The organism is Methylobacterium sp. 001424705 (genome assembly GCF_059816145.1).
Map to the genome: position 1 here is coordinate 1 of NZ_JCBANU010000002.1, position 56,642 is coordinate 56,642.

Below are 56,642 nucleotides of genomic sequence, written 5' to 3' on the forward strand. Positions count from 1 at the left end.
CCCCACCATATGAGGCTCTTCTATGTGGTCTATATCTGGTTTTGCGGGCTGTTGGTGGGGGGGGGCTGTAACCCCCCGGGGGGGGGGGGGCCCCACCCCCCCCCCCCCGCCGCCTCCGTGCGCATCCGCGCCATGGAGGAGACCCTCGGGGCCGCGCTGCTGACGCGGGGGCGCCAGGGGGTGGTGCCGACGCCGGCGGGGCGGTCGCTCCTCGCCCATGCGCGCGGGCTCCTCGACGGGATCGACCGGATGCAGGAGGACCTGGCCGCCTTCTCGGGCGGCACCGTGGGGCAGATCCGCCTCGTCTCGAACACCAACGCCCTCACGGAATTCCTGCCCGAGGTCCTGAGCGCCTTCCTGGCCCGTCAGGCCGGTGTCAGCGTGGACATCGAGGAGCGGACCTCGGACGAGATCGTCGGGCTGGTGGCCGAGGGCTCGGCCGATCTCGGTATCGTCGCCGGCACCGTCGATACCGGCGCCCTGGAGACCTATCCGTTCCGACAGGACCGCTTCGTCATGGTGGCGGCCACCGGGCACCCCCTGGCGGCGCGCGCCTCGGTCGCCTTCGCGGAGGTGATTGAGCATCCCCTGGTCGGCCTCGACCGGACCAGCGCCCTCACCCGCTTCCTGGCCGACAAGGCCACGCGCACGGGCCGGCCTCCGATGCGCCTCCGGGTGCAGCTGCGCAGTTTCGACGCGATCTGCCGGCTCGTGGCCTGCGACGTCGGCCTCGGCATCGTCCCCGAAACCACTGCGGCCCGGGCCGCGCGCACCATGGCCCTCGCCATCGTGCCCCTGGAGGATGCCTGGGCCCTGCGCGATCTCACGATCTGCCTGCGCTCGCTGGACGATCTGCCCCGGTTCACGCGGGATTTTGTGGCTCACCTGCGCGGTTGAGGCGGCTTTCCGACCCCGGGGGCTCCCATCCGGGGCGCGGCTTCGGTACAAACCGGCTCGGGCTCCCGTTCGAGGGCGCCATTGTTCGGGGGAGTTCGCCGGCCACATGCAGGATTCGACGTCCTCCGCGCCCGACACCTCCCTGGTCGATCCCGACGTCCACGTGGAGAGCTTCCGGCAAGCCCGCGAGGCGCGCCGGCTGGAACTCGTCGAGGATTACGTCGAGCTCATCGCCGACCTGATCGGTGATGGCGGCGAGGCGCGGCAGGTGGATATCGCCGCGCGCCTCGGCGTGGCCCAGCCGACCGTCGCCAAGATGCTGAAGCGCCTCGCCGAGGACGGCCTCGTGCAGCAGCGCCCCTATCGGGGCGTCTTCCTCACGGAGGCCGGGCAGGCCCTGGCCGTGCAGAGCCGCGAGCGCCACCGCATCGTCGAGCAGTTCCTCTGCGCGCTCGGGGTCAGCCCCGAGATCGCCCGCCGCGACGCCGAGGGCATCGAGCATCACGTCAGCGCCGAGACCCTGGAAGCCTTCCGTCTGTTCACGGCCAGATCCGCCTAGGGTCCGTTCGGATCCCGGCGGGGCCGGTCAGGCCGGGGTGGCCTGGAGCGGAGCCGCATGCTCGGGCATCGGCTCACCGTCCGGTACCACGTCCACCTCGACCTTGAGCTTCTGCGGGCCCGAGGCGGAAACGATGCCGTCGATGGGGGACACGTCGGTGTAGTCGCGTCCACGGGCCACGACGATGTGATCGTCGCACATGCCGATGCCGTTGGTGGGGTCGAGGCCGATCCAGCCGTCCCCGCACCAGACCGAGACCCAGGCATGGCTCGCATCGGCGCCGCGCAGGCGCGGACGACCGGCGGGCGGGATCGTCCGGAGGTAGCCGCTGACATAGGCGGCCGGCAGGCCGAGGCCGCGCAGGGCCGCGATCATGATGTGGGTGAAGTCCTGGCAGACGCCGGCCCGGAGGGCGAAGGCCTCGGCGAGGGGCGTGTGCACGGTGGTGGCCTTCGCGTCGAAGGTGAAGTCCGCCCGGATCCGCTGCATCAGGTCGAAGGCGCCGCCATAGGCGCTCCGGCCCGGGGGAAAGCTCGCCCTGGCATAATCCGTCACCTCCGGCACCAGCGGCACGCGCAGGCTCGGGAATTGGAAGTGCACCGGCCGGTCCGGGCCGAGGCCACGCCCATTCACCGCCTCGTCGCGCACCTGCTCCCAAGAGCGGCCGGACTCCGGCGGCGGCGGCGGATCGCGCTCGACCCGAACCCGCGACAGGGCCTCCACCCGCAGTTCGGTGTGGGGCGTGTCGATCGTGACCGCGGTGGCATCGAGACCGAAATAGTCGCGCCGGACGATGCGGGTCCGCGGATCGGGCGTGATCGTGAGGCCGCTCTCTAGCACGGTCTGCCCCTCCCCGTCGCGCGGGCGCAGGCGCAGGGTGCAGCGGGCGAAGCGCACGGGGCGGGCGTACCGGTAGGTGGTGAGGTGACGCAGCGTATAGATCACGCGAGCCCCACGAGCTTTTCCGGGCGCAGGGCATGCGGTCCGTTGGGGAAGTAGCGGGTGGCCACGGCGTCGGCGAGGCCCTCGACCTCGTTCTCCAGGCGCATCAGGGCGGCGCCGTCGAACTCCGCCGCCTCGCCGGTGGCGAACTCGGCCAAGAGCTTGGAGGCGATGCGCTGGTGCGGCTCGGGCAACCCGTCGGCCCGCAGAACCGGAAGCTGGCCGAGATGCCGGGTGATCGCCTCGAGCTGGAAGGCGACCGAGCGCGGATTGAACGGATCAAGGAGCACCATGTCGCGCACCGGATCGAGGGCCACCCCCTGCAGGTAGCGGGCACCGAACGAGACGTGCGAATCGCACAGGGACAGCATCACGCCGAGGTCCTCGGCGCTGGCGCCGTCGCCGGTGAAGCGGGTGGCGAAGCTCAAGGTGTTGATGGCGCGCTCGATCCGGCGGCCGAGATCGACGAAGTGCCAACCGGTGGTGCGGTTCATGTTCTCCTGGGCGAGACCCGACAGGGCCGCGATGTGGCTGAGGGCGCGTTCGGCGAGGCCCAGGAGCTGCGCTTCCGGCAACGCCTGCCCGGCCTCGATCTCCAGGACCTCCTTCAGGTCCGCCAGCGCCCGCCAGGCTTCACCGGAGAGACGCTCGCGCAGGGTCGCGGCGTTGATCCGCGCGGACAGGCTGTGGCGCAGGGCGGAGCCGTGGGCGTCGTGGCCGCCGAGGGCCTGCTGGGCCAGGGCCGCGGTGGGCAGGTCGGGGGCCTCGATGGCCCCCCACTCGTCAAGGAGTGCACGAATGCGCAGCGCGGTGGGCGCCTTCGCGTCGCCCGCCATGTCGGCGATCACGGCGGAACCGACGCTGCCGAGATGCGCGAGGACGAGGCGGATCACCGCCTCGGCCCGCTCGACGTAGCGCCCGAACCAGAACAGGTTGTCGGCCGCCCGCGACGGCAGGTGCCCGGCGATCCGGCGCACCCGCGCCGGCCCGGTCTGAATCAGGGTGACCGGCTCCACGGGATCGCGCGACAGGATCCAGACATCGGCCGACTTGATGCCGGCGCGCATCTCAAGAGGCTCGACATCGGGCCGCTCCGAGATGCGGCAGAAGCCGCCCGGCATCACGCGCCAGCCCTCGGGCGTCGCCGCCGCGAAGACCCGCAGCACGAAGGGCCGCGGCACTAGGCGCAGGGAGCCGCCGCTCGGATCCCAGGCCGGCATGGTGGCGAGCGGCATCGTCTCCTGGGCGACGTAGTCGAAAGGCCGGTCGCGCAGGGCCGCGCGCAGGCGGTCGCGCTCGGCATCGAGGGCGTGCGGGGCCAGGATCGCGTCGCGGACGGCTCCCTTCGGAGGCGTCGCCACCGGACGCAGGCTCAAGCTGTCGAGCCGGTCGCGGATCTCGGCCAGCGCCCGCGGATCGCCGCACCACCAGGTCTTCGGCCCGGCGAGTGTCAGGTCCCGCCCGAGGAGATGCCGTGCGATGCCGGGCAGGTAGGCGGCGAGCGCACCGGATTCGAGGATGCCCGAACCCGGCATGTTGCCGACGACGAGGTTGCCGTTGCGCAGGGCTTCCACGATGCCCGGGACGCCGAGGCGCGAGGCCGGGTTGAGCTCCAGGGGGTCGAGGTAGTCGGAGTCGATGCGCCGCCAGAGCACGTCCGCCCGCTTCAGGCCGGAGACGGTGCGGATGTGCAGGGCTCCGTCCTGCATCACGAGGTCGTCGCCCTCCACCAGGAGCAGGCCGAGATAGCGGGCGAGCGCGGCCTGCTCGACATAGGTCGAGCTGAAAACCCCTGAGGTCAGGAGGCAGATGCGCGGGTCGCTGCGCTGCGCACCCACCGCGAGGCCATCGCGAAAGGCCTGGAAGAAGGCGGCCAGGCGCTCGACCTGCAGGTCGGCATGGAGGTCCGGGAAGGCGCGGGTGAGGACGAGCCGGTTCTCCAGGGCGTAGCCGGGCCCGGAGGGCGATTGCGTCCGGTCGGCGAGCACCCGCCAGCGCCCGTCGGGCCCGCGCGTCACGTCGGCGGCGTAGAGCTTGAGGAAGCGGCCGCCCGGCGGCGTGACGCCGACCAGGGGGCGCATGAATTCCGGGCTACCCGCCACCACTGCGGCTGGCAGCAGGCCCTCGGCCACAAGGCGCTCCGGGCCGTAGAGGTCGGCGAGGATCGTCTCCATCAGCGCGGCGCGCTCGACGATGCCGGCGCTCAGCGTCTCCCAGTCCGCCTGTTCGAGGACGAGCGGCAGCGAGCCCAGCGGCCAGGCATGCTCGCGCTTGTCGCCGTAGATCCGATAGGAGATCCCGGTGTCGCGGATGCGCCGGACCGCCGAGATGAAGCGGGCGCCGATCTCGACCTCGTCCATGCCGCCGAGCTGGTCGAGGAATCGCGGCCAGGCCCCCTTGGGACGGCCCTCGTGATCCATCAGCTCGTCGGGGACGTCCCGATGTGGCCGGTATGCGGAGGTCCAGCGCGCGAGGCGCTCGGCCCGTCCCTGTATCTCCGCCGCGGCCGCTGCGCTCATGGGAGGGCGAATCCCGGGGGTGCGGGGGTGCGCAGGTCGAGCGTCATCGGAAACTCGCGATTGGTCTCTTCGGGCGGCATCGCGATCTTGCCGGGGGTGTGGCCGTGGGCCTGGAAGCGCGCGAGGCGACGCCCCTCCGCCTCGTAGGTGTTCACCGGGAAGGTCTCGTAGTTGCGTCCGCCCGGATGGCTGACATGGTACCGGCAGCCGCCCAGCGACCGGCCGCTCCAGGCGTCGAGGATGTCGAGGGTGAGCGGCGAGTGCGCGGGAATCGTGGGGTGCATCGAGGAGGCGGGCTGCCACGCCTTGAAGCGCAGGCCGGCCACCGCCTCGCCGGCGGTCCCGGTGCCGGTCATCGGCAGGCGCCGGCCGTTGCAGGCGATGACGTGCCGGCCGGGCACGTAGCCCTCGACCTTCACCTGCAGACGCTCTACCGACGAGTCCACGTAGCGCACGGTTCCCCCGATCGCGCCCTCCTCGCCCAGCACGTGCCAGGGTTCGAGGGCCTGGCGGAGCTCCAGCTTCACGCCGCCCTGCTCCACCGTTCCGAAGACCGGGAAGCGGAACTCGCGCTGCGCCACGAAGGCCGCCGGGTCGAAGTCGTAGCCGGCCGCCCGGAGGTCTTCCAGCACGCCGAGGAAATCGGCCCACAGGAAGTGGGGCAGCATGAAGCGATCGTGCAGGCCCGTGCCCCAGCGGACACAGCCGCCTTCCTGCGGCTCGCGCCAGAGCCAGGCGACGATCGCCCGCAGCAGGAGCTGCTGCGCCAGGCTCATGCGCGGGTCCGGCGGCATCTCGAACGAGCGGAATTCGAGGAGCCCGAGGCGCCCCGTGGGGCCGTCCGGCGAGTAGAGCTTGTCGATGCAGATCTCGGACCGGTGGGTGTTGCCGGTCACGTCCACGAGGATGTTGCGGAAGATGCGATCCACGAGCCAGCGCGGGATGTTGGGCTCGTCGGGCTTCGGCACCTGCGCCATGGCGATCTCGAGCTCGTAGAGCCCATCGTGGCGCGCCTCGTCCATGCGCGGCGCTTGGCTCGTCGGACCGATGTAGAGGCCCGAGAACAGGTAGGACATCGCCGGGTGGCGCTGCCAGTACAGCACCAGGCTCTTCAGGAGGTCGGGCCGGCGCAGGAACGGCGAGTCGTCCGGTGTCGCGCCGCCGAGCACCACGTGGTTTCCGCCGCCGGTGCCGGTGTGTCGGCCGTCGGTCATGAACTTCTGCGCGCCGAGGCGGATCTGCCGGGCATCCTCGTAGAGGTCGGTGGTGATCCGCACGGCGTCGCGCCAGGCCGCGGCGGGATGCACGTTGACCTCGATCACGCCGGGATCGGGCGTGACTTTGATGACGTTGAGGCGCGGGTCGAAGGGGGGCTCGTAGCCTTCGATGTGGAGCGGCTGCTTCAGCGCAGCGGCCGTCGCCTCAAGATGGCCCAGGAGCTCCAGGTACTCGTCGACCCGCTGCAGGGGCGGCATGAAGACGTGCAGGATGCCGTCGCGCGGCTCCACCGCGAAGGCGGTGCGGACCGCGACGCCGGTGACGCCGGAGCCGTTGACGGTCTCGGGGCCGGGATGGCCCTCGGGGAGCGGGGCGCGGGCTTCCAGCGTGTCCTGCGGCTGGTAATAGGGATAGTGCTCGGGCGGCACGAAGGGCAGCGAGGACAGGGGCAGGCGGTAGCCCACCGGCGAGTCGCCCGGCGTCAGGAAGGCGTGGCCCCGGCGAAAGTCCCACGGCTCCGAGATCCAGAGCCGGTCGGAATCGCTCGCCTTGCCGGTGGGCAGGCTCGCCAGCGGGAGGGCATAGCCCGCGGCCTCGCCGAGACCGCGCGCGAAGACACGTGCCATGCGGGCATTGGTCTCCGGGTTCGGGTAGTGCGGCTCCGCCGTCGTGACGTTGGGGGGCAACTCGTCGCGCTTGTCGGACCAGTAGACCGGATCCTCGAAGGCCGGGAACACGTAGGCCCCGAGGCCGAGGCGCTTGGCGACTCCGTCGATCAGGGCCTTGGCCTTGTGGATGTCGGCGTCACGGGCGCCGTCCTCGGGGGCGATCAGGCCGGCATCCTTCCAGACCGGCACACCGTCCCGGCGCCAGTACAGGGCGAAGGCCCAGCGTGGCAGGCTCTCGCCCGGATACCACTTGCCCTGGCCGTAATGCAGCATGCCGCCGGGGGCGAAGCGATCGCGCAGGCGACGGATCAGCTTGTCGGCGAGGCCGCGCTTGGTCGGACCGACGGCGGCGGCGTTCCACTCGGGCGACTCGAAGTCGTCGATGGAGACGAAGGTCGGCTCCCCGCCCATGGTCAGGCGCACGTCCTGCTCGGCGAGGTCGGTGTCGATGCGGTCGCCGAGGGCGTCCATCGCGGCCCAGACCTCTTCGGAGAACGGCTTGGTGATGCGCGGCGCCTCGGCCACGCGGGTCACCGTCATCTCGAAGCCGAACTCGACGCCCGCCGGCTCGGCGAGGCCGGAGATCGGCGCCGCGGAGGCGTGGTGCGGGGTCGCCGCCAGCGGGATGTGGCCCTCGCCGCAGAGGAGGCCGGAGGTGGCGTCGAGCCCGATCCAGCCGGCGCCCGGCAGGTAGACCTCGGCCCAGGCGTGCAGATCGGTGAAGTCGGTGGTGGTGCCGGCCGGCCCGTCGACGGCGGTGGTGTCGGGGATGAGCTGGATCAAATAGCCCGACACGAAGCGGGCCGCCATGCCGAGGCGACGCAGGATCTGCACCATCAGCCAGGCCGAGTCGCGGCAGGAGCCACTCTTCAGCGTCAGGGTCTCGGCGGCGGTCTGGACGCCGGGCTCCATGCGGACGCCGTAGGTGATCTCCTGCGCCACCTGGGCGTTCAGGGCCACGAGGAACAGGACCGTGTTCTGCTCGGCCGGGAGGCGCTCCAGGAAGGCATCCACCTCCGGCGCCATGGCGTCGTCGAGGACGAGGTAGGGCTTCAGCTCGGCCGTGAGGTCGTCCGCGTAGGTGAAACCGCGGGTCTGGGCATAGTCTTCGACGAAGAAGTCGAATGGGTTGATCACCGACATGTCGGCGGTGAGGTCGACCTCGATCTTCAGCTCGGTGGTCTTCTCCGGAAAGACCAGCCGGGCGAGCCAGTTGCCGTTCGGGTCCTGCTGCCAGTTGATGAAGTGGTTCTCCGGCAGAACCTTGAGCGAGTAGGCCGGAACGGCGGTCCGCGTATGCGGCGCCGGGCGCAGGCGGATCACCTGGGGGCCCAGCGTGATCGGCCGATCGTAGGTGTAGTGGGTGACGTGGTGCAGGGCGGCTTTGATCGACACGGGGGCTCCCGCTGTGACTGGACAGGGCGCCGGGCGGGCGGATCGGCACGCGCCGGCGGCGGAGGGACGGGGCACCACCCTGCGGTGCTCCGAAGAAAGCTTCACCAGAGACATACGCCAACGGAGACCCGCAAGCGATGCCCTTGCGCGTGGGGACCCGGAAGGCCGCCCGCACGACGACCGCCCCATCCTCGCGCCGGGGGATGGCCAGGACGGGTACGGCCCGTGACGGCCTGCAAGTTTCGTGCTCCCGCGGTTCGGCCATGCCGGCCGAGCCCCTGGGCCGGAACTTCGGTCCCCTCCCATGCTTTGCCACCGTATCGCGTGCGGATAGGCTAAGAGGGTTCCCTCGCGGGCGGCATGCGACGCTCCGCGGACAGACAGGAAAGGCGTCCCCCGACGGCTCCATGAAGATCTTCCAGTGCCAGGCTTGCCACCAGCCGATCAGCTTCGAGAGTACCCATTGCGAGAGCTGCGAGCGTCGGCTGGGTTATGTCTGCGACGTCCACGAGATGTCGGCGGTGGAGCCGGTGAACGGCCTCTGGCACGCCTACGCGAATCCGGGTCGCAAGTACCGGTTCTGCGCCAACGCGGATCACGACGCCTGCAACTGGCTGGTCCCGGACGATTCCCCCAACCGCTACTGCGTCACCTGCCGCCACAACCACGTGGTGCCCGATCTCTCCATCGCCTGGAACCTGACCCGCTGGCGCCAGATCGAGGCGGCCAAGCATCGGCTGTTCTATTCGCTGCTGCGCCTCGACCTGCCGCTGATGACCCGTGACGAGAACCCCGCCACGGGTCTCGCCTTTGATTTCCTGGTCGATCCGTCGGAAAGCTATCAGATCGGGCCACCCGTCCTCACCGGGCATCGCAGCGGTCTCATCACCCTCAACATCGCCGAGGCCGACGACGTCGAGCGCGAGCGGCGGCGGATGCTGTTCGGCGAGTATTACCGCACGCTGCTCGGGCATTTCCGCCACGAGATCGGACATTACTTCTGGAACGTGCTGGTGCGCTTCGACCAGAGCCTGTGGACCTTCCGGTCCCTGTTCGGGGACGAGCGGCTGAACTATTCCGGCGCCCTGCAGCGCCACTACGCCCACGGAGCACCGCCGGACTGGGAGGAGAGCTACGTCAGCGCTTACGCCACGGCGCATCCGTGGGAGGACTTTGCCGAGACCTGGGCTCAATACCTCCACATCGTCGACACGCTGGAGACCGCCAGCACCTTCGAGATGCATGTGCGTCCGCGCCTGCGCCACGGCTCGTCCGAGCCGGTGGTGATCGACTTCGACCCCTACCGGATGACGGATTTCAGCCGGATCGTGGAGGCGTGGCTGCCCCTCACCTACGCAGTGAATTCGCTCAGCCGCAGCATGGGCCAGCCGGCCCTGTTCCCGTTCAAGCTGACCCCGGCGGTGATCGCCAAGCTGTCCTTCGTGCACGAACGGATCGAATCGGTCCGCTGCATGGGCAGCTCCGATGCCGACGCGGATGTCCTCAAGGCGGTCATCACGGGCCTGCGCCAGAAGGTGGCGGCCCCCAACGCCTGAGTGCCCGGCCCCGATCGGACCCCCCGGGCGGTCAGGTCGGTTCGATGGCGCGCGGCCGGCCCTCGTCGTCGATGGCCACGAAGGTGAAGGTCGCCTCGGTGACCTGCTCCCGAAACTGGGTGCGGAAGCGCCGCGCCCAGGCCTCGACCTCGATCTTCATGGAGCTGCGCCCCACCCGATCGATCCGGGTGTAGACGCAGAGGACGTCACCGACCCGCACGGGCCGGATGAACGTCATCGCATTCACCGCGACCGTGACCGCCCGTCCCTGCGAGCGCTCCACGGCGGCGATCCCGCCGGCCTGGTCCATCTGCGACATGACCCAGCCGCCGAAGATGTCGCCGTTGGCGTTCGTGTCGGCCGGCATCGCGATGGTGCGCACCGTCAGGTCCCCGCTGGGGCGCCGCGCCTCGTCCGTCTCCGTCATGATCCCGCTCACGTCTCACCCTCGACCGCCCGCAGTGTAGGCCGATGCCGGGCCCTTTGCCGAGGCATCGCGACCGCCTTCAGGGCATCACGTCGGCATATTTCAGGGCACCCGCCAGGATGATCGCGAAGGCGGAGAGAACGAGTTCGAGGGGAACCAATTCCCAGAGTGCGCGCGCCTCGGCGCGGCGGGCCGCAAGGACGTTCATGGCGTAACCTCCGAAGCGAGCCGTTTTGATGTCGGCCGTCTTCCAAGGCAGCAACTTATCGCATCTCGCCGATGGGTCACAGCCATCGGCCTGAAGTTTACTGCTGAAAACGAGGACGGCCCGGCCCTCGTCGTAACGAAGGCCGGGCCGTCGAAGGCTTTGCGTCCGTGTCGGGACGCAGCCGGTTCCTTAGTAGTAGAAGCGGCGCGGGCCGTAGAAGCGACGCGGACCATAGAAACGACGCGGGCCGTAGAAGCGGCGCGGGCCGTAGTAGCGACGGCCGTAGAAGGGGCGCGGGCCGTAGAAGCGACGCGGGCCATAGAAGCGGCGGCGATAGCCGTAATATTGAACCGTCTGCACAGCGGCCGGCGCAGCCTCACTCTGGAGGGCGAGGGCAGGACCGACGGGGGCGGCCGAAGCGCCCTGTGGCGCGGTGGCGGCGAAGCCTAGGGCCAGCAGCGCGGCCAGCACGAGTTTCCTCAGCACGTTCTCAACTCCCTGAATTCTGTCGAGTCTCGACACACCGGCATCCCTCGTCGCGAGGCCCGGATGCAGCAAACGCACGAGGTGCGAAAGCGTTTCCCACGGCTCGGCAAGCGTTGCCGTGATGGTCAACGAAGCCCTGCGTGAGGTTCGTCACGCGATCTTCAGGGTCATGTCCACCGTCGGTGCATCGGCACTGCCCTTCACGAGGCCGATACCGTGCTCGCAATCCTCACGACGCAGATAGGCCTCCGCCGAATCTGCGACGACGTTTCCGTTCTGCGACCGCAGGCGCCAGCGCCATCCGCCGGCGGAATCCCGGTAGAGTTCAAACCGCATCGCCCATGCCTCCGAAGACGCCGGGCTCGATACCCGGCCTGTGTGATGTGGCCCCGCGAAACGGCACGGCAATGCCCGGGGCATCGGACGCGAAAACGCCGCCCCGGAAACCGGGACGGCGCTCGAATGCGTCGGATGTGACGGATCAGGAACGCGGGCCGCGATCCAGCCAGCCGATGGCGCGACCCTCGCCGCCGCCCTGCGGGCGCGGGGCCCGGGGGCGTTCGCCGCGCGGCTCGGCGCGGGGCTCGCCCTGGGTGGCCGGCCGGCGATCGCCGCGGCCGTCCTGCGGACGGGCCGCGCCGTCGGAACGGCTCGGGCGTCCGGAGCCACCGCGGTTCTCACCGCCGCGCCCCTCGAAGCCACGGCCCTGGCCGGGACGGCCGCCCGGGCGGCTGCTCGGACGCTGGCCCTGGCGCTGGCCGGGACGCTGGCCGTTTGGCGCCGGACGGCGCTCCTCGGCCTGGGCGTTGTCCGCCGCCTCCTGGCGAGACGGCGGGGTGAAGCCCTCGGGGAAGGCGCCGACGGGGATCTTCTGGCGCGTGGTGCGCTCGATGTCCCGCAGGTAGGCCTTCTCCTCGTCGTTGCAGAACGAGATCGCGAGCCCGTTCGCCCCGGCGCGCGCGGTGCGGCCGATGCGGTGGACGTAGCTCTCCGGCACGTTCGGGAGGTCGTAGTTGATGACGTGGCTCACCGCCTCGACGTCGATGCCGCGGGCGGCGATGTCGGTGGCGACGAGCACCCGGCAGGAACCGTCCTTGAAGGCGGCCAGCGCCCGCTCGCGCTGCGGCTGCGACTTGTTGCCGTGAATCGCCGAGGCGTTGATCCCAACCTTCTCCAGGCCGCGGACGACGCGGTCGGCGCCGTGCTTGGTCCGGGTGAAGACGAGGACGCGCTCGATCACCGGATCGCGCAGGATGTGGTTCAGCAGGGCCTGCTTCGCCCCGGTATGGGCGAAGATGACCTCCTGGGTGACGCGCTCGGCGGTGGTGGCGACCGGAGTCACCGCCACCTGGACCGGATCGCGCAGGTACTGGTCGGCGAGGCTGGCGATGTTCTTCGGCATGGTCGCCGAGAAGAAGAGGCTCTGGCGCTCCTTCGGCAGCATCTTCACGATGCGCTTGAGGGCGTGGATGAAGCCGAGGTCCAGCATCTGGTCGGCCTCGTCGAGGACGAGGATCTCGACGGCCTCGAGGGTCAGCGAGCGACGCTCGATGAGGTCCATCAGGCGACCGGGGGTCGCGACCAGGATGTCGACGCCGTTGGCCAGCGCCTTCTCCTGGCGGGAGATGGTGACGCCGCCGAACACCACGGTGTTGGTGAACGAGAGGTATTTTCCGTAATCGGAGAAGTTCTCCGCGATCTGGTTGGCGAGCTCGCGGGTGGGCGAGAGCACCAGCACGCGGCAGCCGCGACGGATCGCCTTGCGCGGGGTCTCGGCGAGGCGGTGCAGGATCGGCAGCGCGAAGGCCGCCGTCTTGCCGGTGCCCGTCTGGGCGATGCCGCAGAGGTCGCGGCCCTGCATGGCGGGGGCGATGGCCTGGGCCTGGATCGGGGTCGGGCTCTTGTAGCCGGCCTCTTCCAGGGCGCGCAGCACGGGCTGGGCGAGGCCGAAATCGGTGAATTGGGTCAAGGAGTCACTTTCAGGCAGCGGGACCGTGCCGGACGCCCTCATGGCGAGGGAAATCGTCGAAAAAGGTGGTCGGTCCGTTGAGCTGGAGCCGCCCGCGTGCCGGGGCAGTCCGGGTGCATGCACGTTGAAGAGAGGGGCTCAGGTCGCGCGGGGCCCGCAGAAGCGATCCGGCAATCCGTCACGCAGCCCTCTCAAGCGGAACCATGACGGCCGCTGACGCTGCACCTGCGATATGATCCTTCGCGGGTGCGAAGTCAATGGCCACGTTGACGACGACACAGGCCGTTCGCGTCCATTGCCAACGTCGAGGGCGAATGGCGGACGAACGGATTGACGCGGCGGCAACACTGGCGTGTTACCTCGTTCCACCAGCCGGACCGCCCGGCACTTCACGGGGTCGGATGATCGCGCGCCACACCCTTACCTATGTCGGCTCGCGGGGTGTCGCCGCAGCCCTGAACATGGGCGCCCTCGCGGTATTCACCCGGCTCGCGCCCACGGACGTGTTCGGACTCTACCTGCTCATCCTGTCCTGGGCGCTGGTGCTGTACAGCGCCACCTGCCAGTGGCCGAAATTCTCGTTCTTCGCCCTCTACGCCGAGGAGCGTGCGATCTTGCAGGTCGGCACCGTAGTCCGACTCCTCGGCGCGATGGCGGCGCTCGCCGCCCTGATCGCGGCGTGCGCCGCCGGGCTCGGACTGCTCGAGCCGCACGCCGCGCTCGCGATCTTCGCCGCCGTCTTCGGCATGATGGCCTTCGAGGGCGCCGCCGAGATCGCGCGGACGCGGCTGGAGGTCGGCGCGGTCGCCGTGTCTGTGGTGCTGCGCGCCGTGCTGGTCCTGGCCCTCGGCAGCAGCGCCCTCCTCCTCGGTGGTGGCGCGATCCCGCTGCTGCTGGCCACCGCCGGCGCCAACATGGTCGCGGCCCTGCCCACGCTCTATGTCATCCGCGGCCTGCTGCGGGGCGGCGGGAGCTGGGCGGAGGCGCGGCGCCTCCTCGCCTATGGCTGGCCCCTGGTGCTCTCGTTCGGGGCCGCCGCCCTGGCGCAGACTGCCGACCGCCTCGTGATCGGGGCCAGCATCGGCGTCTCGGAGCTCGGGGCCTACGGCGCCTTCGCCGACTTCCTGCGCCAGAGCTTCGTCGTCTTCGGCGACAGCGTGGCCCTCGCGCTGATCTCGATCGCCAAGCGAGATGCCCGCGACGGCGGCATCGCCGCGGCCGGTCCGGTGCTGGAGGATGCCATCCGCCTCCTCACCCTGATCGCCGCCTTCGGCGCGGTGTTCTTCCTGGCCTTCGACGGCCTCCTCGTCACCCTCCTGCTCGGCCCCGATTACCGCGAGACCGCCCTGCGGGTGGCGCCCCTCCTGGTGGCGGCCAGCATCCTGCAGATGTTCCGGTCGTATTATTTCGGGCAGGTCATCTACTTCACCCAGAAGAGCCAGCTCGATGCGGTCGCATCGCTGACGCTGCTCGTGGCGATCGGTGGCCTTTCGGCCCTGCTCATCCCGCGCTACGGCGTCGAGGGGGCGGCCATCGCCATGGCGACGGGGCAGGCCCTGGCTTGTCTCGTCTTCATCCTCGGCTCCCGTGAGCGCTTCCGCATGCCGGTGCCCCTGCGCGACCTCGCGGCGATCTGCGGCCTGGCCCTGGCCTGCGCCGCGGCGATTGCCGGGCTCGGCCGCCTCCCCCTGGATCCGGGCCTCGCCCTCGGCCTGCGCCTCGCCTGCCTCGCCGCCGTCTCGGCCGGGACCGCGTGGGCGTTCAACATCCTGGGCGTCGCCGACCTCGCGGCGCGCCGCTTCGGTCGCGCCGCTTCATGAGCCGCTCCGCCCAGCGCCAGGTCGCGACCCCCGACGGCCTCGTGGTCGCCCTGCGCCCCCTGGCGGCCGGCGCGCCCTGGATCGCGGCCTGGCACGACCTCGGCCGCCGGCCACTCGTCGACAACCTGTTCTACGATCCCGACTACGCCCTGCCCGCCGCCGGCGCCTTCGGCAGCGGGGTTCAGGTCGCCCTGGTCGGCGACCGCGCCCCGGAGGAGCCCGGCCTGCGGCTCGTCGCGGTCTGGCCCCTGCGGGTGAAACGCTGGCGCTGGGGGCTGCCGCTGCTCCTCGCGATGGGCTGGATGCATGATTTCGGCATCTTCGGCGCCCCGCTCCTCGACGGCGCCGACGCGGGTCGAGCCCTCGACGGACTGCTCTTCGGCCTGCGCAGCCTCATCGGCCCGCGCCTGATGCTGACCCATGTCCCGACCTCCGGCCCTTTCGCGGACCTGCTCTCGGACCGGCTCGGGCGCAACCGCCTTCGCCACGCCCGCTTCTGGGCGCACGAGCGCGCCTTCCTCGACCTGACCGGCCGGGACGCCGGGGCGCGCGCCGCCTATCTCGGGCACCTCTCGTCCCGCAAGCAGCGCAAGCTGCGCCAGGCCTGGGACCGCCTGAACGCGGACGGCCCGGTGGCGTTCGAGACGATCCGCGATCCGGCCGCGCTGTCGGCGGCCATCGACGACTACATCGCCCTGGAAGGCGCCAGCTGGAAGGGCGCGCGCGGCACCGCCATCGCGGGCGACGCGGTCCAGACCCGGATGATGCGCGCCTTCGTTGCCCGCCTCGGCGCCCGCGGGGCGGTCCGGATCGACCGCCTGCGCCGGGACGGCCGCACCCTGGCCGCCGTGGTCAGCTTCACGACGCGCGGCCGGCTCTGGAGCCTGAAGATCTCCTACGATCCCGCCGTCGCCCGGCACTCGCCCGGTGCCCTGGCCTTCCACCGCCTAACCCAGGCCATCCTGGCCGATTCGAAGCTGAGCACGGCGGATTCCTGCGCCCCGCCGGACTATCCCCTCCCCGAGACCTTCTGGAGCGAGCGGCTGGCCCTCGCCCACATCCTGGTCGAGGCACCGGGCGGCGACCGGTTGTTTCCCCTCGCCGTCCGCCTAGAGGGCTGGCGGGCCGGGGCCAATCTCCGCCTGAAGGCCTGGCGCGACCGCCTGCGGGACCGCCTCTCCAGCACTGCCGCGGCCCGGGGCCCCGATCCCGAGGCCTGAAGGTGCTCCACCTGCCTCAGGCCGCCCGGATCGCCGGCTCCGGCGCGTCCGACAGGTCGTGGGCGAGCCGGGCCGCCTCGGCGACGAAGCTCCGGCGGACCGCGCCGGCATAGGGGTTGGCCCGCTCGATGGCGTCGAAGACCTCCGGCGCATCGTGGCGCACCATCGCCACCGCCTGCATCAGGAGGTCGAAGCTCCGGGTGGTCATGCGGGTCGGCAGCGGCTCCATCCGCACCATCACCTTCGCGATGAGGTGGGTCAGGCCCTGGACGACCGCCGCGTCCCGGTCATGCGCCTCCGGCGTCGTCAGGATGACGTCGAGGCCGAGATGCCGGCGCAGGAAGGCGGCGACCTGCCGGGTTTGACCGCCCCGCACCTCGCAGAGCGCAATCTTCAGGCCCCGGAGGCCGTCGCGGGCGCTCTGCGGCCCGAACAGCGGATGGGTGGCGACGATGGCGACGTGCCCCGGCAGCCCGTCCCGCATCGCCGTCGCGGCCACGGCCTTCACCGAACCGACATCGAGGACGAGGGCGCCCGGGCGGAGATGCGGACCGATCGCGGCCACGATGCCCGTGATCGCCGGAACCGGAGCCGCCAGGATCACCACCGGGCAATCCGCTGCAACGCGCAGGGCGCCTGGGGACACATCGGACCCTGGCTCGGCCGGCATCGCGGGGTCGTACGCGTGAATGACGAAGAACGGTGCAAGGTGGCGCGCCACGAGGCGGCCGAAGGCACCGAAGCCGATCAGGCCGAGGCGGGGACGGGGATTCTCGGGGGAATGGGACAGCACGGACGTGACCTCGGTGGAAGCCGGGCCGTCGACGTGTGGTCCTGGATGGAGATCAACCGCCGACGACGCAGCGGTTGAGACATGACGAGCCCCGCGCCGCTAAGGGTGCGGCGCCGGATACGCGAGGGGGCGAAGGACGGTCGTCATCGTGGCGCCTGTCTAAGGGCGCGCCGGGCGTCGCGTCAATGCCGGCGCCGCCTCCCTGCGGGTGGGCCTTCAGGCCGGCGCGTACTGCATCTCGCCGTTGCCGAAGGACCAGTTCTCCTTCGCCACCTCGACGAGGTTGATGAAGACGTCCGTACGGCGGATCCCGGTCCGCGCGGCGATACCGTCGGCGATCTGCCGGTACAGGGCGCGCTTGACCGCGACGGAGCGCCCGGCATTCCAGGTGATCTGGATGATGACGAGGTCGTCCGTGTAGGTCACGCCGAGATAGCCGGCCTCGGGCGCCACGATCTCCCCGGCCCCGTGGCGGGTGACGATCTGGAACTCGTCGTTCTCGGGCACGCTCGCCACCGCGCGCAGGGCGACATAGACCACGTCGCCGACGGTCCGGGCACGATCCGGCGGTGCCGTGCGATTCAGGTCGATGCGGATGAGGGGCATGGCGGTCTCCCGGCGGCCCTGCGCCTCATGAACGTGGTCTCACCAGCCGAAGCGGGCGATCTCGCCGAGGCGCGCCTGCACGGCGGCCTCGTCGCGCCCGAGGGCGGCGGCGCGCTGGGACAAGGTGTAACACGTCCCGCAGAAGCCGACCTGCATCAGCGGAATGCCGTCCGCCCGCGCCCGCGACACCGATCCGATCAGGCAGGCGATGACGGAGTCGCCCGCCGGGAGGCCGAGACAATCGGCCCGCGGGCTGCCGAAGAGCGGCCGGTTCGGCCAGGCGAGCGACACGCTCGTCCCGCCACGCCGGTCGGGGGCCGGGGGCACCGTGTAGCTGCGCACGAAGAGGGCCGCGAACAGCAGGACGAGGCCAGGCAGGACGAGGGCGCGCATGGCGGGACCGCTCCGTCAGGCCGGTTCGTCGAACCGGCTCCAGCGGAACACCTCCGTGCCGGCGCCGTCGATGACCCGCACGGCTTCGGCGGGCGCGCCGCTGCGCTGGGGCGCCCGGGCCCGGGCGAACAGGGTCAGGGCCCGCTCCTTGGCGGCCTCGACCGTGTAGGTGCGCACGGAAATGCGCTGGCTCACGGGATCATCGCCGCGCGCGCCTGCCTCGTCCTCCGCGGCGAGGACTTCGATGTGGTAGGTCTCGCGCGGGTTCACGGCGGCTCCATCACGCTGGCACGGCCCGACCATCCATAACCGCAGCGGCCGTGCCTTGGCACCATGGCCGGGCCGGCTGCGACGAAAAAGGCCGGGCCTCGCGGCCCGGCCCTCGGTCCGGATGGTGGCGGAGGCCTCAGCGGGACGCGGGCCCGGAGGGCGGGGTGCTCGGCGCTGCAGTGCCCGGCGTGACGGCACGCCCGGCGCTCGGCAGCGGGGCGGCGCTCGGGTTGCGCACGGCGCCGGCGCCCGGTGCAGTCCCGGTGGTCGCGGGGGCATTGGAGGTGCCGCCGCCCAAGCCGGTTCCGGAACCGTTGATCGCGTTCTGGCCGGCGCCGGTCACCGAGGATTGCGCCTGTGCGGCGCCCGCGAGGGCGAGGCCGAGGGCGGCGGCGGCGAGGAGGAAGGTCGGCGTGCGCATGGCGGCTGTTTTCCGGGAGATGAGGAATTGATCTGGAGCGTCTTGCCGGTTCAACGCGGGGCGGCAACAACGGGTTCAGATCGCAAAGCGGCCGGTGACGGGTGCAACTGCCGGCCGGATGTGGTTTGGTGGCCACTCCCGACAACCCTCCTGGCGAGTCCGGCCGGACGCGTTCCGGCCCACAGAACAGAGAACACCATGCCGACGACGCCCTTCGTCACGGCCGACTGGCTCCACGCCCGTCTCGGCGCGCCCGACATCGTGATCCTCGACGGGTCCTGGTACCTCCCGGCCCAGGGGCGCGATGCCCGGGCCGAGTATCTCGCCGGTCACATCCCCGGCGCGATCCGCTTCGACATCGACACCATGAGCGACGAGACCTCGCCGCTGCCCCACATGCTGCCGCGCCCGGAGGTCTTCGCCTCCCGCATGCGGGCGCTGGGCGTAGGCGACGGCGCCCACATCGTCGTCTATGACGGGATGGGCCTGTTCTCGGCGCCGCGGGTGCGCTGGATGCTGAAGGCCTACGGGGTCCGCGACGTGGAGATCCTGGAGGGCGGCCTTCCGGCCTGGGTGGCGGCGGGCTACCCCCTCGAGGACGGCGAGGGCCGGCCGCGCGCCCGGCGCCACTTCACCGCCCGCCTCGACCACGGCGCCGTGGCGGATGCCTCGGACATTGCCCGGGCCCTCGAATCGGGCAGCGCCCAGCTGGTCGACGCCCGCTCGGGCGCGCGCTTCCGCGGCGAGGAGGCGGAACCCCGCCCCGGCGTCCGCCCCGGCCACATGCCGGGCGCCCGCAACGTCCACTATGCCGCACTCCAGAGCGAAGGTCGGCTGAAGGAGGAGGCAGCCCTGCGCGCGGTCTTCGCCGAGAACGGCGTCGATGTCGGCAAGCCCGTGATCACCACCTGCGGGTCGGGCGTCACCGCCGCCATCGTCGGGCTGGCGCTGGAGACCCTGGGCCGGCCGCCCCGCGCCCTCTACGACGGCTCCTGGTCGGAATGGGGCTCGGATCCCAAGCGTCCGGTCGCCACCGGCCCGGCCTGACCCGCCGCCTTGCTGAACCCCGACCCTCCGGCGGTTCGCGGCGCCGCGCCGGAGCGCCAGCGCTCGCAGGGCCGCATCCACCTGCGCGTGGCCTGCGCGGACGGGCACGACACCCGCATCCTCGACATCGGCGAGGGCGGACCCTTGCGCCTGCGTCTGCCGCGCCGGCCGAAGGGCCCGTGCGAGGCGGTGCTCCTCAACACCGCCGGCGGCATCGCCTGCGGCGACACGTTTCGCGTCACCGCCGATGTCGGTGCGGGGGGCGACCTGACCCTGACCACCACGGCGGCCGAGAAGGTCTACCGTTCGGACGGGCCGATGAGCCGGATCGCCACCGTGGTGACGGTGGGAGCCGGAGGGCGCCTCGCGCATCTGCCGCAGGAAACGATCCTGTTCGACCAAGCCGCCCTGGCGCGGCGCTTCGAGGCGGATCTGGCGCCGGGCGCCCACCTCCTCGCCTTCGAGGCCATCACCTTCGGGCGGACCGCCCGCAACGAGCCGATGACGCGAGGCCACCTCTCCGACACCTGGCGCATCCGCCGCGACGGACGCCTCGTCTACGCCGACACCCTCCGCCTCGACGGCGCCCTCTCGGACCAGCTCGCCCGAACGGCGATCGGCAACGGCGCCCGGGCGATGGCGACGATCCTCGACGTCTCGCCCGTGGCGGAGGGCCGGCTGGACGAGACCCGCGCCCTGCTCGACGCGACCGGCGTGGACGGCGTCGCCGCGGCGGCCAGCGGCTGGAACGGACACCTCGTCGTCCGCCTTCTCGGCCGCGATCCGGACGCCCTGCGGGCCGTGGCCCAGCGCCTCCTCACCGCCTATCGGGGACGGCCCCTCCCCCGCGTCTGGCAGAGCTGAGCATTCGGATGGGCCGACCGCCATCTCGGCAGGCCGGTGCACGCGTGCGGGCACCGGCGCTGGTTGCCGTCCCAAAAATGCGGTCGGCGAGGCCGGCCCGGTCGGCACGAAGGATGCAGTGTCCGCCACGAGGCCGGGCAATGTCCGTGGGCGTCGGGGCGCTCCGGCGGCGGACCCCGTGCTGGAGAATCCACGCCGGCCCGACCCGGCGCGGCGGCCGCCTTGTCGCGGTGATCTTGTCGCGGTGACCCAGGAGACCTGAATCCATGCTGCCCACGATCCTGGACATTGCGAGCCTGCGCGCGGCCTTCGCCTCCGGCAGCCTCGACCCCGTCGGCCTCGCCGAGACCGTCGCCGAGCGGATGGCGGCCTCGCCCGACCCGGCCATCTTCATCACCCCGGTGCCGCGCGCCGATCTCGTCGCGGCGGCCCGCGCCCTGATGCAGGCGCACCCGGAGCCGAATTCCCTGCCGCTCTGGGGCCTGCCCTTCGCCGTCAAGGACAACATCGACGTGGCGGGCCTGCCCACCACCGCCGCCTGCCCGGCCTTCGCCACCACGCCCGAGCGCGATGCCGCGGTGGTGGCGCGGTTGAAGGCCGCCGGCGCCCTGGTGACGGGCAAGACCAACCTCGACCAGTTCGCCACCGGCCTCAACGGCACGCGCTCGCCCTACGGTGCCCCGCGCAGCGTGTTCAACGCCGACTTCGTTTCAGGCGGATCGAGTTCCGGTTCGGCCGTGGCCGTGGCGGCCGGGCTCGCCTGCTTCAGTCTCGGCACCGACACCGCCGGCTCCGGCCGCGTGCCGGCGGCCTTCAACAACCTCGTCGGCATCAAGCCGACGCCGGGGGCGCTGAGCACCACCGGCCTCGTTCCGGCCTGCCGCAGCCTCGACTGCATCACGGTGTTCGCGAGCACCGTCGGGGACGGCCTCGCCGTGCGCCGGATCGCCGAGGGGTTCGACCCGGCCGACCCGTATTCGCGCCCGGTGGTCCCGCATCCCCTCCCGGCGACGGGCCTGCGCTTTGGCGTGCTCGCCCCGGCCGAGCGCGAGTTCTACGGCGATGCCGAGACGGCGGCCCTCTACGACGACGCCATCGCCCGGCTGGAGCGCCTCGGTGCCGTCGCCGTGCCGTTCGACTACGCGCCATTCCGGGAGATCGCCTCTCTCCTGTATGACGGCCCCTGGGTCGCCGAGCGGCTGGCGGCGGTCGAAGCCTTCCATGCCGACCATGCCGCCGCGATGGATCCGAGCGTGCGCGCCATCCTCGACTCGGCCCGCACCTACAGCGCCGTCGACGCCTTCCGGGGTCGGTACGCCTTCGAGGCCCTGAAGCGCCGGACCGATGCGATCCTCGCCGGGCTCGACGTGCTGTTGCTGCCGACCGCGCCGACGATCTACACGGTGGCCGAGATGGCGGCGGAGCCCATCGTCCGGAACAGCCATCTCGGCCGCTACACCAATTTCGCCAACCTGCTTGGGATGGCCGCCATCGCGGTGCCGGCCGGGTTCCGCCGGGACGGCCTGCCGGCGGGCGTGACGCTGGTGGGACCCGGCTTCAGCGACGAGGCCCTGGCGCCCTGGGCCGATGCCCTGCATCGCGACCTCGCCGGCGGCATGGGCGTCGAGCGTGCCCGCTCCCTCCCCGAAGAAGGCCGCGTTCCTGCCTCGCCCTCCGGGCAGATCCCCCTGGTCGTGGTCGGTGCGCACCTCACAGGGCTCGCCCTCAATCACCAGCTCCAGGACCTCGGAGCGACGTTCCTGCGCGCGACCCGGACGGCGCCCGACTACCGGCTCTATGCCCTGCCCGGCACGGTGCCGCCGAAACCCGGCCTCGTGCGCGCGCCCGGCTTCGCGGGCCCCGGGCTCGAGGTCGAGGTCTGGGCGCTCGACCCGGCTGCCTTCGGGCGTTTCGCCGCCGCGATTCCCGCGCCCCTCGGCCTCGGCAAGATCGCTCTGGCCGATGGCGAACCCGTCTCGGGCTTCCTCTGCGAAGCCCACGCCGTCGCGGAGGCGCCGGAGATCACCCGGCACGGGGGGTGGCGTGCCTATCTCGCCGCCGGGCGCGGCTGAGGCGAGGTCCGGGGCTGCCCTTGCGAGGGCCGGCGGGCTTGCCCTAAACCCCCGGGCACGGCAGGCCCTGCGCCCGCCTCGAAGAGGATCCGGGTTTGCCGCGCACCCTACGCTGTCGCCTCGACGCCGTCAGCCAGATCGAGGCGGAGGGGACGCCCGACACGTGGCGCGCGACTGGGTCGGACCCGCATTTCCGCCTCTGGCCGCCGGAGGGACGCCGGCGCCATCGCGGCGGCTGGGTCCGCTTGCGCGCCGACCTCACCGCCCTCGACCGCACGAAGCTCGTCCCGATCCTCTACGTCGATGACGGCCAGGGGTTTCGCGAGACCCTGACCATTCCGCTGGAGGCCGATGCGACCGGCATCGACAACCTCGTGCACCTGCCGCGCCGGGTCCGGGGCCTGCGCCTCGATCCGATGAGCGGCGCCGGACGCTTTCGCCTGGGCCACGTCTCCCTGACCCATCTCGGCCCCCTCGGCGCGACCGCGGAGACCGCCCGCCGCCGCGTGCAGGCGCTGCCCGAGGCAGAGCGCGCGCCGGCCCGCCTCCTCGCCCGCCTCGGCAACGCCTGGCGCGCGAAGGGCGCCGCGGAACTCTGGCGCGACTTCCGGGCGAGCGCCCGGCCCCGTCCGGTGCCGGCCTCCTACACGGCCTGGATCGACACGGTGGAGACGCCAAGCCGCCTCAGCGTGGCGGCGATGCGGGCCGAGATCGAGGGCTTCCGCTCTCGCCCCCGTATCTCCATCGTCATGCCGGTCTACAACACTCCCCGGCGCTGGTTGAAAGCCGCCATCGCCTCGGTGCAGGCCCAGGCCTATCCGGACTGGGAACTCTGCCTCTGCGATGACAACTCGCCCGACCCGCAGATCTGGCCGCTGCTCCAGGCCTTCGCGGCCGCCGACCCGCGCATCAAGCTCCATCGCCGCACCACGAACGGGCGCATCTCGGCCGCTTCGAATGACGCCATGGCCCTGGCGTCCGGCACCTACCTAACCCTGATGGACCACGACGACGCGATTCCCGACAACGCGCTCTACGAGTTCGTCCGTATCCTGAACGCCGACGCGAGCGTCGACTTCATCTACTCGGACGAGGACAAGATCTCGATCGACGGGGTCCGCTACGAGCCGTTCTTCAAGCCGGACTGGTCGCCCGAAGCCCTCGAAGCCTGCATGTATACGGCGCACCTGGCGCTCTACCGAATGGACATCGTCCGCCAAATCGGCGGCTTTCGCGACGAATGCAACGGGGCGCAGGATTACGACTTCGCCCTGCGTTACACCGAGCACGTCCGCAACGTCGTCCACGTGCCGAAGGTGCTCTATCATTGGCGCGCGATCCCGGGCTCCACCGCCCAGACCATGGACAACAAGGACTACGTCATCGCCGCGGCGATCCGTGGCCTGGAGGACCGGGCCCGGCGCACCGGCGAACTCGACTTCGCCCGCTCGAGCGCGTTCAAGGGCTGTTTCGAGATGCGCCGCAAGCTGACCGAGCGCCCTTCGGTCTCCATCGTGATCCCCACGGCCGGGCGCGACAGCACCGTCGGCGGCTGCACGGTGGATCTCCTCGCCGCCTGTCTCGACAGCGTCGCCGCGACCAGCACCTATCCCGACATCGAGTTCGTGGTGGTGGACAACGGGGACCTGCGATCCGGCACGGAGGCGGCCCTCGCCCGCCACGGCGCCCGGCGCGTGACCTGGTCGGAGCCGGTCTTCAACGTGGCGGCCAAGATGAACCTCGGCGCCGCGGCGGCGAGCGGCGACATCCTGGTCTTCCTCAACGACGACATCGCGGTCATCACGCCCGACTGGATCGAGGCGATGCTGGCGCAGTTGCAGATCCCCGGCGTCGGCGCCGTCGGCCCCAAGCTCCTGTTCGAGACCGGCGAGATCCAGCATGTCGGCGTCTCGATCGTCGACGCCACCCCCGATCATGTCCGGCGCGGCTATCCCGGCGACGATCCCGGGCACTTCTTCTCCACCGTCGGCAGCCGGAACTACCTTGCGGTCACCGGCGCCTGCGTGATGGTGCGGCGCGCGGACTTCGAGGCCATCGGCGGCTTCGATGCGGGCTTCGCCGTGAATTACAACGACGTCGACCTGTGCCTGCGCCTGCGCGAGCGCGGGCTGCGCAGCGTCTACTGCGCCCAGGCCAGCCTCTATCACTATGAGAGCCGCAATCGCGCCCGCACCGTCGACCCGGCCGAGCACCAGCGGTTTCGCGATCGCTGGGCGGCGAAGCTCCCCCGCGATCCCTATTACGGCGAGTGGTTCGAGGCCCTGCCCCCGACCTTCGAGCTCGACCCGGCCCGCTTCTGAGCCTTCGCGCTTCGCGAAGGCTGGATCGGAAAACTCCGAATTGCGAACGGCTCCAAGGTAGGATCATCGTCCCGCCGGAAGAGACGGATCGGACTCGGGCATGCCGGCAGGGGCGTTCATGGGCGGGGAGGCGACGGTCGCGGTGACCGCGCTCCTGCTCGTGCTCTGCATGGGCCTCTGGGCCAGCGGCCTCATCGCAGAGATCGTCACGGCGATGCTGTTCTTCGCCGGGGCGATGCTGTTCCACCTCGCGCCCCCTGCGACGGTGTTCTCGGGCTTCGCCTCCTCGGCGTTCTGGCTCGTCCTGAGCGGCATGGTGGTCGGGCTCGCCATGACGCGCTCCGGCCTCGGCGACCGCCTGGCGCGAAGCCTGTCGGGGCATCTCTCCGCCTCCTACCCGGCCTTCGTCGCCGGGATCGTCGCCCTGTCCTTCGCCGTCGCCTTCGTGATGCCGTCCAATCTCGGGCGGATCGCCCTGCTGGTCCCGGTGGTGCTCGCGCTCTGCGACGCCTTCGGGCTCGCGAACGGGCGCCCGGGCCGGCACGGCGCGGTCCTGGCGGTGGGACTCGCCACGCCGCTCCTCTCCGCCGCGATCCTGCCCGCCAACGTCCCGAACCTCGTCATGGCCGGCACCGCGGAGACGCAGTACGGCCTCCACATCGCCTACCTGCCCTACCTACTGCTGCATGCGCCGGTCCTGGCCCTCGCGAAGGGCGTCCTGCTCGTCCTGGCGATCCTCTGGCTGTTTCCGGACCGGCTCGACCACGGCGAAAACGGGGCCGCCCTGGTCAAGGAACCCCTGCGCCCGGAGGCGCGGCGCCTCGCCGTGATCCTGGCCGCCACCCTCGCCTTCTGGGTCACGGACAGCCTGCACCACATCGCCCCCGCCTGGGTGGGCCTCGTCGCCGCGATCCTCTGCCTGATGCCCCGCATCGGCGTCCTGCCCGCCGAGGCCTTCGGCGCCGTGAACCTGCGGACCTGCTTCTACGTGGCCGCCCTCCTGGGTCTCGTGGCCACCGTGAACGAGACCGGCCTCGGCGCTCGCCTGGGCCATGCCATGCTCCACGTCGCGCCCCTGACGCCCGACGCGCCGGGCTACAATTTCGGGATTCTGACAGGGCTCGCGGCGATCCTGACCCTCGCAGTCACCGCGAACGGCGCCCCGGCACTCTACACGGCGCTCGCGGGCGAGATGGCCCGGGTCAGCGGTCTCGACCTCATGGCCGTGGTGATGATCCAGGTGGTTGGCTACTCGACCCTGTTCCTGCCCTACCAGGCGCCGCCGATCGTCCTCGCGGTCGATCTCGGCAAGGTGCCACTGCGGGCAGCGACCAAGCTGACCCTGGCAACGGGGCTCGCGTCGCTCGTCGTCGTCGCACCCCTGGATTATCTGTGGTGGCGCATGCTCGGATGGCTGCCATGACGCGGCGCGAGGCGAATGACGATTTGGCGCCCGTGTCGCATGTGCGTTGCGGCAAGCCGGGGTTGCGCATTGGCGCCTGCCCGCTAGCACTTTAGAGACGATCCAAATTTTTCTTGGCGCACCTTCAAATCGGGGTGCGCCGCCCAGTCGAGGACCTTCCGCACGATGGCTCCCACCGTCCGTCCCACGGTCGCCCAGCCGCTCTCACCCCACCTCCAGATCTACCGCTGGACCTGGACCATGGCGATGTCGGTATTCCACCGCGTCACCGGCACCGCGCTCTACGGCGGCTCGGCCCTGGTGGCGATCTGGCTGGTGGCCCTCGCCGCGGGTCCGGGCGCCTACGGCACCGTGTCGTGGTTCTTCGGCTCCATCGTCGGGCGCTTGGTGCTGTTCGTCTACACGTGGATCCTGATGCACCACATGTTGGGCGGCCTGCGCCACTTCATCTGGGATCTCGGCTACGGCTTCGACCGCGCCCAGCGCATGGGCCTCGCCCGCGCCACCCTGATCGGTTCCGTCATCCTGACCGTCCTGATCTGGGCGCTTGCCCTGACCCTGCGCTGAGGAGGCCGATCGATGGTCGACAATCGCCAGAACACCCACGTCACCATGCGTACGCCCCGCGCCCGGGTGAAGGGCCTCGGGGCTTCGGGCCACGGCGCGGGCCATTTCTGGATCCAGCGCCTGACCGCCGCCGCCAACGCGCCGCTCATGCTGGCTTTCGTGGTGGTCGTCGCCCTGATGGCGAACCGGCCCTACCCGGAGGCCGTCGCCCTGATGTCGCACCCGGTGGTGGCGCTCATCCTGATCCTCGCCGTGATCTCGGTCACGGCCCATATGAGGATCGGAATGCAAGTCATCATCGAAGACTACGTGCACGACAAGACACTCAAGCTCTTGAGCCTGCTCGCCAACAACTTCTACGCGGTCGTCGTCGCCGTCGCCTGCCTGTACGCGATCCTGCGCGTCAGCCTCGGCAAGCTCGTCTGACCCGCATCCCGAACCCGAAGGATCAGCCCATGGCCACCAACGGAACCAACGGCAACGGCACGCCCGCCTACACGATCAACGACCACACCTTCGACGTAGTGGTGGTGGGTGCGGGCGGCGCGGGCCTGCGCGCCACCGTGGGCTGCTCCCAGGCCGGCCTGCGCACCGCCTGCATCTCCAAGGTGTTCCCGACCCGGTCCCACACCGTGGCGGCGCAGGGCGGCATCTCGGCCTCCCTCGGCAACATGGGCCCGGACGATTGGCGCTGGCACATGTACGACACCGTGAAGGGGTCGGACTGGCTCGGCGACCAGGACGCGATCGAGTACCTCGTGCGCAACGCGCCCGCCGCCGTCTACGAACTCGAGCACTGGGGCGTGCCCTTCTCCCGCACCGAAGAGGGCAAGATCTACCAGCGCCCCTTCGGCGGCATGACCACCGATTACGGCAAGGGCACCGCCCAGCGCACCTGCGCGGCGGCCGACCGCACCGGCCACGCCATGCTGCACACCCTCTACGGGCAGGCGGTGAAGAACCACACCAACTTCTTCATCGAGTACTTCGCCCTCGACCTCATCATGGACGAGGAGGGCCGCTGCCTCGGCGTCATCGCCATCGACCAGGCGTCGGGCGAGATCCACCGCTTCCGCGCCCAGCAGACCATCCTGGCCACCGGCGGCTACGGCCGCTCGTACTTCTCGGCCACTTCGGCCCATACCTGCACCGGCGACGGCAACGCCATGGTGCTGCGCGCCGGCCTGCCCCTGCAGGACATGGAATTCGTGCAATTCCACCCCACCGGCATCTACGGCGCCGGCTGCCTCATCACCGAGGGCGCGCGCGGCGAGGGCGGCTACCTGACCAACTCCGAGGGCGAGCGCTTCATGGAACGCTACGCCCCGAGCGCCAAGGACCTTGCCTCGCGCGACGTGGTCTCCCGCTCCATGACCATGGAGATCCGGGCCGGTCGCGGCGTCGGCAAGTCCAACGACCACATCTACCTGCACCTCGACCACCTCGACCCGGCCATCCTGCACCAGCGCCTTCCCGGCATCTCGGAATCGGCCAAGATCTTCGCGGGCGTCGACGTCACAAAGGAGCCGATCCCGGTACTGCCGACCGTGCACTACAACATGGGCGGCATCCCGACGAACTATCACGGCGAGGTGCTGACCCTGCGCAACGGCAACCCCGACACGGTGGTGCCGGGCCTGATGGCACTGGGCGAGGCGGCCTGTGTCTCGGTGCACGGGGCCAACCGCCTCGGCTCGAACTCGCTGATCGACCTCGTGGTGTTCGGCCGGGCCGCCGGTCTGCGCTGTGCCGAGATCGTCGAGCCGGGCGCCCGCCAGATGGACCTGCCGAAGGATTCCGCCGACAAGGCGCTCGCCCGCCTCGACCGCTTCCGCTACGCCAGCGGCGGTACCCCGACGGCGCAGCTGCGCGCCGAGATGCAGAAGACCATGCAGAACAACTGCGCGGTGTTCCGCACCGGCGAGGTGCTGGAGGAGGGCAAGACCCTCATCCACAAGGTCGCCGCCGGTATTCCCGACATCCACGTCAACGACCGCTCGCTGATCTGGAACACCGACCTCCTCGAGACCCTCGAGTTCGACAACCTGATCGGCCAGGCCGTCGTCACCATGGAATCGGCGGCCAACCGCAAGGAGAGCCGCGGCGCCCATGCCCGCGAGGACTTCCCGGACCGCGACGACAAGGAGTGGATGAAGCACACCCTCGCCTGGATGGACGACTCGTCCAAGCAGGTCAGCATCGATTACCGTCCGGTCCACACCTACACGATGTCGAACGAGATCCAGTACATCGAGCCGAAGGCGCGGGTATATTGAGGACACGACACTTGTCGTTCCCTGGACTGGTTCTCACGAGACGGATTTAGGCACGCCACACCATGGCTCAGTTTAATCTTCCCAAAAACTCTCAGATCACCGAGGGCAAGACCTGGCCTCGGCCCGCGGGCGCCAACAACCTGCAGGAATTCCGGATCTACCGCTGGAATCCCGATGACGGGAAGAACCCGCGCGTCGACGTCTACCAGGTCGATCGCGACGATTGCGGCCCGATGGTCCTCGACGCCCTCCTGTGGATCAAGAGCAAGGTCGACTCAACCCTGGTGTTCCGCCGCTCCTGCCGCGAGGGCATCTGCGGCTCCTGTGCCATGAACATCGAGGGCCAGAACGCGCTGGCCTGCACCATGGGCATCGACGAGTGCCAGGAGCACGCCAAGGGCAAGAAGACCGGCGCGGTGCGGATCTATCCGCTGCCGCACATGCCGGTGCTGAAGGACCTCGTCCCCGACCTGACGAACTTCTTCGCCCAGCATGCGTCCATCGAGCCCTGGCTCCAGACCGAGACGCCCGCGCCCGAGGGCGAGTGGAAGCAGACGCCGGAGGACCGAGCCCAGCTCGACGGACTCTACGAATGCATCCTCTGCGCCTGCTGCACCACCTCGTGCCCGAGCTACTGGTGGAACGGCGACCGCTTCCTCGGCCCGGCGGCCCTGCTCCAGGCCTATCGCTGGCTGATCGACAGCCGCGACGAGAACACCGGCGAGCGCCTCGATGCGCTGCACGATCCCTTCCGGCTGTATCGCTGCCACACGATCATGAACTGCGCCAACACCTGCCCGAAGAGCCTGAACCCGGCCAAGGCCATCGCCGAGATCAAGAAGATGATGATCGCCCGCGAGGTCTGATACGGGCTCCCCTCAATCAAAGCGGAGCGTGATTTAGGCAAGCCGGCGCGTCGTCTGGGCGAAGCCCAGATCCGCCATCCCGAAGGGATCAGCCGGATCTGGACTGAGGCTCGGCCCCGGTCGCGACCGGACATTGGAAGAAAAGGGGCGCGCGGTCGATCGGACCGCGCGCCCCTTTCTCATGTGCGGGGCTCCCCGGTGGGCGAGCTCCGCCGCGCCGGACTACTCAGCCGGGGCGTGATGGGGCCCATGCACGGTGGCCGGCTCCGCCTTGGGCTGGATGCCCTCGGTGGCGTCCTTGCGGCGGAAGATCCGCATCACCACCACGAAGAACACCGGCACGAACAGCACCGCCAGGATGGTGGCCGAGATCATGCCGCCGAGCACGCCGGTGCCGATCGCCTGCTGGCTCTTCGAGGCGGCGCCGGAGGCGATCGCCAGGGGCACCACGCCGAAGATGAAGGCCAGCGAGGTCATCACGATCGGTCGGAAGCGGAGCGTCGCCGCCTCGATGGTCGCGTCCACCAGGGAGGTTCCCGGCTTCCAGAGGTCCTTGGCAAATTCCACGATCAGGATCGCGTTCTTGGCCGAGAGGCCGATGATCGTGATGATGCCGATCTTGAAGTAGACGTCGTTCGGCAGCCCGCGCAGGTACACCGCCGCCACGGAGCCGATGACGCCGAGCGGGATGACCAACAGCACGGAGAACGGGATCGACCAGCTCTCGTAGAGGGCGGCCAGGCATAGGAACACGATCAGGATCGAGAGGCCGAGCAGCAGCGAGGCCTGTGAGCCCGCCTGCTTCTCCTGCAGCGACTGGCCGGTCCAGGCGTAGCCGAAGCCCTTCGGCAACTGCTCCATCAGCCGCTCCATTTCATTCAGCGCGTCGCCCGAGGTGTAGCCCGGGGCCGGCTCGCCGGTGATGCGCACCGACTGGTAGCCGTTGAAGCCGATGATCTGGGCCGGGCCGACGCCCCATTTTAGGTCGGCGAAGGACGACATCGGCACCATAGTCCCGGAGGCGTTCTTCACCCCGTAGTTCAGGATGTCGGCCGCCTTCAGGCGTTGTGCGTCCTCGGCTTGAACGATGACGCGCTGCATCTTGCCCCGGTTCGGAAAGTCGTTGGTGTAGACCGAGCCGAGATTGACCTGGATGGTGTTGTTGATCTCTTCGAAGTTGACTCCGAGGGCGGCCGCCTTCTCGCGGTCGATGACAAGCTCCGCCTGGGGCGCCGGGGGCAGGCCCTCGACATAGACCTTTTGCAGGACGGGGCTCTTGCGGGCGAGCGACAGCAACTGCTCCTGGGCCGCCATCAGGGCCGAGTAGCCCTTCTGCGCGCGGTCCTGGAGGCGGAAGCTGAAGCCCGAGGCGTTGCCGAGATTGTCGATCGGCGGCGGCTCGAGAGCCTGGATCACCGCGTCCTTGTACGATGCCAAAGCCTTGTTGGTGCCCTCGATTAGCTTGGCCGCCGAGTTGTCGGCATCGCGCTCACCCCAGGGCTTCAGGGTCACGAAGGCCTGCGAGGTGACCTGTCCCTGGCCGGAGAATGAGAAGCCGTTGACGACGGTCACGGTGGCGACGCCGGGCTGCGCGAGGAGGTGTTCCTCGACCTTCTTCACCGCCGCTTCGGTGCGGTTGAAGGAGGAGCCGGGCGGGGTCTGGATGTCGACGGTGAAGAAGCCCTGATCCTCCACCGGCAGGAAGCCCTCCGGCAGGCGGAGGAAGGCGTAGCCGAGGCCGATGACCAGGGCGAGATAGACCAGCATGACCCGGCCGGAGCGCTTGATCAGCCCGGCGACGCCGCGGCCGTAGCGGGCGGTCTCGCGATCCACCACCCGGTTGAACCAGCCGAAGACGCCGCCCTTCGAATGGCCGTGGCCCTTCTCGATGGGCTTGAGCAGGGTCGCGCACAGGGCCGGGGTCAGCGACAGGGCCAGCAGCGCCGAGAACGCGATCGAGGTCACCATGGCGATGGAGAACTGGCGGTAAATAATGCCGACCGAGCCGGGGAAGAACGCCATCGGGATGAACACCGCGATCAGCACCAGCGTGATCCCGATGATGGCGCCGGTGATCTGGCTCATCGCCTTGCGGGTGGCCTCCTTCGGAGAGAGGCCTTCCTCGTTCATGATGCGCTCGACGTTCTCGACCACCACGATGGCGTCATCGACGAGGATGCCGATGGCGAGCACCATGCCGAACATGGTGAGCACGTTCACCGAGAAACCTGCGAGCAGCATCACCGTGCAGGTGCCCATCAGGGCGATCGGGACCACGATGGTGGGGATGAGCGTGTAGCGGATGTTCTGGAGGAAGACGAACATCACGATGAACACCAGCACCACCGCCTCGACGAGGGTGTGCAGCACCTTCTCGATGGAAGCCTCGACGGCCGGGGTGATGTCGTAGGGGATGTCCCACTTCACGTTCGACGGGAAGAACTGCGACAGCTCCTCCATTTTGGCGCGGATGGCCGAGGCGGTCTGGAGCGCGTTGCCGTCGGGGGCCAGGGTGACGGAGATGCCGGCGGCCTCGCCGCCGTCGAGGCGGGTCGTGAATTTGTAGTCCTCGCCACCGAGCTCGATCCGGGCGACGTCGCGCAAGCGCACGTTGGAGCCGTCGGAATTGGCGCGCAGCACGATGGCGCCGAACTCCTCCGGCGCGGTCATCTGGCCCTTCACGATGATGGGGAAGTTGACCGGGTTGTTCTGCGGGCTCGGCATGGCGCCGACGGCGCCGGAGGCGATCTGGACGTTCTGGTTCGAGATCGCCTTCGACACGTCCGAGGCGTTGAGCGAGAGACCGCGCAACTTGTCGGAATCGATCCAGATGCGCAGGCTTCGCTCGGTGGAGTACAGCGTCGCGCGTCCGACGCCGGGGATGCGCCGGATCTCATTGATGACGTTGCGGATGAGGAAGTCGCCGAGCGCGATCTCGTCCATCGACTTGTCGGGCGAGACCAGGGTGATGATCTGCAGTGTCGCGGCGGAGGCCTCCTCCACCAGGGTGCCCTGCTGGCGCACTTCGGCGGGCAGCCGGGCCTCGACGCGCTTGAGGCGGTTCTGCACCTCGACGCCCGCGAGGCTCGAATCGGTGCCAGGCTGGAACTGGGCCGTGATCTCGACGACGCCGAAGGCGTCGCTGGCCGATTCGAAGCTCAGGATGTTGGCGGCCCCGTTCAGTTCATCCTCGATGAGCCGCGTGGTGCCCGTGTAGAGGTTCTCCACCGAGGCGCCCGGATAGGCGGTCGAGAGCGCGATGGAGGGGGGCGCGATCACGGGATACTGCGCCACCGGCAATTGCGGGATCGTGAGCAGGCCTCCCAGGATGATGAAGAGGGCGACGACCCAGGCGAAGACCGGTCGGTCGATGAAGAAGCGAGCCATGGTTCAGCGCACCTGCGACACGGGCTTGGGTGAGGCAGAACTCGGTGAATCGGAATTGGGCGACGCCGAGGTCGATGACGCAGGCTTGGGCGTGCCGGGCGCCTCGGCGGCCTCGCGCTCCGGTACCTCCGTATCACGGGGCTTCGGCTCGGCGTCGGCGGTGGCGATCTTCAGCTCGACGGTCTTCACCTGCTGGCCGACGGTGATCTTCTGCACGCCTTCGACGACCACCCGGTCGCCGGCCTTCAGGCCGGAGCGGATGACCCACTGGTTGTCGACCACCGGGCCGACTTCCACGGGCTGAAGCATGACCTTGCTGTCGTCGCGCACCACCCAGACCTCGGCTTTGCCGTCGTTGGTCCGCTGGATCGCCTGCTGCGGCACCGCGAGCGCATCGGTGTCGATGCCCTGCTTGATGCGGGCGCGCACGTACATCCCCGGGAAGAGCTCGTCATGCGGGTTCGGGAACAGCACGCGCAGGGTGACCTGCCCGGTGCTCGGGTCCGCCGTGACGTCGGAGAACAGCAGCTTGCCGGCCGAGCCGTAGAGCGTCCCGTCATCCATGATGATGTGAACGTTGGCCGTGTCCGCCGAGAGGCGCGAGAGCTCGCCGCTGGCGAGATCGCGGCGCAGCTTGTTCAGCTCGCCCACCGACTGGGTGATGTCGACGTAGATCGGGTCGAGCTGCTGGATGGTGGCGAGGTTGGCGGTGCCGCCCTGCTCCACCAGCGTGCCCTCGGTGAGGAGCGCGCGGCCGATGCGGCCGGAGATGGGCGCGCGGACGTCGGTCCAGTTGAGATTGAGCTTGGCCCGGTCGCGGGCCGCCTTGGCGCCGGCAACCTCGGCCTCGGCCTGCTTCAGGGCGGCGTAGGCGCTGTCGTACTGGGCCTGGCTCGCCGTCTGGCGCGAGAGCAGCTGCTCCAGGCGGTCGGCCTGCTGGCTCGCGAGGACCTGCGCGGCCTCCGTGCGGGCCAGCGCCGCCTCGGCGCTCTGCAGTTCGACCGCGAAGGGGGCCGGGTCGATCTTATAGAGGAGGTCGCCCTCCTTCACGAGGCTGCCCTGCTCGAACGTGCGCTTCACGACGAGGCCGGACACCCGCGAGCGGACCTCGGCGATGCGCAGGGGTGCCACGCGGCCGGGGAGATCCCGGACGTACGGAATCGGCTGCTCGCGGACGGTCACGATGTTGACCTCGGGGATCGGGCCCGGAACCGGCGCCGCGGCCTGCTGCTTCTGATTGCAGGCCGAGAGAGCGACCAGGACGACGCCCGCGGCGAGTGCGGTCGGCCGGGCCCCGAACAGGCGGTGGTTGAAAGACGTCACGATCGCGTCGCTCCTGCGAGATTCTGGCGGATGGCCCGCGTGGCGCAGGCCGGCATCGCCGCATTCAGGGTCCAGGGCCCCGTCGCCGCGAGCGGTCCGGGCCATGGCAAGCGCTGGGCCATGTGGCATGGCCGGGCGCGGTGGGGGCGGTGACAGGGGCCGAGGCATCGCCCGCGCCGCGGCGGCGCGGGTCGCATCGCTTAGACCCGGCCCGAATCGTCCGGTGACGATCCCGGAGATGGCCCACAATCTGGGCGTTCCGACGACACGGGTTGTATTCAACGCGAAAAAGTGACGTCGAATTCCGTGAGCGCCGGACGACTCCGGACCGTTCAGGCCGGGAGGGCGAGCCTGGGGGGGCGCTCGAGGGGAGCGACCGCGCGCGTCGCAAGGACCCGTAGGCTGCGGGGCATCGCGAGGCGATCCACCCTCTGCTTCGTCACGCGCGGGATCCGCAGGGTTGCGACGCTGCCGAAGCTGTCGTCGAGGTCGGCCATCGCAGCCGAGACGCGCGGGATCGTGTCCCGGTTCTCGGGCAGCAAGGCCTGAGACATCACGGTCTGGCGGGCGAAGCCGTGCGGTACGTCCCCCGCCATCCGCATCAGAGGCAGGACGGCGCAGACGAGGAGCAGGAGCGCGAGGAGACCGGACGCAAGCACGCCGACGGCGCGCACGACCGGGCGCGCCGCCGAGGGCGAAGCCGGTTCATGCACGTGCGAAGCCGCTTCGGCGGCGCGTGCGATCTGGACAGTGTTCGGTCTCACCGCACCGAGTCTGGGGATAGGCGGGCTTGGCCGCAAGTTCCTGCGGCATCGTGTCTGGGGGCCTGATGGCCCTCCGAGGGATCCCGAGTCGGGGCGTTGCCGGGATCACACAGGGGCACCGCGTTCGATCGCGGTGCGGTTGACCCCCCTTCCCCATCGCGCCAAGGCTCTCGCCCCCGACCACAAGCCTCCGGGAAAGCCGGGTCCTCGCGCCCGCCCTTTGCCGGTCCTCGGCTGGAGGAGAGACCATGCAGACGCGCCGCATTCTCGCCGCATCCGCCCTCGCGGCGGCCCTGACCGTATCGACCGGACCGGCCTTCGCCGGAAACCCGTTCGACAGCGGGCCGATCGCCGACTTCATGAACATCTTCAAGGAGCAGGCGATTCCGCGCGAGACCGTCGCCTGGAAGGGCGCCGAGAAGCCCGGCACCATCGTGGTCTCGACCAGCCAGCGGCGGCTCTACTACGTGCTCGGCGGCGGCCAGGCCGTGCGCTACGGCGTCGGCGTCGGCCGCCAGGGCTTCTCGTGGTCCGGCGAGAAGCACGTGACCATGAAGAAGGAGTGGCCGGATTGGCGCCCGCCGTCGCAGATGCTGGCGCGCCGCCCCGACCTGCCGCGCTTCATGGCCGGCGGCCAGGACAATCCGCTCGGCGCCCGGGCGCTCTACCTCGGCTCCTCGCTCTACCGCATCCACGGCTCGAACGAGCCCGAGACCATGGGCGCCGCCGTCTCCTCGGGCTGCATCCGCATGACCAACAAGGACGTGGTCGATCTCTACGATCGCGCCAAGGTCGGCACCAAGGTCGTCGTCCGCAACTGAGGCGTGCGTCCGGCGCTTCCCCTCGATCGCCATCCCGCCTCCAGTCGGCACTCACTGGACCATGACGTGAGGACGGGATGATCTTCGGGGTGGATATCGGCCTGATCGCGGGTCTGTTCGCGGTCGCGGTGGCGGCCGGCTGCGTCGACGCGATCGCGGGCGGCGGGGGTCTCCTGACCCTGCCGGCCCTGCTGCTCTCCGGCCTTGATCCCGTCTCGGCGATTGCCACGAACAAGCTCCAGGGCAGTGCCGGCGCGGTCTCCTCGACCCTCGCCTTCGCGCGCCGCCGCCTGATCCACTGGCCCGACGCCTGGAAGATCGCGGTGAGCGCCGGCTGCGCCTCGGTGGCGGGCGCGCTCTGCGTCAGCCTGCTGCCGCGCGCGGTGCTGGATGCCGCCGTGCCGATTCTCCTCGTGGCCATCGCGATCTACTTCGCGACCGCCAAGCGCATGAGCAACGAAGACGCCACCGCGCGGATCACCCCGAACTGGTTCGCCCTGACCTGGGCCCCGGCGGTCGGCTTCTACGACGGAGTGTTCGGCCCCGGCGCCGGCGCCTTCTACATGATCGGCTTCGTGACCCTGCTGGGATTGGGTGTGGTGAAGGGCACCGCCCACACCAAGCTCGCCAACGCCGCGAGCAACCTCGGCAGCCTCGCGCTCTTCGCGCTCGGCGGCCACGTCGTCTGGGCGATCGGCCTGATGATGGCGGTGGGCGCCTTCCTCGGAGCGCAGATCGGCTCGCGCCTGGCGATCCGCATGGGCGCCCGGCTGATCCGCCCGCTCCTCGTCACCATCGCCTGCCTGATGGCCCTGCGCCTCCTCTCCGACCCGGCCAACCCGCTGCGCCGGGTGGTGGCCGGATGGTTCGGGGGGTGACGGCCACTGCAGGGCGCCTGCGCCACTGAGAGGGCCGCGCGGTCTCCGCCGCCGTCGGCGCACGGTGTCGGCGGGAGCGCGTCACGATTTCTGCGCTGCCAGGACGTGCGCCACGATCGCGTTGGCGTGTCCATGCCCCATCCCGTGCTCGGCCTTCAGCATCGCCACGAGGTCCATGTGCTTGGCCGGAAGTCTCTCCCGGACGAGTTGCTGCCACGCCGCGATCGGGCGGCCGTACCGCTTCTCGATCGACGGGAAATACGACGCCGGTCCCTTGGTCGGTTCAGCCGGCATGGCAAAGCTTCCTCCGAAGGTGTCGGCGGCCCGATGTTTGCCGACGGGAGGCGCGGCTCGCAAGACCTCCGCGCCGGAGCCCGGTCGGAGCGACGAGGTGCGATGAGCGTCCCCGCGCCGTTTCCCGTCGCGACCCCGAGACATCGCGTCCGGTCGGAGCCGCTCCAGGCCGTTCGGTCCCGTCAGAACGTATAGGAGGCGGACACGACGAAGGTCCGGGGCGAGGCGACCGTCACGAAGGTGCCCGTCGTCAGCCAGTACCGGTTGTCCGCCACGTTCTCGACGTTGAAGCGGAAGACGAACGGCCTGTCGTCGAGGATCGTCGCGTAGCGGAAGCCAAGGTCGAACCGCGTCCAGTCCGGGAAGCGGACGGTGTTGGCGCCGGTGAGATAGGAGCCGGAGGTGTAGAGGACCCGGCCGTTCAGGGCGAGGCCCGGGACCCAGGGGGTATCCCATTCGAGGCCGGCGGAGACGGTCAGGTCCGGGACGCCCGCGGCGTCGTTCCCGCGCTGGAGCGGGTCGATCGGCTTGGTCAGTTCGGGACGCAGGAAGGTCGCGCTCGCGAATCCGCGCAGGGTCGGTGCGAGCGCCCCGAAGGCCGACAGCTCCAGACCCTGGTTGCGCTGCTCGCCGTTATACGCCAGGGTGTTGGTCGCCGTCTGGACCTGGTCCGGCCGGCTGATCTGGAACAGGGCCGCCGTCGTCGTGATGGTGCCCCAGTCGACCTTGATGCCGACTTCCTGCTGATCCGATTTGTAGGGACTCAGGATCGCGCCCGCGTTGCTGTAGCCGGGTCCCACGATGGTGCCGGCCGTCAGGCCTTCGGCATAGTTCGCGTACAGGGAGACGTTCTTCCAGGGCTTGAACACGATGCCGGCGAGCGGCGACGTGGCGTCCGCGTCGTATTCGCTGGTCCGCGCCTGGGTGACGGTGTCGTAGCTCTTTTGGTTCACCATCTGATAGCGGACGCCGGCGGTCAGCAGGACGGTGTCGTCGAAGGCCGACATCGTGTCGGCGACGGCGACGCTCGTCAGGGTGGTCCCGGCATAGCGCTGCGGGGCGATCCGCTCGCCGGTCACGACTGGCAGCGGCGCCGGCCGATAGATGTTGGACGGGACCGACTCGTCGGCCGAGTTCGCCACGTAGGCGTAGCCGTCCTCCCGCGTGAACCCGGTATAGACGAGGTTCACCGAGTGATTGATGAACCCGGTGTCGAAGCGGGCCTTGAGACCGGCATTGCCGCTGACGGTGCTGCTGTAGGAATCGTAGAAGGCGTTCACGAGCCGGAAGTTGCCGAGAACGTCGGCACCGCTCGGGAAGCCGAACACTCGGTAATCCGGGAAGGTCTGCCGATTGGACCCCGCGCGATATCCGATCCCGCCATAGGCCGTCAGCCAGTCGGTCAGATCGTATTCCAGGAAGGAGGCGACCGTGTTGTCCCGCTGCTGGAGCTGCGTCCCCGGGAACCAGTTGCTGCGCCCGCTGGGCGGGCGCGGAATGAAGGCGATATCCGATTGCAGGCCGATCTGCGGCCGGAAATTCTTGGTGTCGTCGTTCTGGGAGATCACGTCGAGCGCCCAGCGCAGGCGCTCACCCTGATAGTCGAGGGACAGGGCCCCGAGTCCCGTCCGCAGGTTTCCGTCCCGGATCGTCGCCTCGCCGTCCCGGGCCAGGCCGTTGAAGCGGACGCCCCATTCCTTGTTCTCGCCGCCGCGGGTGCTGGCATCGACATGAACACCGAAATTGCCGGGGCTGATGTATTGCGGCGTCACCTGGACGAAGGGCACATCGAGGGCGCGTTTCGTGACGATGTTGATGCTGCCGCCGACGCTGCCGCCCGGCGGAATGCCGTACATGAACGCGCCGGGTCCCTTCAGAAGCTCGATGCGCTCGATGTACTGCGCCGCCACGCGATTGGACGAGACCAGGCCGTAGAGGCCGTTCAACCCGACATCCTGCGCCTGAACCTCGAAGCCGCGGATCTGGAAGGTGTCGCTGAAGCCGTTGCTGGCCGTCGTCAGGCGGACTGAAGCGTCGTTGACGAGGGTGTCGGCCGCGGTGCGCGCCTGCTGGTCCTGGATGACCTGCTGCGTGAAGTTGACGGTGCTGAACGGCGTGTTCAGGGCGTCCCGGGTTCCGAGCACACCGAGGGATCCGCCCCGCGCGAACTGGCCCCCGGCATAGGGCGGCGGCAGATCCTTCAGGAGCCCAACGCCCTGGCCGCCGCGCCCCGTCCCGCCGGAAGGCCCCGCCACCGAAAGCTCGTCGAGCCGCACGGATTCTTGCGCTTTGGCGCTCGACGTCAGACCTACCGAGCTGAAGACCAGCGCAGTCGTGCTGATCAAAGCATACATCGAGGTTGCTGACAGCGCTGAGGTGATCTTGCGCACCCGTAGATCCTTGTGCTGGCGCCCGCGCCGCGTATCGAACTCTCGAGAATTACCTTAGAGTGATCCTAAATTGCTCATCGATACGTCGACATGTCTGGCGGTTAGTCGATCACGCACTGGTGATCAAGCGTCGGCAGGAAACGGTTCGAGGCCCGTGCCTTTGCGGCAACAATTCCTAATTGTTCTAATGCGGAAGTACCGGAAATCGGGGGTGCGGAGGGGGGCTTCGCTCCGGCCCCGGTCGGTCGCTGCGCGGATTTTTGGGCGATGATCCGGCGCATGTGTCCAGAAAAGCAGGTCGACCCAGGTGTCCTGACGATCTGATTTGAAGACTTCTTGCGAGCGGCCGGCAGACTGTATTCGACGATGACTGGAAGTGGAATTACAGTCCTGCGCACGAGACGCGCCGGCTTTCACGCAGACGGGGCGACGTTTCGGACGGGGGCGACTGTGTCGGCGGCAGCCTGAGCGACGCGATCCGAGCGCATATCGCGGAGCCGGCCCGCACCGGAAACGCCGGGGGCGCCCGCGGCGACGAGATCCGTCGCGGCATCGCCGATGGCATCGCGCAGTGCGCGCGGGGCCTGGATTCGAAGCCAGGGGAGCGGGGGCTCGACCAGGCGACGGGCACCGGTTGAGGGTCCGCGGCGGAGCAGGCCAAAGCCGAGAATCTCGTCGTCGCTGCCCGGGGCGTGGACGCCGAGGCCCGGTCCTTCGCGGACGGAGCGTTCGGCGGGGTGGCCCCGCCCCTCGGCGGGATGGTCGCGGGCCGTCCCGCGACCGCCGCCGCGGGTCTGCCGGCGAGCAGGGCGCCGAGTCGCCGGGGAGCGGTTCGCCGACGGCGACGGCCCGATCTGGCCCGGGACTGCGTCGCCTTTCACGTCCGGTTCACGACCCCGCACGGCATCCGCCGCTCGTTGCCACCGGACCAGCCCGCCCGGCCCGTCATGCGCCGGGCCGGGATCGGGGGGTCAGCGCGGCATGAACGCCCAGTAGTCGAGGTCGAGGATCACCGACGGGTCGTAGGCGTCGCCGACCTTGTCGGGATGGTTGCCGCAGGGCTGGTTCTTGGTGGCCACCGTGCGCAGGCGTAGCGCCCCGATGTCGGTGCGGCCGGGAAGCTCGGCGGTTTCCAGGACCTCGCTCCAGGCATAGACCGTGTCGCCGGCGAAGAGCGGGGCGACGTGACGGCCGGCATTGATGCCCGCCAGCGCGAAGGCGTTGCCGAGGCCGTTGAAGCTCAGCGCCCGGGCCAGGGAGATCACGACGCCGCCGTAGATCAGCCGGCGGCCGAAGCGGGTGTCCTTGGCGGCGTAGCCGTCGAAATGCACCTTGGCGGTGTTCTGGTAGAGGCGGGTGGCGATCTGATGCTCGGCCTCCTCGACGGTCATGCCGTCGACATGGTCGATCTTCTCACCGACGACGTAGTCGCCGAATCGGTGGGGCGAGCCTGAGAGCGCGCAATCATAGGCGGCCGGGTTCAAGGGCGGCAGGGCGCCGGCGAGGTCGGCCGGGTCCACCACCTTGGCGAAGGTCGGCACGTGCTCCTGCGCGATCTTGGCCTCGGGGTCGCGTTTCTTCACCAGCACCCAGCGGCAGTAGCTCAGCACGGTCTCGCCGTTGGCGTCCGAGCCGGTGGAGCGCACGTAGACGACGCCGGTCTGGCGGTTCGAGCTCTCCTTCAGGCCGATGACCTCGGAGACCGTCGAGAGGGTCTCGCCCGGATAGACCGGCCGGCGGAAGCCGCCCTCGGCGTAGCCGAGATTGGCCAGCGCGTTGAGGGAGATGTCCGGCACGGTCTTGCCGAAGACCACGTGGAAGGTGAGGAGGTCGTCGAGGGGGCTCTGCGGATAGCCGATGGCGCGCGCGAAGGCGTCCGAGGACTGCACGGCGAAGCGCGGGCCGTAGAGCGACGTGTAGAGCGCGACGTCGCCGAGGGTGACCGTGCGAGGCGTGGCGTGACGGAGGGTTTCCCCGAGGCGGTAATCCTCGAAGAATCGGCCGGGATTGGTCTTCATGACGGTCTCGTCCCCAGGGCGACGCGGTGGCGCGTCTGTTTTTTTGATGTCGGGCGGGCCGTCGTTGCGCCCCGCCCCTCGAAAGCCCGACCGGTCAGCGGATGTAGACGGAGGTCTGCGTCGGCACGAATTCGTGCAGCAGGCGGCTGGCGAACAGCAGCAGCAGCACCAGCACGATCGGCGAGAGATCGACGCCGCCGAGGTTGGGCAGGATGTTTCGGATCGGGCGCAGCACCGGCTCGGTGAGGCGGTAGAGCACCTCGCCGATCTGCGACACGATCGGGTTGCGGACATTCACCACATTGAACGCCACGAGCCAGCTCAGGACGGCGCTGGCGATGAGGACGTAGATGTAGAGCTGCACGACGGTGTCGAAGAGCCAGATGAAGGCGTTCATGCGCGGAAACGATGTCCTCGTGGCCCGCGCCCGCGGGACGCATCACGCCCACGCAAAGCTGCAGGATTTCGGGAATTGACAGGTCGGCGTGAGCGAGCCTAAAAGGCCGCCACCCCGGAACGGGGCTGTAGCTCAGATGGGAGAGCGCCGCAATCGCACTGCGGAGGTCAGCGGTTCGATCCCGCTCAGCTCCACCAGGTTTCCCCAACGCGGGACGGCCGGTGGTTTTCCAACCCGCGATCCGACCTAATCCGAAGCCCGCTCCGGGCCGGACTCAGTCGTCCTTCAGCGGATCGTGTCCCCAATTCATCAGCGACAGGCGCCAGGGGGACTCCTTCACCTTGTCGGCCTCCTTCGGGCCGCCCTGCTTGAGGTGACGGTGCACGTAGCCGACGACCTTGGCCATGTGCGCGTAGTCGTCGTCGGTGAGGTTGGTCTTCTTGGTGCGCAGAAGCTCGACGATGCGCCGCCCCTCGCGGTGGCCGGTGGCTTCGCCGCCATCCTTCTTCTGGCCGACCGACTGGCTCTCGTCGGTCTCCAGGAACGCGTCGAGCTTGGCCGCCGTCATGTTCACGGCCTCGTGGAACGCCTTGTAGGTCTCGGCGTGGTCGTCGCCCTTGTCTGCCATGCGGTTCTCTCCCGAAACGATCGGGCGGAAAACCGGGGTGAAACCCGCGCGGTTCCGACCCCGCGACGGCGCGTCCGCTCAGGCGATCAGTTGGGCCGCGCCTACGCGATCAACCCGGCCGTGCCTATGCGATCAACCGGGCCGCGGCTACGCGATCAACCAAGCCACGCCCATCACGCCGGCCAGGAATATCCCGTAGGTCACCAGGACGGCGACGATCTCACGGTGCTGGATGACGATGTTTTCTGAGGCGGACAGCATGGCGGTATGGCCGGGAGTGAAACGAGACCCTTCATCTCACGCCCGGCCTGAGAATTCGATGATCAGAACCACGGCGCCGACGAGGAAATTGCCGATGTCTCCCGGCGGCCACAGAGGCGTGCGCGGCCTCCTCAGGCCGGACGGTCGGCCGGCTGGTCGAACAGGAAGTCGTCGACGGCCGGGATGGTGACCGCGAGGCCGGCACCCGCGCCGTAGCTCGCCTTCGAGAGGCGCCACGGCGACTCGGTCCGGGCGCGGATGGCCTCGGACGGGCGCAGGCGCCGCGGCGTGCCGTCGGCCCCGATCTCCTCGATCAAGACGAAGCCGTAGACCTGGAGCCGCGCCGCGATCAGCTTGGTCTCGCGGTCGCCCGCCGCCACGGACAGGCTGCCCGTGGCATAAACCGAATCCATCAGGGCACGCTGCTCGCTGCGCCGGGCCGCGAGGCCGCCGCGGGGCGCCGACGGGGCTGCCGCCGACGGCTGGGGGCGGAGGGCGCGTCGGAAGGGGACCACATTGTCCATCGTCGCCGGAACGCTGCCCATACGCCACTGTCCTCACGCTGCACTCGAAGGGCCGGGCGAACGCCCCGGCACATCCCCTGATTTCGACGGTTCCGCTTAATGGGCCGCTAACGTTACCGGTCGGCGACGTCCCGTTTCCGGGCCGAACCACCGGTGCACGGCCGCGCTTGTGGATCGCTCGGCGGAATGGTCTACCGGGCCGGCAGGTCCGGCCGGAGAGGAGCGCGCGGCATGGCATCCATCTTCGAGGCCCACAGCTTCGCGATGATCGCGCATGCGGGGCAAATCGATAAAGGCGGGCAACCCTACATTCGCCACCTAGAGCGGGTCGCCAATGCGGCGGTCGGCCGGGCGGGGCACGCGAAATCGGTGGACCGCCTCGCCATCGAGCCGATGGAGGTGATGCAGGCCGCGATCCTCCACGACGTCCTCGAGGACACCCCGACCACTCCGATCGCCCTGCGGGCCGAAGGCTTTTCCGACGCTGTCATCGCTATGGTGGTGATGCTGACGAAGTCCGCCGAGCCGGTGCCGTACGACGCACGCATCTCCGCCCTGATCGCCAGGGGCCATCTCGGCGGGCTGCTGATCAAGATGTCCGACACGGAGGACAATCTCAGCCCCGACCGGACGCTGGCGAACGGCGAAGCCCGGCATGCGCGCTACGCGGAGGCGTTCGACCGCCTGAAGGCCGCCGCCGCCGCGCTCGGCTACACGGGTTCGTAGTCGGGCTCGCAAAAAGCCCCGCAGTGGGGCTGCGGGGCTCGGAACGCACTCAGGCCGTTCGACGGACCCCGATGGGGCCTGCTCACGGGCTTACTTGCGGGCTTACTTGCGGGCTTACTTGCCGCTGGGGGCCGCGCCGCTGCCGGTCTCGCCGTTGCCGCCGGTGCTGCCGCCGGGCGCGCCGACGGTCGCGGTGCTGGGCCCGCCGGAGGTGCCAGCCGGGGCCATGGTCGAACCCGTGGTGGCGGGGGCGCCCATCCGCTCCATCGACTTCTCGCTGTTGCTCTTCACGCTGCCCGGATTGTTCATGTTGCCCTCGGTGCCCGTCGCGGTCTGCGCGAAGGCGGTCCCCGTCAGGGCCAGGGCGATCGAGCCGGCAAAGGCAAGGGTCTTGATAGACATGCTGCGGTATCTCCCAGTTTTCGTTAGCTGATCGACCAACGCAGGCCCGCAATCAATTGTTCAAATTCTTTATCCAGGCTTGGCCCGCCCGGCACCGATCCCGTGGTCCGGTGTGGCGCGAACGATTCCGATCGTCGTGCCCGGTCGCGGGCACATTCGGCGGTGACCCACTCGACCCCGGCGAAGCGGGAGCCGGCGGCGCCGGCTCCCGCGCGGTCCTCAGGTGTCACTCTCGGCCCGGTCGGTGTTCTGCTCGGCCTCGTCGTAGGTGTAGCCCTCGAGCCAGTCGGCGCTGTTCTGCGAGCCGGCCGGATAGGGATTGACGGAGTCCGGCTGGCCAGCCTGCTTGGCCGCCCTGCCCTCGTCCATCACCATCTTGGATACCACTGCCATGTCGTGCGCTCCCGTTTGGACCTGTGCCTTACGGTAGGGCGCCGCCGGCGCGCGGGGACCCTCGGGCCCGCAAAAACCCGCCGCGGCCGGCGCCGGGCGGGTTTCCGTCGCCCGGGCGGAGCGGCTCCGCCCGGGACCACGCCGCTCAGGCGAGCTTGGTGGTGAAGCGGGCCGTGGTCTTGGCGCGGACCTCGTCCTCGGTAACGCCGTCGGCGAGTTCGACCAGCGTCATGCCCCCGTCGCCCTTCTTGTCGATGGCGAAGACGCCGAGGTCGGTGATGACCATGTCGACCACGTGGGTGCCGGTGAGCGGCAGGTCGCAGGCGTCCAGCAGCTTGGGGCTCTCCGAGCCGTCCTTGCCCTTGGCGGTGTGCTCCATCACCACCACCACCTTCTTGACGCCGGCCACGAGGTCCATGGCGCCGCCCATGCCCTTCACCATCTTGCCCGGGATCATCCAGTTGGCGAGGTCGCCGTTCTCGGCCACCTGCATCGCGCCGAGGATCGACAGGTTGATGTGGCCGCCCCGGATCATCCCGAAGGATTCGGCCGAGGAGAAGTAGCTGGTGGTGGGCAGCGCGGTGATCGTCTGCTTGCCGGCATTGATCAGGTCGGCATCCTCCTCGCCCTCGTAGGGGAAGGGGCCCATGCCGAGCATGCCGTTCTCGGATTGCAGCTGCACCGACATCCCGTCCGGGATGTAGTTCGACACGAGGGTTGGGATGCCGATGCCGAGGTTCACGTAGTAGCCGTCCTGCAGCTCTCGTGCGGCGCGCTCGGCCATCTGTTCGCGGGTCCAGGCCATGATCGTGGTCTCCTTGTCGGCTCTCAGACGGCGGCGGGCGGCACGGCGGGCTCGCCGCGCTTGCGGGTGGTGCGCTGCTCGATGCGCTTCTCGCGCTCCGGCACGTGGACGAGGCGCTTCACGAAGATGCCGGGGGTGATGATGGTGTCGGGATCGATCTCGCCGGGCTGCACCAGATGCTCCACCTGGGCCACGGTGATCGTGGCGGCGGTGGCCATCATCGGATTGAAGTTCCGCGCCGTCTTCCGGTAGATCAGGTTGCCCTCGGTGTCGCCCTTCCAGGCGTGGACGATGGCGAGGTCCGCGAACAGGCCGCGCTCCATCACGTAGTCCTCGCCGTCGAATTCGCGCACGTCCTTGCCCTCGGCGATCAGGGTACCGACGCCGGTCTTGGTATAGAAGGCCGGGATGCCGGCGCCGCCGGCGCGGATGCGCTCGGCCAGCGTGCCCTGGGGGTTGAACTCGATGGCGAGCTCGCCGCCGAGGTACTGGCGGGCGAATTCCTTGTTCTCGCCCACATAGGACGAGATCATCTTGGCGACCTGGCGGGTTTCCAGGAGCTTGCCGAGGCCGACGCCGTCGATGCCGGCATTGTTGGAGACCACGGTCAGGTTCTTCACCCCGGACGCGCGGATCGCATCGATCAGGGCGTCGGGAATCCCGCAGAGGCCGAAGCCGCCGCACATGATCATCATGCCGTCCTTCAGCACGCCGGCCAGCGCCGCCGTGGCGTCGGGATAAACCTTCTTCATGGATGCCCTCCTGTGTGGTTCTGTTCTTCGTCGGCGCGACCGTCACGCGAAAGCGGCGTCCTGCCAACCCCTTGTCGCGGTGCGGCCGTTACATTTTGCACTGCGCGGCACCGCCCGGACCGGGTCTGAGCGCGGGTCCGACCGGACGGCGTGGCCCGGGGGCGCTCGGGACGGCGGGACCGTTCCGGCGCGCTGCGTGGTGGATGGCACCGGGGCGTCGCCCCCGCCCGGGGAGACAAGCCGGGCGCCGAGGACTATCAGGAGAGGGTCGCCGGGTCTTCCGCGCGTCGCGGCTGCCGGGGCCGGACACGCCCATCCCCTCGTCGATCACGCGGTCCGCCGCGCGTCCCACACACCGGATGGAGGGGAATGCCCCTGCGCCGCCTCCTGTCCCTGATGTGCCTCGCGGCGTTCGTCGTCGCCCTCTCGGCCGCCTGCCTGCCCTGGTCGGTCGCGACGCCGCGCCTGCGGGCCTTCGTGGCACGGGACTTCGCGCGGGTCTACGGGCTCGCCATGACCGCGCGGGGGCCGACCGAGGTCACCCTGCTGCCGCTGCCGCGCCTGGGGTTTCGCGATGTCCGCCTGGCCGCGGGCGGCGTCGACGGTCCCGTCCTGGCGGAGGGCGGCGCCCTCTCCCTCCAGCTGAGCCTGCTGGCCCTGCTGACGGGGCGCCTCGAGGTGAACACCCTGGGGCTCGACGGCGCGACGGTCTACCTGCCCTCGGGGCCGGACGACGCCCGCTGGGCCGAGCCCGTTCGGCTTCTCGGCGCGCGCCTCGCGGTGGACGGCGCCGCGCATCCGCGCCGCATCAGCCTGTCGCGTGCCGTCGCCAAGGGCCTCGATCCCCGGGACGGCTCTCCCCAGACCGCCCGCGACCTCGACCTGACCCTGTCCTGGCCGCTCTGGAGCGCCCAGGCCGAGATCTTCGGCAGCTTCCAGTGGAGCGCCATGCCGACGCGGTTCTCCGTCTCGGGCCTGCGGGTGATCGACCTCCTCGACGGCGGCGCCACGCCCTACGCCCTCACGGCGAGCTGGGCCGCCGGGACCCTCACGGCCGAGGGCAGCGGCGTCGTCCGGGCCGAGGGCCTGACACTGACCGGGCTCGGCCAGTTCGAGACGCGGTCCCTGCCGGAGACCCTCGCCTGGGCCGGTGGCGACGTCGCCCTCTCGCCGTTCGTCAGGGCGTTCGGGATGACCGGCAATTTCGAGATGACGGGGCGTCAGCTCCTGCTGCCCAACGTCCGGGTCTCCTTCGGCGACAATCGCCTGGAGGGGGCCGGTGCCGTCTCCTTCGGACGGGGCCGTCCGGCCGTGCAGGCGACCCTGGCGGCCGAGACGCTGAACCTCGCGCCCCTGCTGGCGGATCTGCTGAGAGCCGTCGGCGCCCCCGACTGGCGCCTGCGCGCCCTCGCCCTCGCGCCCTATACCGGCGGCGACCTCGACCTGCGAATCTCGGCGGGCGCGGCCCGGTTCGGTCCGATCCTCGCCGAGGACCTGGCCGCCAGCGTCCTGGTCCGGGACGGGAATATCGAGGCGTCCCTGAGCCGCGCCGCCCTGGGGGGCGGAACCCTCAAGGGCCGCCTCGCCCTCGCCACCTCGCTCAAGGACGCGGCCGTGACCGACGCCAAGGTGCAGGGTGCCTTCGACCGGCTCGACCTGGCGGTCGTCCCCGGCGCGCTGCGCCCGGAGAACTGGATCCTCGGCACGGCGCAGGGCCAGTTCCAGGCCGAGGGCTCGGGGGCCGACCTGCACGCGCTGCTGCAGCATCTCGACGGTCATGCCGCCCTCTCGGTCGACGCCGGCACCGTGATCGGGCTCGACCTGAACGAGGCGGCCCAGCGCAATCGGATGCCGGCCCGGCGCGTCGGCCGCACGGCGTTCGAGCGTGCGACCCTGAGCCTGCGCTTCCGCGACGGAATCGGCGAGATCACCGAGGGCACGATGGAGGCCAACGTCCTGGCTGCCTCCCTGCGCGGCACCGTCTCGCTGCCGGACCGGCGCTGCGACACCCTCGCGGAGATCTCCGCACGGGGGACGGCGTCGGAGAAGCGGCCGCCGATGCGCGTCCAGATCGCGGGTCCCTTCGGCAACCTCGACGTGCGCAGCCTCGCCCTGGACGCCACGCCGGACCTGCGCGGCGGCGCGGTGGCGCCGTCAAAGTCCCTGCGGATGCCGGCCGTCGGGCTGGCCCTCCCGGCCGGCGCCCGCGCCTACGCCCCGTAGCGGAAGGCCGGCCCTCGGCGTTTCAGGCTACACCCTTGCGCCCGGTCAGCCACGAGGCGGTGAGCACGAGGGCGGTGACGGCGCCGACGAGAAGCGTCGAGGCCGCGTTGATCTCCGGGTTCACCCCGAGCCGGACCTGGCTGTAGAGCCGCATCGGCAGGGTCGTCGCCCCCGGCCCCGAGACGAAGCTCGCGATGACGAGGTCGTCGAGGGACAGGGTGAAGGCGAGGAGGAAGCCCGCCGCCAGGGAGGGCGCGATCAGCGGCAGGGTGACGGTGGCGAAGACCCGGCCCGGCGCCGCGCCGAGATCGGCCGCCGCCTCCTCCAGCGCGCCGTCGAGACCGCGCAGGCGCGCCCCGACGATCACCGCCACGAAGCCGAGGCCGAGGGTCGCGTGCGCGACGACCAGGGTGAGGAGGCCGCGATCGAGGCCGAGGCCGACGAAGAGCAACAGCAGCGACAGCCCGGTGATCACCTCGGGCATGACCAGCGGCGCGTAGATCAGCCCGGTGAAGACCCGCCGGCCGGCGAAGCGCCCGCCCCGGTCGAGGGCCAGGGCCGCCAGGGTCCCGAACACCGTGGCGAGGGCGGCCGAGGCCAGCGCCACCGCGAGGGAGACGCCGGCCGCCGCGCGCAAGGGGGCGTCGGCGGCGAGCACGCCGTACCAACGGGTCGAGAACCCGCCCCAGACCGTGACCAGGGCCGAAGCGTTGAACGAGTAGATCACCAGGATCAGGATCGGCGCGTAGAGGAAGCCGAGCCCGAACGTGAGGGCGATGCGGTCGAGGGCCCTCACCGGCCGGCCTCCCGCGCGGTCGCCCCGTCCTCGCGGAACAGGATCAGCGGGCCGACCACCAGGACGAGGACCAGGATCGCCACCGCGGAGGCGAGCGGCCAGTCGCGGTTGGAGAAGAACTCGCTCCACAGCACCCGCCCGAGCATCAGGGTGTCCGAGCCGCCGAGCAGGTCCGGGATGATGAACTCGCCCACCATCGGCACGAAGCAGAGCAGCGCCCCGGCCACCAGCCCGGGGCGGGCCAGCGGTAGGGTCACGGTCCAGAACACCCGCGCGGGCCCGGCGCCGAGATCGGCCGCGGCCTCGGCCAGGCGTGGGTCGCGCTTGGCCAGCACGGCGTAGAGCGGCAGCACCATGAAGGGCAGGTAGGCGTAGGTGAGCCCGATCAGCACCGCCCCTTGGGTGTTCAGGATCTCCAGGGGCTGCGCGATCAGCCCGAGCCGCATCAGGCCGGCGTTGAGCAGCCCCTCGGGCTTCAAGATCGCGATCCAGGCATAGATGCGGATGAGGAAGCTCGTCCAGAACGGCACGATGAGGAGCGCCACGAGGAGCGGCTGACGGCGCTCCGGGGCGCGGGCCATGGCGTGGGCGATCGGGGTGCCGATCAGGGCGAGAATCGCGGTGGCGACGGCCGCGAGCGTCACGGAGGACAGGGCGGCGTCGCGGTAGAGGGCGTCGCCCGCCAGCGTTTCGAAGTTGGCGAAGTCGAGGGCCTCGAGGAAGCTGCCCCAACCCTCGAACCCCGCGCTCCAGTCGAGCACCGGCAGGTAGGGCGGCTGCGCGGTGGCCGGCGTCGAGAGGCTGATCTTCAGGGTCAGGATCACCGGCAGCAGCACGAAGGCGGCGAGCCACAGGGCGGGCAGGACCGGGAGCCAGCGCTTCATGCTCACCCCGCCGCCGGCATCAGCCAGGCCCGCTCGGGCGGATAGGACAGGTGGACGGTCTCTCCCACGCCGGGCGCGTCGGCGCCCGTGGGCGCGCTCACCCGCCAGAGCGATCCGTCGGCCATGCGGACCCGGAGCCGGATGCGGTCGCCGAGATAGGTCGTCTCGACCACCTGCCCGGGCAGGGCCCGTCCGTCCCCGGACGGGGTGCGGGCCAGCGCGATCCGTTCGGGCCGCAGGGCGATGACGCCTTCCCCGTCGGCTGCGCCGCGGGCGCGCATTGGCCCGAGCGCGGTGTCGAGGGTGGACAGGCCGCCGGGGTCGCGGTCCAGCACCCGGCCCGGGATCAGGTTCACGTCGCCCAGGAGCCCGGCGACGAAGCGGTTGGCCGGGCGCTCGTACAGGCTCGCCCCGTCACCGATCTGCACGAGGCGGCCGCCCTCCATCACGCCGATGCGGTCGGCCAGCGCCAGGGCCTCGCCGGGATCGTGGGTGACCACGAGGAAGCTCGTGCCGAGGCGCCGCTGCAGGGCGCGCAGCTCCCCTTGCGTCTCCTCCCGCAGGGCGCGGTCGAGGGCGCCCAGCGGCTCGTCGAGGAGCAGCACCTTCGGCGCGCGCGCCAGGGCGCGGGCCAGCGCCACCCGTTGCCGCTGCCCGCCGGACAGGGTGTCGGGCCTGCGCGGGCCGAACCCGTCGAGACGCACGAGGCGCAGGAGCTCGTCCACCCGCGCCGCGCGGGCCGCGCGCCCGAGGCCGGTGAGGCCATAGGCGATGTTGGCGGCCACGCTCATGTGCGGGAACAGGGCGTAGGACTGAAACATCATGTTGACCGGCCGGCGATGCGGCGGGTCGGCCGTGATGTCGGTGTCCCCGAGGCGGATCGTGCCCGAGGTCGGGCTCTCGAAGCCGGCGATGAGGCGCAAAAGCGTGCTCTTGCCGCAACCGGAGGGACCGAGCAGGCAGACGAACTCGCCGGGCTGCAGGGTGAGGTCGAGGTCGGCCACCGCCGCGTGCGCGCCGAAGCGCTTGCCGAGGCCGGCACAGGTCAGCAGGCCGGCGGGACCGGGCGTGCGCGTCGACGCCATCGCGGGTGCCGGACCCTTAGCCATCCTCGCGCAGCGCTTCGGCGACGCGGGCCTCCAGGAGGTCGGGCCGGCGGATCACCAGGGCGCCGCGAGTCCGGTCGATCAGGCCGTCGGCCGCCATCACGGTGAATTCCCGCGTCACCTGCTCGCGGCGGCAGCCGATGCGGGCGGCGAGCACATGGTGGTAGGGCGGCGGCGTGACCACCCGCTCGCCGTCGCCGCCGGCGCGGGGCACCGACAGGCGCAGCAGCTCGGCATAGAGCCGGTGGCGCAGGTCGAGGAGCGCATGCTCCATCAGGCGGGTGTTCAGCTCGCGCACGCGCTTGGCCAACAGGCGGAACAGCCGGTCGGCGATCGCCTCGGAGGCGAAGATGATCTGCCGGAACACGGGGGCGGGCACCACGCAGACCTCGCCGCGGGTCAGGGCCGTGACGTTGGCCGAGCGGCCGATGCCGTCCAGCGCGGCCAGCTCGCCGAAGAAGGCGCCGCCGCGCATCTCGCCGAGAATCACTTCCTTGCCCGATTGCGAGCGGTTGAGGATGCGCACTTCGCCGGAGGCCAGGAAATAGACGTCGGTGGAGACGTCGTCGTAATCGACCAGAACCTCGTTCTCGTCGAAGCGGCGCCAGTGGCAGCGCGTCTCGTAGACGGACAGCTCGATTCCCGGCTCCTTGAAGAACGGGATGGTCGTCAGCCGTCCTGTGGTCACGCGTCCTGCCCCCTCGATGATCGAACCTGATCGATACGCCGTGCAATTCCTGGGTCAAGCTGTCCCGTACTGCTCGCCTGCCGATAGGCGTGGATGCGAGGTCCGCGCCAACCGCACAGGCCGGTGCGGGGCGCGCGGCCCCGGCCGCTTGCCAGTGAGGCCCCGACCCCGCAAAAGCGCGCCATGCTCCGCGTCAACGACCTCACCTACCGCATCGGCGAGCGCCTGATCCTCGACGGCGCCACCTTCGTCATCCCGGATCGCGCCCGCGTCGGCCTCGTCGGGCGCAACGGCGCCGGCAAGACCACCCTGTTCAAGGCGATCCTCGGCGAGCTGCCCACCGAGGGCGGCACGGTCTCGATGCCCAAGGGCATGCGCATCGGCGCGGTGGCCCAGGAGGCGCCCGCCGGCCCCGAGACCCTGCACGCCGTGGTGCTGGCCGCCGACACGGAGCGCGCCCGCCTGATGGCGGAGGCCGAGCACGCCGACGGCCTGCGCCGCGCCGAGATCGAGACCCGGCTGGTGGACATCGAGGCGCACTCGGCGCCGGCCCGCGCGGCGGCGATCCTCCACGGTCTCGGCTTCGATGCGGAGGCGCAGGGGCGCCCCTGCGCCGACTTCTCCGGCGGCTGGCGCATGCGCGTGGCGCTCGCCGCCGTGCTGTTCTCCGAGCCCGACTTGCTGCTCCTCGACGAGCCGACCAACTACCTCGACATCGAGGGCACGATCTGGCTCTACGACTACCTGGAGCGCTATCCCCGCACGGCCGTCATCATCAGCCACGACCGCGACCTCCTCGACGAGTGCGTCGATCACATCCTGCACCTCGACCGGGGCAAGCTCAGCATCTACCGGGGCGGCTACACGAGCTTCGCCCGGCAGGTCGCTGAGAAGCGCGTGCTCCAGGCCAAAGCGAAGCAGAAGCAGGACGCGGAGCGGGCCCATCTCCAGAGCTTCGTGGACCGCTTCAAGGCCAAGGCCACCAAGGCCCGGCAGGCCCAGTCTCGCGTCAAGCGCCTCGCCAAGATGGAGATCATCGCCTCAGTGATCGAGGACGACGTGCCGGCCTTCCGCCTGCCGAGCCCCGAGCGGCCGCTCTCCCCGCCCATCGTCGCCATGGAGCGGGTGCAGGCCGGCTACCCGGACCGGATCGTGCTCACGGGCCTGAACTTGAGCCTCGCACCCGACGACCGGGTGGCGCTGCTCGGCGCCAACGGCAACGGCAAGTCGACCTTCTGCAAGCTCATCGGCGGGCGCCTGCCCCCCTTGAGCGGCGACTTGCGCCGCTCCTCCAAGATGGAGGTCGCCTACTTCGCCCAGCACCAGCTCGACGAACTGCGCCCGGCCGAGAGCGCCTACGCCCATGTCCGCGACCTGATGCCGGACGTGCCCGAATCGAAGGCCCGCGCGGCGGCGGCCCGCCTGGGCTTCTCGGGCACCAAGTCGGAGACGCCGGTCTCCCAGCTCTCCGGCGGCGAGAAGGCGCGCCTGCTGATGGGGCTCGCGGCCTTCCGCGGCCCGCACCTCCTGATCCTCGATGAGCCGACGAACCACCTCGACATCGAGAGCCGCCAGGCCCTGGTGGAGGCGATCAACGACTACGAGGGCGCCGTCATCCTAGTGAGCCACGACCGCTTCCTGGTGGAGGCCTGCGCCGACCGGCTCTGGCTCGTCTCGAACGGCAGCGTGAAGGCCTTCGACGGCGACATGGACGATTACCGCCGCTACGTCCTCGCCGGGCCGGAGCGCGAGGCCGAGAAGGGCGCGGCGGACTCCACCGGCGGCGCCAAGGCGATGGAACGGCGCTCCAATGCCGACCGCCGCGTCGCTCTCGCACCCCTGCGCAAGAAGCTCGAGGGCGTCGAGGCGCGCATGAAGAAGCTCACCGACGCCATGGCCAAGATCGACGCGGCGTTGGCCGACGGCACCGCCTTCCAGGCCAACCCGGCCAAGGCCGGCGAACTCGCCAAGATGCGCGCCGACGCCGCCGCCGCCCTGGAGACGGCCGAGGAGGAGTGGCTGGAGCTCAGCGGCGAGATCGAGGGCGCGACCGCCTGAGCGGGGTCGAGCCGCTCCCCGCGGTGCTGCGATACTCCAGGAGAGGACCCCGTGTTCGGAAATCAGCCCGCAGCACCCCGTCATCCCGGGGCCGCGCAGCGGAGCCCGGGATCCAGACACGCAGGTCGTGTAAGACTTCACGCTGTCGGCGGTTCTGGATTCCGGGCTCGCCTGCGGCGCCCCGGAATGGACGGTGCGGTCGCGGCTGCCTTTCCGGTGATGGGGGCACGCACGCATCCTCCCTCGACCGGCGGCGGCTGGCGGAGCCACCCCCACGCCTCACCTTTCCCCACAAGGGGGAGAGGAACGCGTTCCGCTGCCCTCGGGCGTCGCCTGCGCAAAGAGGCACGACGTAGCCCTCCTCCCCCTTGTGGGGAGGAGTTGGAGGCGGGGGTGGTTGGGCGACCCTTGACCGGCGACGTCTGGCGGAACCACCCCCACTCCTAACCTCTCCCCACAAGGGGGAGAGGGACGCGCCCTGTCCTGGGGCGTCGTTTGCTGGAGAGGCACGACGCACCCCTCCTCCCCCCAAGGCGAGCGAGACGCGCCCTGATCGTGAAAGGACCAGCACCGACCGCAAGGCCGCTCGGAAACATCCAAACCGCCGGGGCGTTTCCGACGGCGCAACCCGAGGGACCCCGACGATGCCTGATGCCCCCCGCCGCCGGCTCGGGCCCTTGCTGGCGCTGCTTCCTTTCGGTGCCGCCGGGGCCTGTATCGCCTATAGCCGCCTCGGCATCGACCATCGTCGCCGGATGCCGCCCGCCCTCCCCGGCCGGCAAGAATGCCTGGGCAGCGATGCGGGCGGGCTGTCGTTCTACGCCGATGGGCCGGCCGAGGGCGTGCCGCTCCTGCTGATCCATTCCGTGAACGCGGCGGCCAACGCCTACGAGGTCCTCCCGCTCTATCTGCACTACGCGAAGCAGCGTCCGGTCTACGCCCTCGACCTGCCAGGCTTCGGCTTCTCCGAGCGCAGCGACCGGGTCTACACGCCGGAGCTGATGACCGCGGCGATCCACGCCATGGTGGCCGAGATCCGCCACCGGCACGGGGGCGCCGCCATCGACGTGATGGCGCTTTCCCTCTCGGCCGAGTTCCTGGCCCGGGCGGCCCTGGCGCGCCCCGACGATTACCGCAGCCTGGGGCTGATCAGCCCGACCGGTTTCGACAAGCGCTACGAGCGCCGCAATCCGTCCGGCAGCGACACGGCCCGGGCGGTGGCGGCCTATCCGCTCTGGGGCCAGGCGCTGTTCGACCTCCTCGTCAGCCGCCCGAGCATGCGGTTCTTTCTCGAGAAGACCTGGGGCTCGCGCAGCATCGACGAGGGCCTGCTGGATTACGACCAGATCTCGGCCCACCAGCCCGGCGCCGAATTCGCGCCCTTCTCGTTCCTGGCCGGGCACCTCTTCGCCACCGAGACGGGCCGGATCTATCCCCGCCTCGACCGGCCGGTCTGGATGATCCATGGCACCCGCGGCGATTTCGTCGACTACCGATACGCCGACCGCTTCCGCGGCGATCCGAACTGGACCCTCGACGTGCTGGAGACGGGCGCTTTCCCGCATTTCGAGCGCCTGGGCGCGGTCACCGCCCGCTACGACGCCTTCTTGGCGCGCCACGCGCGCTGAGAGCTCTGCCTAGCGCGCCAAGCGCACCGAGAATCCTGCCTGGCGCGGCTTGGGCGGTTGAGCCCCTGGTCGGTCGCGCCGCGCCGGGTTAGTCGAGGGGCACGCCCCTCGATAAAAATCCGGAGCCCCGATGTCCGACCTCACCCTCGCCGCCGCGCAGACCATCGTCGCCACCGCCCTGGAGACCGCCCGCGCCCACAAGCTGAAGCCCCTGGCCGTGGTCGTCTACGACGCGCGCGGGGCCCTCAAGGCGATGGGCGCCGAGGACGGGACTTCCCTGCGCCGCGCCGAGGTGGCGATGGGCAAGGCGAATGGCTGCCTTGCCCTCGGCCTCGGCGGCCGGGCGATCCACAAGCGCGCCGAGGAGCAGGCCTACTTCGTCGCCGCCGTCAGCCACCTCGTCGGCCCCGCCGCCCTGGTGCCCGTGCCGGGCGGCGTCCTGATCCGCCGGGGCGAGGCCGTGATCGGCGCCGTCGGCATCTCGGGCGACACCTCCGACAACGACGAGCTCTGCGCGCTGGCCGGCATCGAGGCGGCGGGGCTCACCGCGCAGACCGGCGCCTGAACCGATGCCGCGCCCGCATCGGCGGCACTGGCTCGTCGGCGGCGCGGCGCTCCTGGCCGCCGGAGGCCTCGGCCGGGCTGTGGCCGCGCCGGCGGACCTCTACCGGCGCGGCAACGATGCGGACCCCG

General features: G+C 70.4%; 51 protein-coding genes, 1 tRNA gene and 1 pseudogene (1 of these 53 running past the window's edge). 23 read left to right on the forward strand and 30 right to left on the reverse strand.

The window, feature by feature from the left end:
- Positions 1-108: 108 nt before the first annotated feature.
- Positions 109-897 (forward strand): annotated as a pseudogene (locus tag AC6EUL_RS02225) (LysR substrate-binding domain-containing protein); the annotation flags it as partial.
- Between the two features lie 106 nt (positions 898-1,003).
- Positions 1,004-1,456 (forward strand): manganese-binding transcriptional regulator MntR, encoded by a 453-nt coding sequence (gene mntR / locus AC6EUL_RS02230; protein ID WP_055953004.1) that lies wholly within the window; start codon positions 1,004-1,006, stop codon positions 1,454-1,456.
- 27 nt (positions 1,457-1,483) lie between these two features.
- Here mntR and AC6EUL_RS02235 read toward each other — a convergent pair whose 3' ends face one another.
- The 3 genes from AC6EUL_RS02235 to AC6EUL_RS02245 are packed head-to-tail and all read right to left on the reverse strand — an operon-like array spanning position 1,484 to position 8,198.
- On the reverse strand, positions 1,484-2,401 hold the full coding sequence (locus tag AC6EUL_RS02235; RefSeq protein ID WP_499868628.1) for a transglutaminase family protein: 918 nt from the start codon (positions 2,399-2,401) through the stop codon (positions 1,484-1,486).
- The gene (locus tag AC6EUL_RS02240; protein ID WP_499868630.1) at positions 2,398-4,917 is read right to left on the reverse strand and encodes a circularly permuted type 2 ATP-grasp protein; all 2,520 of its coding nucleotides are present in this window, start codon (positions 4,915-4,917) and stop codon (positions 2,398-2,400) included. Before AC6EUL_RS02240 ends, AC6EUL_RS02235 begins: the two co-directional genes overlap by 4 nt.
- On the reverse strand, positions 4,914-8,198 hold the full coding sequence (locus AC6EUL_RS02245; RefSeq protein ID WP_499868632.1) for a transglutaminase family protein: 3,285 nt from the start codon (positions 8,196-8,198) through the stop codon (positions 4,914-4,916). The genes AC6EUL_RS02240 and AC6EUL_RS02245 overlap by 4 nt, the downstream gene beginning before the upstream one ends.
- Before the next feature lie 407 nt (positions 8,199-8,605).
- On the opposite strand from AC6EUL_RS02245, the gene AC6EUL_RS02250 reads away from it, so the two are divergent.
- Entirely contained in the window at positions 8,606-9,754 is a 1,149-nt protein-coding gene (locus tag AC6EUL_RS02250) for a zinc-binding metallopeptidase family protein (protein ID WP_056272530.1), read from the forward strand.
- A 31-nt stretch (positions 9,755-9,785) separates the two neighbouring features.
- On the opposite strand, the gene AC6EUL_RS02255 is transcribed toward AC6EUL_RS02250, so the two are convergent.
- From AC6EUL_RS02255 to AC6EUL_RS02275, 5 genes are all read right to left on the reverse strand, one after another.
- Positions 9,786-10,181, reverse strand: a complete 396-nt coding sequence (locus AC6EUL_RS02255) for an acyl-CoA thioesterase (RefSeq protein ID WP_056211462.1) — start codon at positions 10,179-10,181, stop codon at positions 9,786-9,788.
- A gap of 79 nt (positions 10,182-10,260) precedes the next feature.
- Positions 10,261-10,389, reverse strand: a complete 129-nt coding sequence (locus AC6EUL_RS02260; RefSeq protein ID WP_280136479.1) for a hypothetical protein — start codon at positions 10,387-10,389, stop codon at positions 10,261-10,263.
- Positions 10,390-10,578: 189 nt separating this feature from the next.
- Positions 10,579-10,875 (reverse strand): hypothetical protein, encoded by a 297-nt coding sequence (locus AC6EUL_RS02265; RefSeq protein WP_056211258.1) that lies wholly within the window; start codon positions 10,873-10,875, stop codon positions 10,579-10,581.
- Positions 10,876-11,025: 150 nt separating this feature from the next.
- Positions 11,026-11,211 carry a YegP family protein gene (locus tag AC6EUL_RS02270; RefSeq protein WP_056211256.1) on the reverse strand — a complete coding sequence of 62 codons (186 nt, stop codon included), beginning with the start codon at positions 11,209-11,211 and terminating at the stop codon, positions 11,026-11,028.
- Positions 11,212-11,356: 145 nt separating this feature from the next.
- Positions 11,357-12,844 (reverse strand): DEAD/DEAH box helicase, encoded by a 1,488-nt coding sequence (locus tag AC6EUL_RS02275; protein WP_499868636.1) that lies wholly within the window; start codon positions 12,842-12,844, stop codon positions 11,357-11,359.
- Between the two features lie 401 nt (positions 12,845-13,245).
- Between AC6EUL_RS02275 and AC6EUL_RS02280 the strand changes: the two genes are divergently transcribed.
- A complete protein-coding gene (locus AC6EUL_RS02280; RefSeq protein WP_499868637.1) occupies positions 13,246-14,664 on the forward strand; it encodes a lipopolysaccharide biosynthesis protein in 1,419 nt (472 codons plus the stop codon).
- A complete protein-coding gene (locus AC6EUL_RS02285; RefSeq protein ID WP_499868640.1) occupies positions 14,661-15,884 on the forward strand; it encodes a GNAT family N-acetyltransferase in 1,224 nt (407 codons plus the stop codon). The genes AC6EUL_RS02280 and AC6EUL_RS02285 overlap by 4 nt, the downstream gene beginning before the upstream one ends.
- Before the next feature lie 16 nt (positions 15,885-15,900).
- Here the strand turns inward: AC6EUL_RS02285 and AC6EUL_RS02290 are convergent, their stop codons facing one another.
- The 5 genes from AC6EUL_RS02290 to AC6EUL_RS02310 all read right to left on the reverse strand — a co-directional run bounded on the left by AC6EUL_RS02290 (position 15,901) and on the right by AC6EUL_RS02310 (position 18,367).
- The gene (locus AC6EUL_RS02290) at positions 15,901-16,674 is read right to left on the reverse strand and encodes a prephenate dehydrogenase/arogenate dehydrogenase family protein (protein ID WP_499868882.1); all 774 of its coding nucleotides are present in this window, start codon (positions 16,672-16,674) and stop codon (positions 15,901-15,903) included.
- A gap of 219 nt (positions 16,675-16,893) precedes the next feature.
- A complete protein-coding gene (locus tag AC6EUL_RS02295) occupies positions 16,894-17,283 on the reverse strand; it encodes a tautomerase family protein (protein WP_499868642.1) in 390 nt (129 codons plus the stop codon).
- Between the two features lie 39 nt (positions 17,284-17,322).
- Complete coding sequence (locus AC6EUL_RS02300) at positions 17,323-17,676, reverse strand: hypothetical protein (protein WP_499868643.1); 354 nt, start codon at positions 17,674-17,676, stop codon at positions 17,323-17,325.
- 15 nt (positions 17,677-17,691) lie between these two features.
- The gene (locus tag AC6EUL_RS02305; RefSeq protein ID WP_244476353.1) at positions 17,692-17,946 is read right to left on the reverse strand and encodes a hypothetical protein; all 255 of its coding nucleotides are present in this window, start codon (positions 17,944-17,946) and stop codon (positions 17,692-17,694) included.
- 136 nt (positions 17,947-18,082) lie between these two features.
- Positions 18,083-18,367 carry a hypothetical protein gene (locus AC6EUL_RS02310; protein WP_499868645.1) on the reverse strand — a complete coding sequence of 95 codons (285 nt, stop codon included), beginning with the start codon at positions 18,365-18,367 and terminating at the stop codon, positions 18,083-18,085.
- Between the two features lie 198 nt (positions 18,368-18,565).
- On the opposite strand from AC6EUL_RS02310, the gene sseA reads away from it, so the two are divergent.
- The 9 genes from sseA (at position 18,566) to AC6EUL_RS02355 (ending at position 29,803) form a co-directional block, all read left to right on the forward strand.
- A complete protein-coding gene (gene sseA / locus AC6EUL_RS02315; protein WP_056378563.1) occupies positions 18,566-19,414 on the forward strand; it encodes a 3-mercaptopyruvate sulfurtransferase in 849 nt (282 codons plus the stop codon).
- A gap of 9 nt (positions 19,415-19,423) precedes the next feature.
- Entirely contained in the window at positions 19,424-20,278 is an 855-nt protein-coding gene (locus tag AC6EUL_RS02320) for an urease accessory protein UreD (protein WP_499868648.1), read from the forward strand.
- Between the two features lie 266 nt (positions 20,279-20,544).
- Positions 20,545-22,350, forward strand: a complete 1,806-nt coding sequence (gene atzF, locus AC6EUL_RS02325) for an allophanate hydrolase (protein WP_499868650.1) — start codon at positions 20,545-20,547, stop codon at positions 22,348-22,350.
- A 95-nt stretch (positions 22,351-22,445) separates the two neighbouring features.
- Positions 22,446-24,671 carry a glycosyltransferase family 2 protein gene (locus AC6EUL_RS02330; RefSeq protein WP_499868651.1) on the forward strand — a complete coding sequence of 742 codons (2,226 nt, stop codon included), beginning with the start codon at positions 22,446-22,448 and terminating at the stop codon, positions 24,669-24,671.
- Between the two features lie 100 nt (positions 24,672-24,771).
- Complete coding sequence (locus AC6EUL_RS02335; protein ID WP_499868653.1) at positions 24,772-26,094, forward strand: SLC13 family permease; 1,323 nt, start codon at positions 24,772-24,774, stop codon at positions 26,092-26,094.
- Positions 26,095-26,259: 165 nt separating this feature from the next.
- The gene (sdhC, locus tag AC6EUL_RS02340) at positions 26,260-26,661 is read left to right on the forward strand and encodes a succinate dehydrogenase, cytochrome b556 subunit (RefSeq protein ID WP_056354075.1); all 402 of its coding nucleotides are present in this window, start codon (positions 26,260-26,262) and stop codon (positions 26,659-26,661) included.
- Positions 26,662-26,673: 12 nt separating this feature from the next.
- Positions 26,674-27,087, forward strand: coding sequence for a succinate dehydrogenase, hydrophobic membrane anchor protein (sdhD, locus tag AC6EUL_RS02345; RefSeq protein ID WP_056354072.1), 414 nt, complete (start codon positions 26,674-26,676; stop codon positions 27,085-27,087).
- A 29-nt stretch (positions 27,088-27,116) separates the two neighbouring features.
- Positions 27,117-28,937, forward strand: a complete 1,821-nt coding sequence (gene sdhA, locus AC6EUL_RS02350) for a succinate dehydrogenase flavoprotein subunit (protein ID WP_499868656.1) — start codon at positions 27,117-27,119, stop codon at positions 28,935-28,937.
- A gap of 62 nt (positions 28,938-28,999) precedes the next feature.
- The gene (locus AC6EUL_RS02355) at positions 29,000-29,803 is read left to right on the forward strand and encodes a succinate dehydrogenase iron-sulfur subunit (RefSeq protein WP_056211228.1); all 804 of its coding nucleotides are present in this window, start codon (positions 29,000-29,002) and stop codon (positions 29,801-29,803) included.
- A 222-nt stretch (positions 29,804-30,025) separates the two neighbouring features.
- Here the strand turns inward: AC6EUL_RS02355 and AC6EUL_RS02360 are convergent, their stop codons facing one another.
- From AC6EUL_RS02360 to AC6EUL_RS02370, 3 genes are all read right to left on the reverse strand, one after another.
- Positions 30,026-33,190, reverse strand: coding sequence for a multidrug efflux RND transporter permease subunit (locus AC6EUL_RS02360; RefSeq protein WP_056211226.1), 3,165 nt, complete (start codon positions 33,188-33,190; stop codon positions 30,026-30,028).
- A gap of 3 nt (positions 33,191-33,193) precedes the next feature.
- Positions 33,194-34,492, reverse strand: a complete 1,299-nt coding sequence (locus AC6EUL_RS02365) for an efflux RND transporter periplasmic adaptor subunit (protein ID WP_499868884.1) — start codon at positions 34,490-34,492, stop codon at positions 33,194-33,196.
- A gap of 353 nt (positions 34,493-34,845) precedes the next feature.
- Positions 34,846-35,277 carry a hypothetical protein gene (locus AC6EUL_RS02370; protein WP_499868657.1) on the reverse strand — a complete coding sequence of 144 codons (432 nt, stop codon included), beginning with the start codon at positions 35,275-35,277 and terminating at the stop codon, positions 34,846-34,848.
- A gap of 248 nt (positions 35,278-35,525) precedes the next feature.
- On the opposite strand from AC6EUL_RS02370, the gene AC6EUL_RS02375 reads away from it, so the two are divergent.
- Positions 35,526-36,098: a L,D-transpeptidase gene (locus AC6EUL_RS02375; RefSeq protein WP_499868659.1), complete on the forward strand. Its 573-nt coding sequence runs from the start codon at positions 35,526-35,528 to the stop codon at positions 36,096-36,098.
- Between the two features lie 77 nt (positions 36,099-36,175).
- Positions 36,176-36,976, forward strand: coding sequence for a TSUP family transporter (locus AC6EUL_RS02380; protein WP_056272575.1), 801 nt, complete (start codon positions 36,176-36,178; stop codon positions 36,974-36,976).
- An 81-nt stretch (positions 36,977-37,057) separates the two neighbouring features.
- Here the strand turns inward: AC6EUL_RS02380 and AC6EUL_RS02385 are convergent, their stop codons facing one another.
- From AC6EUL_RS02385 to AC6EUL_RS02400, 4 genes are all read right to left on the reverse strand, one after another.
- Positions 37,058-37,270: a DUF4287 domain-containing protein gene (locus AC6EUL_RS02385; protein ID WP_056272578.1), complete on the reverse strand. Its 213-nt coding sequence runs from the start codon at positions 37,268-37,270 to the stop codon at positions 37,058-37,060.
- Positions 37,271-37,452: 182 nt separating this feature from the next.
- Positions 37,453-39,624 carry a TonB-dependent receptor gene (locus tag AC6EUL_RS02390; RefSeq protein ID WP_499868886.1) on the reverse strand — a complete coding sequence of 724 codons (2,172 nt, stop codon included), beginning with the start codon at positions 39,622-39,624 and terminating at the stop codon, positions 37,453-37,455.
- A 1,007-nt stretch (positions 39,625-40,631) separates the two neighbouring features.
- A complete protein-coding gene (locus tag AC6EUL_RS02395) occupies positions 40,632-41,678 on the reverse strand; it encodes a MaoC family dehydratase (protein ID WP_056272585.1) in 1,047 nt (348 codons plus the stop codon).
- A 94-nt stretch (positions 41,679-41,772) separates the two neighbouring features.
- Entirely contained in the window at positions 41,773-42,075 is a 303-nt protein-coding gene (locus tag AC6EUL_RS02400) for a YggT family protein (RefSeq protein WP_056211211.1), read from the reverse strand.
- Between the two features lie 121 nt (positions 42,076-42,196).
- Between AC6EUL_RS02400 and AC6EUL_RS02405 the strand changes: the two genes are divergently transcribed.
- Positions 42,197-42,272, forward strand: a tRNA-Ala gene (locus AC6EUL_RS02405).
- Between the two features lie 77 nt (positions 42,273-42,349).
- On the opposite strand, the gene AC6EUL_RS02410 is transcribed toward AC6EUL_RS02405, so the two are convergent.
- Positions 42,350-42,703, reverse strand: coding sequence for a DUF3140 domain-containing protein (locus AC6EUL_RS02410; protein WP_499868663.1), 354 nt, complete (start codon positions 42,701-42,703; stop codon positions 42,350-42,352).
- A 392-nt stretch (positions 42,704-43,095) separates the two neighbouring features.
- The gene (locus AC6EUL_RS02415; RefSeq protein ID WP_056211207.1) at positions 43,096-43,509 is read right to left on the reverse strand and encodes a hypothetical protein; all 414 of its coding nucleotides are present in this window, start codon (positions 43,507-43,509) and stop codon (positions 43,096-43,098) included.
- A 165-nt stretch (positions 43,510-43,674) separates the two neighbouring features.
- Between AC6EUL_RS02415 and AC6EUL_RS02420 the strand changes: the two genes are divergently transcribed.
- Complete coding sequence (locus tag AC6EUL_RS02420) at positions 43,675-44,214, forward strand: HD domain-containing protein (RefSeq protein WP_499868665.1); 540 nt, start codon at positions 43,675-43,677, stop codon at positions 44,212-44,214.
- 114 nt (positions 44,215-44,328) lie between these two features.
- On the opposite strand, the gene AC6EUL_RS02425 is transcribed toward AC6EUL_RS02420, so the two are convergent.
- From AC6EUL_RS02425 to AC6EUL_RS02440, 4 genes are all read right to left on the reverse strand, one after another.
- Complete coding sequence (locus AC6EUL_RS02425) at positions 44,329-44,616, reverse strand: hypothetical protein (RefSeq protein ID WP_056354045.1); 288 nt, start codon at positions 44,614-44,616, stop codon at positions 44,329-44,331.
- Between the two features lie 219 nt (positions 44,617-44,835).
- On the reverse strand, positions 44,836-45,009 hold the full coding sequence (locus tag AC6EUL_RS02430; RefSeq protein WP_499868667.1) for a hypothetical protein: 174 nt from the start codon (positions 45,007-45,009) through the stop codon (positions 44,836-44,838).
- 145 nt (positions 45,010-45,154) lie between these two features.
- Positions 45,155-45,814 (reverse strand): 3-oxoacid CoA-transferase subunit B, encoded by a 660-nt coding sequence (locus AC6EUL_RS02435; RefSeq protein ID WP_056211202.1) that lies wholly within the window; start codon positions 45,812-45,814, stop codon positions 45,155-45,157.
- A gap of 23 nt (positions 45,815-45,837) precedes the next feature.
- Complete coding sequence (locus AC6EUL_RS02440) at positions 45,838-46,566, reverse strand: CoA transferase subunit A (RefSeq protein WP_056211200.1); 729 nt, start codon at positions 46,564-46,566, stop codon at positions 45,838-45,840.
- A 369-nt stretch (positions 46,567-46,935) separates the two neighbouring features.
- Here AC6EUL_RS02440 and AC6EUL_RS02445 point away from each other — a divergent pair, with 369 nt between their 5' ends.
- Positions 46,936-48,789 carry an AsmA family protein gene (locus tag AC6EUL_RS02445; RefSeq protein WP_499868670.1) on the forward strand — a complete coding sequence of 618 codons (1,854 nt, stop codon included), beginning with the start codon at positions 46,936-46,938 and terminating at the stop codon, positions 48,787-48,789.
- 22 nt (positions 48,790-48,811) lie between these two features.
- Here AC6EUL_RS02445 and AC6EUL_RS02450 read toward each other — a convergent pair whose 3' ends face one another.
- From AC6EUL_RS02450 to AC6EUL_RS02465, 4 genes are read right to left on the reverse strand one after another with little or no spacing between them, the layout of a single operon-like run.
- The gene (locus tag AC6EUL_RS02450) at positions 48,812-49,585 is read right to left on the reverse strand and encodes an ABC transporter permease subunit (RefSeq protein WP_499868672.1); all 774 of its coding nucleotides are present in this window, start codon (positions 49,583-49,585) and stop codon (positions 48,812-48,814) included.
- Positions 49,582-50,469 carry an ABC transporter permease gene (locus AC6EUL_RS02455; protein WP_056211188.1) on the reverse strand — a complete coding sequence of 296 codons (888 nt, stop codon included), beginning with the start codon at positions 50,467-50,469 and terminating at the stop codon, positions 49,582-49,584. Before AC6EUL_RS02455 ends, AC6EUL_RS02450 begins: the two co-directional genes overlap by 4 nt.
- Before the next feature lie 2 nt (positions 50,470-50,471).
- Complete coding sequence (locus tag AC6EUL_RS02460) at positions 50,472-51,554, reverse strand: ABC transporter ATP-binding protein (RefSeq protein ID WP_499868674.1); 1,083 nt, start codon at positions 51,552-51,554, stop codon at positions 50,472-50,474.
- A 16-nt stretch (positions 51,555-51,570) separates the two neighbouring features.
- Positions 51,571-52,263, reverse strand: a complete 693-nt coding sequence (locus tag AC6EUL_RS02465; RefSeq protein WP_056180343.1) for a Crp/Fnr family transcriptional regulator — start codon at positions 52,261-52,263, stop codon at positions 51,571-51,573.
- A 183-nt stretch (positions 52,264-52,446) separates the two neighbouring features.
- Between AC6EUL_RS02465 and AC6EUL_RS02470 the strand changes: the two genes are divergently transcribed.
- The 4 genes from AC6EUL_RS02470 to AC6EUL_RS02485 all read left to right on the forward strand — a co-directional run.
- A complete protein-coding gene (locus tag AC6EUL_RS02470) occupies positions 52,447-54,321 on the forward strand; it encodes an ABC-F family ATP-binding cassette domain-containing protein (RefSeq protein ID WP_056354025.1) in 1,875 nt (624 codons plus the stop codon).
- Positions 54,322-54,965: 644 nt separating this feature from the next.
- A complete protein-coding gene (locus tag AC6EUL_RS02475) occupies positions 54,966-55,949 on the forward strand; it encodes an alpha/beta fold hydrolase (RefSeq protein ID WP_499868676.1) in 984 nt (327 codons plus the stop codon).
- A 130-nt stretch (positions 55,950-56,079) separates the two neighbouring features.
- The gene (locus AC6EUL_RS02480) at positions 56,080-56,514 is read left to right on the forward strand and encodes a GlcG/HbpS family heme-binding protein (protein WP_055952868.1); all 435 of its coding nucleotides are present in this window, start codon (positions 56,080-56,082) and stop codon (positions 56,512-56,514) included.
- A gap of 4 nt (positions 56,515-56,518) precedes the next feature.
- On the forward strand, positions 56,519-56,642 hold the 5' end (the start) of the coding sequence (locus AC6EUL_RS02485) for a peptide ABC transporter substrate-binding protein (RefSeq protein ID WP_499868679.1). It continues 1,478 nt past the right edge of the window; 124 of the gene's 1,602 nt are visible here — the first part of the coding sequence; the start codon lies at positions 56,519-56,521; its stop codon lies beyond the right edge, outside the window.

Coding starts and splice junctions, on each gene's coding strand:
- mntR (WP_055953004.1), top strand. CDS start 1,004: ATGCAGGATTCGACGTCCTCCGCGCCCGACACCTCCCTGGTCGATCCC.
- AC6EUL_RS02240 (WP_499868630.1), bottom strand. CDS start 4,917: ATGAGCGCAGCGGCCGCGGCGGAGATACAGGGACGGGCCGAGCGCCTC.
- AC6EUL_RS02250 (WP_056272530.1), top strand. CDS start 8,606: ATGAAGATCTTCCAGTGCCAGGCTTGCCACCAGCCGATCAGCTTCGAG.
- AC6EUL_RS02255 (WP_056211462.1), bottom strand. CDS start 10,181: ATGACGGAGACGGACGAGGCGCGGCGCCCCAGCGGGGACCTGACGGTG.
- AC6EUL_RS02260 (WP_280136479.1), bottom strand. CDS start 10,389: ATGAACGTCCTTGCGGCCCGCCGCGCCGAGGCGCGCGCACTCTGGGAA.
- AC6EUL_RS02270 (WP_056211256.1), bottom strand. CDS start 11,211: ATGCGGTTTGAACTCTACCGGGATTCCGCCGGCGGATGGCGCTGGCGC.
- AC6EUL_RS02280 (WP_499868637.1), top strand. CDS start 13,246: ATGATCGCGCGCCACACCCTTACCTATGTCGGCTCGCGGGGTGTCGCC.
- AC6EUL_RS02285 (WP_499868640.1), top strand. CDS start 14,661: ATGAGCCGCTCCGCCCAGCGCCAGGTCGCGACCCCCGACGGCCTCGTG.
- AC6EUL_RS02295 (WP_499868642.1), bottom strand. CDS start 17,283: ATGCCCCTCATCCGCATCGACCTGAATCGCACGGCACCGCCGGATCGT.
- AC6EUL_RS02300 (WP_499868643.1), bottom strand. CDS start 17,676: ATGCGCGCCCTCGTCCTGCCTGGCCTCGTCCTGCTGTTCGCGGCCCTC.
- AC6EUL_RS02310 (WP_499868645.1), bottom strand. CDS start 18,367: ATGCGCACGCCGACCTTCCTCCTCGCCGCCGCCGCCCTCGGCCTCGCC.
- sseA (WP_056378563.1), top strand. CDS start 18,566: ATGCCGACGACGCCCTTCGTCACGGCCGACTGGCTCCACGCCCGTCTC.
- atzF (WP_499868650.1), top strand. CDS start 20,545: ATGCTGCCCACGATCCTGGACATTGCGAGCCTGCGCGCGGCCTTCGCC.
- AC6EUL_RS02335 (WP_499868653.1), top strand. CDS start 24,772: ATGCCGGCAGGGGCGTTCATGGGCGGGGAGGCGACGGTCGCGGTGACC.
- sdhC (WP_056354075.1), top strand. CDS start 26,260: ATGGCTCCCACCGTCCGTCCCACGGTCGCCCAGCCGCTCTCACCCCAC.
- sdhD (WP_056354072.1), top strand. CDS start 26,674: ATGGTCGACAATCGCCAGAACACCCACGTCACCATGCGTACGCCCCGC.
- sdhA (WP_499868656.1), top strand. CDS start 27,117: ATGGCCACCAACGGAACCAACGGCAACGGCACGCCCGCCTACACGATC.
- AC6EUL_RS02355 (WP_056211228.1), top strand. CDS start 29,000: ATGGCTCAGTTTAATCTTCCCAAAAACTCTCAGATCACCGAGGGCAAG.
- AC6EUL_RS02360 (WP_056211226.1), bottom strand. CDS start 33,190: ATGGCTCGCTTCTTCATCGACCGACCGGTCTTCGCCTGGGTCGTCGCC.
- AC6EUL_RS02375 (WP_499868659.1), top strand. CDS start 35,526: ATGCAGACGCGCCGCATTCTCGCCGCATCCGCCCTCGCGGCGGCCCTG.
- AC6EUL_RS02380 (WP_056272575.1), top strand. CDS start 36,176: ATGATCTTCGGGGTGGATATCGGCCTGATCGCGGGTCTGTTCGCGGTC.
- AC6EUL_RS02385 (WP_056272578.1), bottom strand. CDS start 37,270: ATGCCGGCTGAACCGACCAAGGGACCGGCGTCGTATTTCCCGTCGATC.
- AC6EUL_RS02390 (WP_499868886.1), bottom strand. CDS start 39,624: ATGTATGCTTTGATCAGCACGACTGCGCTGGTCTTCAGCTCGGTAGGT.
- AC6EUL_RS02395 (WP_056272585.1), bottom strand. CDS start 41,678: ATGAAGACCAATCCCGGCCGATTCTTCGAGGATTACCGCCTCGGGGAA.
- AC6EUL_RS02400 (WP_056211211.1), bottom strand. CDS start 42,075: ATGAACGCCTTCATCTGGCTCTTCGACACCGTCGTGCAGCTCTACATC.
- AC6EUL_RS02410 (WP_499868663.1), bottom strand. CDS start 42,703: ATGGCAGACAAGGGCGACGACCACGCCGAGACCTACAAGGCGTTCCAC.
- AC6EUL_RS02415 (WP_056211207.1), bottom strand. CDS start 43,509: ATGGGCAGCGTTCCGGCGACGATGGACAATGTGGTCCCCTTCCGACGC.
- AC6EUL_RS02420 (WP_499868665.1), top strand. CDS start 43,675: ATGGTCTACCGGGCCGGCAGGTCCGGCCGGAGAGGAGCGCGCGGCATG.
- AC6EUL_RS02425 (WP_056354045.1), bottom strand. CDS start 44,616: ATGTCTATCAAGACCCTTGCCTTTGCCGGCTCGATCGCCCTGGCCCTG.
- AC6EUL_RS02430 (WP_499868667.1), bottom strand. CDS start 45,009: ATGGCAGTGGTATCCAAGATGGTGATGGACGAGGGCAGGGCGGCCAAG.
- AC6EUL_RS02435 (WP_056211202.1), bottom strand. CDS start 45,814: ATGGCCTGGACCCGCGAACAGATGGCCGAGCGCGCCGCACGAGAGCTG.
- AC6EUL_RS02440 (WP_056211200.1), bottom strand. CDS start 46,566: ATGAAGAAGGTTTATCCCGACGCCACGGCGGCGCTGGCCGGCGTGCTG.
- AC6EUL_RS02445 (WP_499868670.1), top strand. CDS start 46,936: ATGCCCCTGCGCCGCCTCCTGTCCCTGATGTGCCTCGCGGCGTTCGTC.
- AC6EUL_RS02455 (WP_056211188.1), bottom strand. CDS start 50,469: ATGAAGCGCTGGCTCCCGGTCCTGCCCGCCCTGTGGCTCGCCGCCTTC.
- AC6EUL_RS02460 (WP_499868674.1), bottom strand. CDS start 51,554: ATGGCGTCGACGCGCACGCCCGGTCCCGCCGGCCTGCTGACCTGTGCC.
- AC6EUL_RS02470 (WP_056354025.1), top strand. CDS start 52,447: ATGCTCCGCGTCAACGACCTCACCTACCGCATCGGCGAGCGCCTGATC.
- AC6EUL_RS02475 (WP_499868676.1), top strand. CDS start 54,966: ATGCCTGATGCCCCCCGCCGCCGGCTCGGGCCCTTGCTGGCGCTGCTT.
- AC6EUL_RS02480 (WP_055952868.1), top strand. CDS start 56,080: ATGTCCGACCTCACCCTCGCCGCCGCGCAGACCATCGTCGCCACCGCC.